This window comes from Pseudomonas rhizozeae (assembly GCF_031583775.1).
Taxonomy (GTDB): domain Bacteria; phylum Pseudomonadota; class Gammaproteobacteria; order Pseudomonadales; family Pseudomonadaceae; genus Aquipseudomonas.
Genome location: NZ_JAVLSB010000072.1, coordinates 1 through 57,455 on the forward strand (window position 1 = coordinate 1; position 57,455 = coordinate 57,455).

The following is a 57,455-nucleotide window of genomic DNA, read 5'->3' on the forward strand; positions in this document are numbered from 1 at the left end:
TTAGGGCCGACAGTGACGCGGTCGGCGCCTTGCACATCATTGGTCAGCACGTTGCCGGTCAGCACCAGGGTGTTTTCAGAGGCAGTGCTGGCATTGTTGTCATTCACCGCTGTGGGCAGGTCATCAATCACGTTGACGTCCAGCGTGCCATTGGCGGTGGTGCCGTTGTCGTCAACCACCGTCACTGCGAACTGCTCGGGCAGGTTGTTGGCATCGTTGCCGGTCGGATGCGCCTCGTTGGCATTGAGGGTGTAGCTGTAGGTGACCACGCCGGTGGCCGGGTCAAACCCGGTGATAGTCAGGGTGTTGTTCAACCCGGTGGCAATCGACTGCGGAAAACCGGCGACCACACCGCCGCTGACCACGGCGATGCCACCCACGGTCAGGGTCTGTACGCCATCCAGTGCGGTGATGGTGAAGCTGCCGCTTTGGGTCAGTTGCGTGCTGTCCGGGGCGCTGCCGGACGTCAGGTTTTTTTCGTAGACCGTGAGCTCGCCACCGCTGACCTCAAGACCATTGATGATCACCGGATCATCGTTGTTGTGAATCTGCAGCACCAGATTGGCCGTGCTGCTGTCGCCGTCGGCATCGGTCAGGGTGTAGGTGAAGGTTTCCGTACCATTGCCGCCGCCGTGCAACGCTTTGAAGTCGGCATCGCTGCTGTTGAGCGTGTAGGTGTAAGTGCCGTTGGCATTCAGTACCAGGGTCCCGTAAGTGCCGTTGAACGTGCCGGGGGTGATCGGCCCGCTGTTCGGGCCGACCGGCACACGGTCGGCGCCTTGCGAGTCGTTGCTCAGCACGTTGCCTTCCAGCACCAGCGTGGTTTCCGAGGCGACGCCGTTGCCATCGTCGACGGCTTTCGGCACGTCGTCAGTGATATTGATAGCCAGGGAACCGGTGGCGGTGTCGCCATTGCTGTCTGCCGCGACCACCGTGAACTGTTCACTGAGGTTGTTGACGCCCTCACCGGCCGCGTGGGTTTCGTTGCCGTTGAGGGTGTAGCTGTAACTCACCACGCCGGTGGCCGGGTTGTACCCGGTGATGGTCAGGGTGTTGCCCAACTGCGTAGTGATCGACTGTGGAAAACCGCTGGCCACACCGACATTGATCACACTGATGCCGCCGATGTTGAGGCTCAGCAAGCCATCTGGCGCGGTGATGCTGAAGGTGCCGTTCTGGGTCAGGGCGTTCGGGTTGCTGGCGGAACCGTTCGGCAGATTGGCCTCGTTGACGGTCATCTCGCCGCCGCTGACGTCGAGGCCATTGAGGGTGACGATGTTGTTGACCGGTGGCGCTGGAGGCGTCGGCACCACCACGATGGGCCCGGTGTCGTCATCGCCCTGCTGGACCACCGCATCGCGGCGCTCTTCTGGGAATTCCGGAATGCCGTTGAAGCCGGCAGTGGGAAAACCGATGGTCGGGTCAACCCGACCGCCCACTTCGTCCAGCATCACAAAACTGTGGCCGCCGCCCAGCGCTCCGCCCGGCGTGGTGTTGCCGTTGGGGCCCGCGGCAGTGGCTTCGCCGGTTTGCGTCGGGTCGGCGCCGGCGGCGATGGCTTTCTGCAGTTGTTCGACGTCGGTCAGTTGCGCCTGGGTTGGCGTAATCGCCTCTTGCGCGTCGACGTGGGGCGCCTGATGCGCGAGCAATCGCGAAGTCATCAGCAGGCTGCTGCCACGGCCGAGGGTCAGCTCCTCGCCGTTTTGCAGGTGCACCGCCACGGCGCCTTCGGCCCCGGTCACCAGTTGATCGCCGGCAAACAGCCGATCGCCTACGCTCAGCGCTCGCCGTGTGCCGTCTCCGGCAACCGCAAAAACCTGACCAATAACCTGAGTGACGGTCCCGATGAGCGTAGCCATGTGCATCTCCTCCGCTGCCAACGTCGCTGGCACTGGTGTAGGCGAAGAAAATGCGTGCGGTGTCATCGGGTCACCACGCGGGCCGACAGTCGCTCGCTACCGCGAACGTCCCATCAGGCAGCCACGCCTGGCGTCTGTCCCCCGGCAAGTTGTCGCGGCGTGGACCGCACCCGGTAGACGGGGATCCGCGACTGACCTGCCCGTGAACGCAGCAAAACGGTATTTTTTGTAAGCGACAAAAAAATGTCGCCTAAAAACCGTCCCGCTTCCCTCCCCTCCAGCACTTTCTCGCCCAATGTCGCTAAATGAATGGAACTTTGTGTAAACCCTGAAATGCGTTCGAAGAGCGCGTAATTCCTAGGTTCGTGCAATGAACAATGTGCGGTTTTTTTCTGAGCGCATAAGTTTTTTTTGGCATAGGCCTTATGAGAAATCCTTCTTAGCTTTGCGTCAGGATGTTCTTAGCTCTGTTGTTACAAGCCTGAAACGGTTTGCACTAAAAATTACGCCAAATATTTGGCGACTTAGCTCCATTTGGATCCCGAGGGAGATGCACCATGCGCCCACTTACCCCGTTATGCAGTGCGATTTTATTGGCCATGGCCTGCACGTCCCAGGCTCAGGCGTTGTCCTTGACCGAGGCCATCCAGAGCACGATCGCCACCCACCCGGAACTGGCCTCACGGGTCGACAGCCGATTGTCCGCCGACGAAGAGGTGAAGGTCGCCAAGGGCGGCTTTTACCCTTCTGTCGATCTGAATGCCGCGTACGGGCGCGGGTACAGCGATAACACCAACACCCGCGCGTTCGGCAACCACCACAAGGAAATCCTCACCTACACCCAGTCGGAACTGCGCCTGCGGCAGATGCTGTTCGACGGCTTCAACACCGCCAACGAAGTGGAACGCACCAAAGGCGTAGTCAACTCCCGGGCCTATTACGCCCAGGGCACCGCCCAAGATTTGGCCCTGCGCACCATCGAGGTCTACCTCGAGGTGCTCAAGCGCCGCGAACTGGTGACCCTGGCCAAGAACAACCTGCAGGCGCACTTGCGGGTCAACGACCAGATCGGCCTGCGCACCCAGCGCGGCATCGGCAGCAATGCCGACGCCGATCAGTCGGTTGCTCGCCGGGCGCTGGCGGAAAACAACCTGGACACCGCCGAAGTCGATCTGGCGGACGCCGAGTCGAACTTCTTCGCCGTGACCGGGCGCATGCCCGATGAACTGGAAACGCCGCCCTCCACTCGCGGTGAATTACCGCCGACCCTGCAAGATGCGCAGCAGAGCATGGTCGATAACAACCCGTACCTGAAATCGGCCCAGGCCGACGTGCAGTCCGCCGAAAGCCAGTACGAAGTCGCCAAGTCGCCGTTCTACCCACGCTTCGACGCCGAAGCGGCGGTGGGCGCCAACAACAACGTGCAGGGTGACAAGGGCCACGACAACGAATGGCGGGTGGGTGTGGTGATGAACTACAACCTGTTCCGTGGCGGCAGCGACAAGGCACGTTTGCAGTCCAATGCGCACCAGATCAACCAGGCCATGGACATCCGTAACAACGCCCTGCGCCAGCTCAACGAGAACATCCACCTGGCGTGGAACGCCATGCTCAATGCGCGCAAGCAAACCCCGACCGCCCGGGAGTACGCCGAGACCACCACGCGGGTGCGCGCGGCCTATCAGGACCAGTTCGGCCTCGGGCAGCGGACCTTGCTCGACGTGCTCGACAGCGAAAACGAGCTGTACAACGCCAACCGGCGCTACACCGAAGTGCGCTACACCGAGGAGTACTCGATGTACCGCGTGCTGGCGAACATGGGCGTGTTGCTGAGCAAGCAGCGGGTGGTGCTGCCCAACGATGCGATCGCCAAGACCGAAGTAAAAAGCGAAGCCCGTTTGCCTGAATTGCGATAGGTCGGGGAGTGACTGACGTGACCAGCATGGAACCCGGCAACATTGGCGTCGATCCGCGCCTGAGCTTCGACGACCCGCTCCTGGATGGTTTGCTGATCCTGTGCAAACTCCACGGCGCGACGGTCAGCCGCGCCAGCCTGAGCGCCGGCCTGCCGTTGGCGCAGCAACGTCTGAGCCTGGACCTGCTGCCCCGTGCGGCGGCCCGGGCCAGTTTGCAGGCGCGGCTGCTGCGGCGTGATTTGAAAGCCATATCGCCGCTGAACCTGCCGGTGCTGTTGCTGCTCAACAACGGTCGCTGCGCGGTGCTGCGGCGTTTCGGCGACGACGGCCAGGCGCTGATCCTGCCTAGCGAAGCGGACGGCGGCGAGCAGTGGGTCAGCATGGACGCACTGGCCGAGGATTACACCGGCCAGGCACTGTTCGCCCGCCCGCGCCACGAACTCGAAGACCTGCGCTCGCCGCTGGTGCCACGGGTCGAGGCGTGGTTTCGCGACACCTTGAAGCTGTCGCGCTGGCTGTACAGCGACGCCATTCTCGCCAGTTTCCTGATTAACCTGTTGGGGTTGATGGTGCCGCTGTTCGTCATGCAGACCTACGACCGCGTGGTGCCTAACCAGGCCATTTCGACCCTGTGGGTGCTGTCGATCGGCTTGATGATCGGCACCGGTTTCGAGTTGGTGCTGCGGGTGGTGCGCGCGCACCTGCTGGACACCGCCGGTAAGAAAACCGACGTGATCCTGTCCGCGACCCTGTTCGAGCGCATCACCGGCATGGCGATGAAAGCCAAACCGGCGACCATCGGTGGTTTCGCCCAAAGCATCCACGACTTCCAGGGTCTGCGGGAATTCCTTACCGCCGTGACCCTCACCAGCCTGATCGACCTGCCGTTCGCCGTTCTGATGCTGGTGGTGATTGGCCTGCTCGGCGGCTGGCTGGTGATCATTCCGCTGCTGGCGTTTCCGATCACGATCATCTTCGCGATGATCATTCAGGCGCGGCTGCGCGACACCGTGCAGCGCAGCCTCAGCCTCGGCGCCGAACGCCAGGCCTTGCTGATCGAAACCCTCGGCGGCCTGGAAACCCTCAAGGCGTGCAGCGCCGAAAGCGAGCGCCAGCACAAATGGGAAAGCACCCACGGCGCCCTAACCCGCCTCGACAGCCATGCGCGCAACCTCTCGGCCCTGGCCACCAACGGCACGCTGTTCATCCAGCAGTTGTCGGGTATGGCGACCATCATCGCCGGGGTCTACAGCATCATCGCCGGCAGCCTCAGCGTCGGCGCGCTGGTGGCGACTTACATGCTCGGCAGCCGGGTGCTCGCGCCGCTGGGGCAGATCGCCGGGCTGATTACCCGCTACCAGCAAGCGCAACTGACCATGAAAAGCACCGATGCGCTGATGGGCCTGCCGCAGGAGCGGGACGCCAAGCAACGGCCGCTGGAGCGCACGCAACTGCAGGGCGCACTCGACGTCAGCGGCGTGACGTTTCAGTACCAGGGCCAGAACGGCCCGGCGCTGGCCAACGTCAGCTTCAGCCTCAAACCCGGCGAGCGGATCGGCATCATCGGCCGCAGCGGCTCCGGCAAAAGCACCCTCGGTAAATTGGTCATGGGTTTCTACGCGCCGGACGAGGGCCAGTTGCTGCTCGATGGCCTCGACCTGCGGCAACTGGACGTCGCCGACCTGCGCCAGCAAATCGGTTACGTCGCCCACGACCTGCCGCTGTTGGCCGGCAGCCTGCGCGACAACCTGACCCTCGGCGCGCGTTACGTCAGCGATGCGCGAATGCTAGAAGTGGCGGAACTGACCGGCGTCACCGAGCTGGCGCGCCAGCATCCGCAAGGCTTCGACCGGCCGGTCGGCGAGCGCGGCCAGTTGCTCTCCGGCGGCCAGCGCCAAGCAGTGTTGATGGCGCGGGCATTGTTGCTCGACCCGCCGATCCTGCTGCTGGACGAACCCACCAGCCACATGGACAACACCAGCGAAGACGTACTGCGGCAAAAACTGCACGGCTGGGTGCAGGGCAAAACCCTGCTGCTGGTCACCCACCGCACTTCAATGCTCAGCCTGGTCGACCGCCTGCTGGTGCTGGACAACGGCAAGATCGTCGCCGACGGTCCGAAAGAAGCGGTCATCGATGCACTGCGCAAGGGCCGTGTCGGCTCTGCGGCTGTCTAGGAGTTGCCCATGTCGGTTTCATCAGCAGCAGAAAAGGACCGTGGCTACTTCGGCAGTTTCAGCAAAAGCGCCGAGAGCGAATTCCTTCCGGAGACCGCCGGCGCCTCGCTGCAGGACTCGCCGCGCTGGTCGCGCATCACCGTGTGGCTGGCCGCCGCGTTGCTGATCAGCGGTTTGGTATGGGCCAAATTCGCCGTGCTCGAAGAAGTGACCATGGGCGAAGGCAAGGCGATTCCGTCGAGCAAAGTCCAGGTGATCCAGAACCTGGAGGGCGGCATCGTCACCGAGATTTTTGTGCGCGAAGGGCAAATGGTGAACAAGGGCGATACCTTGCTGCGCCTGGACGACACGCGGTTCCTGTCGAACAAAGGCGAAAGCGAGGCCGATCGTTATGCGCTGACCGCGCAGGTCGAGCGATTGTCCGCCGAGGCCGAGGGCCGGCCATTCAAGCTTTCCGCCGAGGTGATCGCCAAGGCCCCGCAAGTGGCCGAGGACGAGCGCTCGCTGTATGAACAACGGCAGCGTCGCCTGGCCAGCGAGCAGCGGACGCTCAGCGAACAACTTCGGCAAAAAACCCAGGAACTGGCGGAATTCCGCTCGAAACAGGGGCAATACAGTTCAAGCCTGGCGTTGCTGCAACAAGAGATGAACATGTCGGCGCCACTGGTGGGCACGGGTGCGGTTTCGCCGGTGGAAATCCTCCGATTGAAGCGCAGTGCGGTGGAGATTCGTGGCTCGCTGAATGCCACGACCCTGGCGATTCCACGGGCCGAATCGGCGATCAACGAGATCAAAAGCAAGATTGATGAATCCGAGCAATCCTTCCGCTCCGACGCGGCCAAGGAGCTCAATGAGAAACGCACCGACCTGTCGAAAATCACTGCGTCGAGCATCGCCATCGATGACCGCGTGACCCGCACCACGGTGGTGTCGCCGGTGCACGGCATCATCAAGGTGTTGAAGGTCAACACCATTGGCGGCGTGGTTCAGCCGGGCAGCGACATGGTGGAAATCGTGCCGCTGGAAGACAACCTGCTGATCGAAGCCAAGGTCCGCCCGCAGGACGTGGCCTTCCTGCACCCCGGCCAGAAAGCCATGGTCAAGTTCAGCGCCTATGACTACACGATCTATGGCGGGCTCAGCGCCAAATTAGAACTGATCGGCGCCGACACCATCACCGACGACAAGGGCAACAGCTTCTACCTGATCCAGGTGCGCACCGACAAAAACCATCTGGGCAGCGACGCCAAACCGCTGCTGATCATCCCGGGAATGGTCGCGACCGTGGACATCATCACCGGGGAGAAGAGTGTTTTGGATTACTTGCTCAAACCGGTGTTGAAGGCGCGGACCGAGGCGATGCGGGAAAGGTAGAGCCAGGCACTATTGCCGTAACAAAGAAGCTTTTGTGGCGAGGGAGCTTGCTCCCGCTGGAGTGCGAAGCGCTCCCGAGATCTGCTATCGCGGTAATTCTGACACTCCAAGGCTTTTTAGGGCTGCTGCGCAGCCCAGCGGGAGCAAGCTCCCTCGCCACAGGGGTACTCATCGCCACAGGGGTACTCATCGCCACAGAGGTTCTCATTGCCATTGAGGTACTGATTGCCACAGTTTTTTCATTGCCAAAGCGTTACTCAGTGCCCGTGATTCCTCTGGTAAGTCTCCTCCCCCATCGCCGCAATCTGCCCTTCGATCAGCGCTTCAAAAGGTTTAAGCAACGGCTCGAACGAGGTCGGTGCTTCGAGGGTTTGCAGTGCCTGAACGATGGCTTCCACCGTCGACAACGCTCCCGGCCCCGGAGCCTTGCGCAGGCGATAGCGCGACACGCCACCCTCTTTTAAGGTCACCCGAGGCAACGCCGCCAACAGTGGATTGAGGTGCAGCAATTTGCGCGCCTTGCGCCAGGTGCCGTCCGGCACCACCAGCAGCAGAGGCTCATCGGCAGCCGAATACATCTGCAACGGCTGTGCGTCTTCACCGGGGAACAACAAGCACGCGCGGTAGCCCGGTTGATTGAGCAGCGCCGGCAGATCCTCGAATACTTCGCCAACGATCAACTGAGCGTTGTTGAGCCCCAGCGCTGCCAACCGCGCGGTGTTCAGCGCGTGGTTCACTTCGCTGGGATGCTGCAACAGCATTACTCGGGTGCGGCTATCGAGGCTTGGGATCAGCGGACACAGGCAATGGGTGTGTGGGCGCAAGCAGCGCGGGCAGTGTTCTCGGCTCATGGTCTCAGGCCTGGTTCAGTTGTGCTTTGAGCAAGTCGCGGAAGGTCTGGATCAGCGGTTCGCGGCTGCGGCCACGGCGCACGATCATCGAAAACGGTGCCTGGTAGCCAAAGGTCGCCGGCAGCAAAACGCGCAAATCGCCTTTGTCGGCCCAGGCCTGGGCGTAGTGTTCCGGCAGGTAACCGATGTAGGCGCCGGACAACACCAGGATGAGCTGCGCCTCCATGCTCTCCACGGTCGCCGCGCTGTGCTTGAAACCGTGGCGCGCCAGCTCGGCCTGGCTCCAGTAACCGCGCCCGACCATGCGCTGCTGGGTGATGACTTGCTCGGGTATCCGCCGCTCAGCGAACAACGGGTGCCGACTGCTGCAATACAGCCAGTGCTGTTCACGGTACAGCGGCATGTAGACCAGCCCGCTCATGCGCGTGGAGAACGCGCCGATGGCCAGGTCGAGGCGGTTGTCCTGCACGCCGAGTTGCAGTTCGTAAGGGCTCATCACCGACAAATGCAAATGCACCGCCGGATGTTCCTGGCTATAGGCGCCGATGGCTTCGGCGAACGGCAGGGCTTTGTCGCTGACTGTCGAATCGATCACCCCGAGGTTCAAGGTGCCGCGCAGTTCGCCCTTGAGCGCAGCGGCGTATTGCTCGAAACCTTCGAGTTCGGCCAGCAGGCGCAGGGTTTCCTGATGGAACAGCTCGCCCTTGCTGGTCAGGCTGAACCCACCGCGCCCGCGATGACACAGCACCAGGCCGAGCGCCGCTTCGAGCTGGCTCATGTAGGTGCTGATCGCCGAAGTCGACAGGTTCAGCTCCTGCTGCGCGTTGGCAAAGCCCTGGTGACGGACCACGCTGACGAAGATGCGCAACAGTTTCAGGTCGGGTAACGCGTTGGCCATGGAGGCTCCATTAACAACACTGAACCTGTGGGAGCGGGCTTGCCCGCGAAAGCGGTGTGTCAGGCAAACTGAGGTCGACTGACACGACGTCTTCGCGGGCAAGCCCGGTCCCACATGGATGATAGTGATGGGGAGTTTATCCGCGCCATCAGCATTAGTTTAGAAAAACCTGAACTAAGTATTTGCCCGCAGCGATTCTTCCGCCCCAGGGCTTTTCGCATCATCGCCGCCTAATACAAAAACGATGAGGCCTGAACCCGTGGACAAGATTCTCCATCAACCACTGGGCGGCAACGAAATGCCGCGCTTCGGCGGCATCGCCACCATGATGCGTCTTCCCCATGTCCCCACCGCCGCCGGCCTCGACGCGGCGTTCGTCGGCGTGCCGCTGGACATCGGCACCTCGCTACGCCCCGGCACCCGTTTCGGGCCTCGGGAAATCCGCGCCGAATCGGTGATGATCCGCCCCTACAACATGGCCACCGGCGCCGCGCCCTTCGACTCGCTGTCGGTCGCCGACATCGGTGACGTGGCGATCAACACCTTCAACCTGCTCGACGCCGTGCGAATCATCGAAGAGTCCTATCACCAGATCCTTGAACACAACGTGATCCCGCTAACCCTCGGCGGCGACCACACCATCACCCTGCCGATCCTGCGCGCGATCCATAAAAAGCACGGTAAGGTCGGCCTGGTGCACATCGATGCCCACGCCGATGTGAACGATCACATGTTCGGCGAGAAAATCGCCCACGGCACCACCTTCCGCCGCGCCGTCGAAGAAGGCCTGCTGGACCCGGACCGCGTGGTGCAGATTGGCCTGCGCGCCCAGGGCTACACCGCCGATGACTTCAACTGGAGCCGCAACCAGGGCTTCCGCGTGGTCCAGGCCGAAGAGTGCTGGCACAAATCCCTGGCCCCGCTCATGGCCGAAGTGCGCGAGAAAGTCGGCGGCGGCCCGGTGTATTTGAGTTTCGACATCGACGGCATCGACCCAGCCTGGGCACCGGGCACGGGCACCCCGGAAATCGGCGGCTTGACCACCATTCAGGCGATCGAAATTGTCCGTGGCTGCCAGGGCCTCGATCTGGTCGGCTGCGATCTGGTAGAAGTTTCGCCCGCTTACGACACCACCGGTAACACCTCGCTGCTGGCCGCCAACCTGCTGTACGAAATGCTCTGCGTACTGCCGGGCGTGGTGCATCGCTGAGGGCCGGTCATGAACGAACGCTGAGCCGCGAACAACTACGTCGGCGGCGCGCTGGCGGTGTGGCCGAGCGGGTTGCTCCTGCCGGTGTGCGGTGACGCTGGGGTTGGCGTCGGTGGTTTATCTGAACTTGTTGAAGTTGTTTCCGGAGCCGAAGGACGTATTCCGCCCCGTGAATGTCCGCAGCGGCGCCATCACGACGGGTGTACGCCAAGCCGCCTGACACTGAAATACCTAAAGAAGCAACACCATAGCATTCACTCTGTTCCACCATAAAAAAGACAATCGGAGAAACGCCTCATGGCCCTGGATTTATTCGTCGTTCTCATTTACGCCGCTGCAATGCTGGTGCTCGGTTACTTCGGCATGCGCAAAGCCAAAACCAACGAAGATTATCTGGTCGCCGGGCGTAACCTCGGCCCGACCCTGTACATGGGCACCATGGCCGCGACCGTGTTGGGCGGTGCTTCGACCGTCGGCACGGTGCGCCTGGGTTATGTGCACGGGATTTCCGGCTTCTGGCTGTGCGCCGCGCTCGGTTGCGGGATCGTCGCGCTGAACCTGTTCCTGGCTAAACCGCTGCTGAAGCTGAAGATTTATACCGTCACCCAGGTCCTGGAAAAACGCTACAACCCGATGGCTCGCTCGGCGAGCGCGGCGATCATGCTGGCCTACGCGCTGATGATTGGCGTGACCTCGATCCTGGCGATCGGTACCGTGCTGCAAGTGCTGTTCGGTCTGCCGTTCTGGATCTCGGTACTACTGGGCGGTGGCGTGGTGGTGATCTACTCGGCGATCGGCGGTATGTGGTCGCTGACCCTGACCGACATCGTGCAATTCGTGATCAAGACCGTCGGCCTGATGTTCATCCTGTTGCCGATTTGCCTGTACCGCGTCGGCGGCTGGGATGAGTTGGTGCTGAAACTGCCGGCAGCGGCGTTCAGCTTCACCACCATCGGCTGGGACACCATCATCACGTACTTCATGATCTACTTCTTCGGCATCCTGATCGGCCAGGACATCTGGCAACGGGTGTTTACCGTCAAAACCGCCAAAGTCGCGCAATACGCCGGCACCTTCGCCGGTCTGTACTGCATTCTCTACGGCTTGGCCTGCGCGCTGATCGGCATGGCCGCGCACGTGCTGATCCCGGACCTGGACAACGTCAACAACGCGTTCGCCGCCATCGTCAAACTGTCCTTGCCGGACGGCATTCGTGGCCTAGTGATCGCCGCCGCCCTGGCGGCGATGATGTCCACCGCCAGCGCCGGTTTGCTCGCGGCGTCCACTACCCTGACCGAAGACCTGCTGCCGAAATTGCGCGGCGGCAAACAGTCGAGCCTGGCGGTCAATCGCCTGTTCACCCTGCTGACCGGCATCGCGGTGCTCGGCATTGCCCTGGTGGTCAACGATGTGATCAGCGCCCTGACCCTGGCCTACAACCTGTTGGTGGGCGGCATGCTGATCCCGCTGATCGGCGCGATCTTCTGGAAACGCGCGACCACCGCCGGCGCCATCGCCAGCATGGGCCTGGGCTTTGCCACGGCGTTGTTGTTCATGGTCAAGGACGGTCTGGACGCCAACACGCCGATCTACTACAGCCTGGGCGTGGGCCTGGTGAGTTTCGTGGTGGTCAGCCTACTGTCCCGTCGCCCGGCGACCCTGGGTGCCAGCGCCATTTGAACTGAAACGTGATGTGAGGCTTTCTTCAACGGGTATGGCGTCGGCGGCCACACCCGTTTTTTTTCGCCTGTTGGAAATGCGGCGTCGCTTGACCAGTGGCTGCACCGGCTTCGCTGTGCTGTACTCGTCCTATCGCATTAACGCTTTCGCAGGGATCGCCTCACCCACGCCGTGAAGCCCACCATGAAAAGAGCCGCCGTCCGAGCTGCCGTACACCAATTGATCAGCCGCCTGCTGGACGGTCGGCATGACTTCGCCGAAGACACCAGCCTGGTGCAATTGGGGTTGGATAAAGCGGATATCGAGGATTTGATCTTCCATCTCGAGGATGAGCTGGAATTGACGGCGTTTACCGTCGAAGAGGATCAGATGTTGCGCAGGGCGAAAACGGTCAAGGATTTGAGCCGGTTTTTGATCAGAATTGAGCGGGATGAGTAACCGGCTGCACACCTATTGCCGATGACGAGGGCGCCTGTTAGTTACATAGGCGCTTCTTTGTGGCATGGGCGCTTTTCTATGGCGAGGGAGCTTGCTCCCGCTGGGCTGCAAAGCAGCCCCAAACCATTCATCAGGCAAACTCAGGGAGCCTGCCCTGCACAACTGCACAGTGCCCGACTTACCGACGGCGCGACTGACGCCGACGCTGCTCATCATCGGTACGAATCGGCACCGGCTGCATAGGCGGTTCGATCAAACCCAATGCGACACCCAGGTCATGCAGCCAGTTTTGAATTTTCTCTTTCATCGTCTTGCCCCCTTCAGGGTCGTGCTGAGCGACTGAATTCTGTAGCCACTTCGCACTGATAATAGTCCGAAGTCCTCAGCATTGCTCGTGCAAATCCGCAATGATCTGTTACTGAATCGATCAGGATGCCAGCCCATAAGTTCCGGCCATCGCGCAAAGCGGCATCACTGAGCCATCGCAGCGGTTCGCCTGCGGCATTCTGTCGCTGCGCTCGTTTATTGCTGCCCCAATGCTTTGCGCAAACTGCGGCGCACCCACTGTTCTGCACTGACAAACGTGATCCCGAGCAGCACCAGCACCGCGCCAATGATGAAGTTAACGCTGAGCGCTTCACCCAGCAGCAGCACGCCAAAGGTCACGCCAAACAGCGGCGTCATGAACGAGAACACCGCAATATTGCCGGCCAGGTAGCGGCGCAGCAGCCAGAACCACACCAGGTAACTGAAAAACGACACCACCAGGCCCTGGAACAGCACGCTGGCCACCGCCACGGTGGTCAGGCTGACGTGGGTCACCTGGCCGCTGGCAATGGCAATCACCAGCAGGCCGATGAACCCGACGATCAACTGATAGAAGAGCGTCAGGGTTACCGGTGCTTCCGATAAACGCGAGGCACGCACCACCACCGTGGTCCAGCCCCACGCCGCGCCGGCCAGCACGCCCAGCGCATCACCCAGCAGCATGCGGCGATCAAGGTTGTCCCAGGACACCCCGCCAGCAAACGCTACGGCAATGCCTATAAACGCCATGAAAATCCCTAACCACTGCACCGGCCGCAGGCGCTCGCTCGGCAGCAGCCAATGCACGCCCAGCGCGGTGAAGATCGGCGCGGTGTAGAGAAACACTGACATGTGCGCCGCGGACGTCAATTGCAGGCCTTCGGCGATCAGGAAAAATTCCAACGCAAACAGCCCGCCGGCCAGCAAACCGCCGCGCCAGGTGTGGCCCACCTGGTCCCAGCCGCCCTTCCAGCAAATCAACAGCCCCACTAGCAGCGCGGATATCCCCGAGCGCCCGGCGGCCTGCATCACCGGTGCGATGTCCGGCGCGGCCCATTTGATGATGACTTGCTGGACACCCCAGATCAGGCACAACCCGACCATCACTTGCAGGGCAAAGGCGTCGGCGTTACGCCGTGGCGCGATCACAGGTGAATCTCGACAACAACAGACATGGCAGTCTCGACAGTCAAAGCAAAGCCCCGGCCGGAATGTCCGGTGCGGGGCGAGGAATTATGCTGTCGATTATTAACCAGATGGCCAGAAATAAAAGCCTGTGACAGACCTTTAAATCATCAGAAACGTCATCCGGCGGTGATGATCAGTGCGCCTCACGCGCCACCCAAAACCCCACCGTACACGCCACCGCCGTGGCAAACGTGCCCCAGGCCCAATCCATCAATGAGACCTGCGCGGACCAGCCATTCAGTGTCGCCCAATTGGTCAGGTCATAAGTGCCGTAGGCCACAAGGCCCAACAGCGCGCCCAGCCGCGCGGCGCGTTGCCACGTCACTGCCGGCAACACCACGAACACCACGCAACCGACGATATACAACAGATAGAACACCGCGGCCGGGGCCAGCCGCGGTTGATCGAGCATCAGCGAGCCGAGCAGAGCCTTGTAGGTCGGGCCCATCAGCACGCCGAGCCACAGGCCGTCGAGCACCAGGAATGCCAGCAAAGTGGCAACGTAGGCAAACAGTGCTTTTTTCATTGCAATCCAGCTCCATGTCATCGATTTACATGGGGCCGGCGCGGGGTCAGCTTAGTTCAATGCGATCGGCGTGAATGACAATCTGACCGTTCTTGTACAGCGCGCCGATGGCTTTCTTGAAGTTGCCTTTGCTGACGCCGAACATGCTGCTGATCAGCGCCGGATCACTCTTGTCGCTAATGGCCAAGGTGCCGTCGTTGTCGCGCAACTTGGCGAGGATCTTGGAGTTAAGGCTGGTGGCGGCTTCTTCGCCCACCGGTTGCAGGCTCAGGCTGATCTTGCCGTCGGCACGGACTTCCTTGATAAAACCCTTCTCTTCTTTACCGGCGCGCATGAACTTGAAGATTTCGTTCTTGTGGATCAAGCCCCAATGCTTGTTATTGATGATCGCCTTGAAGCCCATGTCCGTGGCCTCAGCCACCAGCAGATCGACTTCCTGCCCGGCCTTGTAGTTGGCGGGTGACTTGTCGAGGTAGCGATCCAGGCGCGCCGTAGCGGTGATTCGCCGGGTGTGCTTGTCCAGGTAGGCGTGCACAACGACGTATTCACCGGCGGTCAGCTGTCGTTTCTCTTCGGAATACGGCAGCAACAAATCCTTTGGCAAGCCCCAGTCGAGGAACACACCGATGCTGTTGACTTCAACCACTTTCAAACTGGCAAATTCACCGACTTGCACTTTCGGCTTTTCGGTGGTGGCGATAAGTTTGTCATCGCTGTCCAGATAAATGAAAACATTGAGCCAATCTTCATCTTCGCTCGGGATATCTTTAGGAATATAACGATTGGGCAGCAATATTTCGCCGTCCGCCCCGCCATCCAGATATAAACCGAAGTTAGTGTGTTTAACCACTTGCAAACTGTTGTAGCGCCCGACTAAAGCCATGTCCAATACCCTCATTGCGTGGGCGGCATTCTACCCGGTTTTGAGGGTGGCGTTCGCGAGCGCAGCCGCCAGCGCGAGAAAATCTCGGCGAATCCGTTGATTTGCCTGGGGTTACGCCACACCCTCTGGCCGCTCGTCAGGCGGCAGATGACTGAAATCGCCGTGGATATCTGCTCGCGACGAGCAAATATCTTCCTGTGTTGTCATTTAAAACAGCGGCTTAGCGGACTTCTTGAGCGGATATACGCAAAATAACCTGGCACCGCTCCGGTTATTCCGGGGGATATTTACCAAGCTATTGTCAAGTAACTCATGTACTATGCCTGGCCAAGTTAATTTTCTACAGGTTAATGGCCGCCATGCGTGTAAAAGCATCCAACAGCAAAGCAAAGCCAGCTCCAGCCGTTGAAACCAGCGAATCGATCAACAACCAGATCGCTGCGTTCCTCAAGTCCGGCGGTGAAATCCAGCAAATTGCCAAAGGCGTCAGTGGCCAGACGTTCGGCCCGTCGAAGCAGATCACCCTCGGCAAAAAGTAATCCCCCGCAACACCTGGTCCGTAAGCGCTTTGAGCCTCGAAGCGCTTGGACTGGAACCCTCCCGCCACACCGCAAATTCAATCAATTAATCATCAATCGACGAACGGCCCTCATCGCCGGACATTCGCCGGTATGCTTGCACACGTCTAGCTCAAGCGTTTCAGCAGGTTGTGTTAATCGCCTGCCCTCGCATGTTCATGGAGTGACGCATGTTCAAGCCCCCGCATTTACTGCTGTTCAGCCTGATGGTGTGCTCCGGCGCCCACGCTCAGGTGTTCCAGCGCGAGCTGGGCGACTTCGACCTCAAACTCGGCACCACTCCCAGCCGCAGCATGGCTCAGGGTCTGGTCAAGCCGGGGACTTCCGATGCCAATTCGTTCCATGGTGGCCTCGACCTCAGCCATGACAGCGGCTGGTACGTCGGCCAGTGGTCACCCAGCATGGGACTCTCGCCGTCCAGCACCCTTGAAGTGGATTCCTACGTCGGTTTTAAACATCCCTTCGACCAGACCCTCGGCTACGAAGTGGGGATGATTCATTACAGTTACCCCAAGGTCGAAACCCTCGACAGCCACGAACTGTTTGGCGGCCTGACCCTGCTCGGCAGCCGCTTCGGCATCGCCCTCAGCAACGATCCGGACAAACAGAACAGCACCCTGTTCGCTGACCTTGGCGGCAATCAGCCGTTTGGCATCGGGATCAGCATGAAGTACACCACCCACCAACTGAACTCCCCGGTGTCCGTCGCGGACGGCGGTTACGTAGGCAGTTTTACCGATTGGTCGGTGAAGTTTTCCCGGCCATTCATGGGCGTCGATCTCAACCTGATCTACAGCGACTCCAGCCTCAGCGGCGGTGACTGTTCGGCGTATTCCGGGCACAACAGCGAGTGCGATGGGCTGGTCACGCTCAAGGCCGAGCGGGCGTTCTATTGATCGGCTGAACTGCTGGGCTCATCCTGCGTTCACATGCTGCATCAGATCGTGAAGCTACGCGTTAGCAAGGACTCGCCCATGTCGCGCTGGTTAAAACAGATTGCCGCTCTACTCCTCTTGACCCTTGCCCTGTCTGCCTGCAGCCGTGTAGGCCTGGCCTACCGCAACCTCGACGTGATCATTCCGTGGACGCTCGGCGACTACCTCGACATGAGCGGCGAGCAAAAAGGCTGGTTCAACGAACGTCTCAAGGAACACCTGAGCTGGCACTGCACCACGCAACTACCGGGCTACCTCGATTGGCTCGACCGCTTGCAGCAGATGGTGGAAACCAACCAAGTCACCGACCAGGCCCTGCAGGTCCGCACCCAGGAAGCCAAAGCCGCTATCGCCCAGACCGCCCGGGAAATCACTCCTTCGGCCATCGAGTTGTTGCAAGGCCTGGATGACAAGCAAGTGGCGGAAATGAACGAAGCGTTTGCCAAGGATCAGCGCAAACGCCAAGCCGAATACCTCAAGCCATCCCTTGATCAGCAGATCAAGGAACGCAGCCAGCGCATGGAAAAACGCCTCGAAGACTGGCTCGGTTCCGTCAACCCGGCGCAGAAACAACGGGTGGCAACCTGGTCAGCCGCCCTGGGCGATCAGAACAAACAATGGATCGCCAACCGCGCGCATTGGCAGGACCAGTTCAGCAAAGCCGTTGCCGAGCGTAAAAGTCCCGATTTCCCACAACGAATCGAGACACTTCTGGTGAATCGCGAGAGTTTATGGACCCCGGCCTACCGCCAGGCCTTCGCCGACACCGAAGCCCAGGCCCGCAGCCTGATCGTCGATCTGATGGCCGAAAGCACCCCGGCCCAGCGCCAGCGGTTGCTGAAGAAAATCGACGGGGTTCGGGAAGATTTCAATGCGCTGAAATGCCTGAAGGCGGCGCGCCAAGAGTGATCAACACCGATTTGCAAACACTAAAAAACTGTGGGAGCGGGCTCGCCCGCGATGACGGACTACCAGTCAACGCCATCGTCACTGACAAACCGTCATCGCGAGCAAGCTCGATCCCACATGATCCACCTGCGGCCTTAAGCAATCTGCGCCTTGGACGCCACTTCATCAAACGTCAGCTCGTCCAGCGCATCTTCCTGGTCATCCAGCACTTCCCGCGGGTGGTCATTCCCCGGAATGCTGCTATCGATCAGGCTCAGCAAACTCGAGCCCCGAGGCGTCAACACATAGTTCGCACCGGTGCCGCCCTCATCTTCAGGGCGTGGCTCAATGTAGCCGCGCTCCAGCAGTAACTTTTCGTACTCGCCAGCCACCGCTTTCAGGTGATCAAGGTTCTCGGTCGGCTCGCCTTCGGCAGCCTTCTCCGCCGCGTACTGCTCAGCGTAGGGCCGTGGAGTGAAACTATGGCCGGCACTGTTCTGCGCTTCGTGCAGCAGTTTCTCAATCAAATCCCAGTTATAAGTCGTCATCCTGATACATCCTCCAGAGGGTGAGATGCCTTACTTAGGTTGTGACCCACCCGGCGCGCAGCCGTTCAGCCGGGCTTTGGCCGCCCACCGACCGGCGGCCTGTCGATTGTCCCGTCGGCCGAACGACTAACCTGTGTAAGCCACCTCCCAGCACCCCGCAGGAGAATTCACCATGGACCTTCAGAATCATCCAGTCGTGTCCCGCGAAGCATGGCTCGCGGCTCGCAAACAATACCTGACCCACGAAAAAGCCTTCACCAAAGAGCGCGACCGCCTCAGCGCCGAGCGCCGAGCCCTGCCCTGGGTCAAAATCGATAAGGACTACCGCTTCCAAGGCCCCCATGGCGAAATGAAACTCGCCGACCTGTTCGGCCACCACAGCCAGTTGATCATCTACCACTTCATGTTCGCCAAGGGTTGGAGCGAAGGCTGCCCCGGCTGCTCGTTCCTTTCTGACCACATCGACGGCGCCAACCTGCACCTGGCGCACCACGACATCGCCGTGGTCGCCGTGTCCCACGCGCCTTTCGCCGAATTCCAGGACTTCAAACGACGCATGGGCTGGAAATTCGACTGGGTGTCCTCCGCCGGTTGCGACTTCAACTACGACTTCGGCGTCTCCGCCACACCCGGAGAAATCGCCGACGGCAAAGCCACCTACAACTACGAAAAATCCGACAGCGCCGAAGAAGAACTCCCCGGCCTCAGCGTCTTTTATCGCAACCCCGCCGGCGACATCTTCCACACCTACTCCACCTACGCCCGCGGCCTCGACCTGCTGGTCGGCGCCTACAACTACCTCGACCTCACGCCAAAGGGGCGTAACGAAGAAGAAATCATGGAATGGGTGCGGCATCACGATAAATATGCCGAAGAGACCAAGACCGGTTGCTGTCATGGGGACAGTTGAACGGGCACTACGCAGGGTGGGCGATCGATGCAGCCCTGCTTGGGTCTCTGCCGGGGGCGAGGATTCGGACATCCACAGGTCTTAACTCCTCGGAAGAACGATAGGAATAATCATCGGCGCCGACGGGGCGGGCGGATTGATCATTCCTTTGCTTTCCACCACCGGAACTCCTGTTTGCTTGATCGCCTGAAATAGTCGCTCAGTCGCGGCTGAGTCGATATATCCACCCTCATCAATTGAGACACTCAACGCCATAAGTCGACGGTCTTCAATCAACTGAAGTTGGCTGGTTCGGAAAAATGAATAAAACGAGATCTTTTTGAGCTCGGACAGATCGACGCGAACGATTTCGACGTACTTCAATGTCTTGGCATCCCATCCCTGCACGTAGAGTCCATTCGCTGTCAGGGCGTAAGTACAGAAATAATACGTCCCGGTATTCGATCCAGGCGTGGAAATAATAAGCGAGCAACGCCCGTGCTGGAGAATTGGAGAACTCAACATTGGATAGTCTTTGATGAGTTGCTCAGGGAACTCACCCCGCTCGTAGTAAATCGTCGCTTTGTCGTAAGGTGTTGTTTTGCAGCCTGACAAAGCCGCAAAACCCAGCAACAGCCAAAAACTAATAGACCGCATAAAAAAGTCCTTTATTTCAGATGTCCCGGTACGGGACCCCAATAACCATGAAACGCATATTTAGAAGAAACGAGTCTCCATGTCTCACTTGATACAACGCATTTTAACCCACTTCTATTAAATCCCGGCCCTGCGTAGCTCTCCTGGACAGGAACTTTCTTGACCAGCCCAACTTCAACCTGTTTGGCACCCCAAGCTACAAATCGCTCATCCCTTCCTGCAAATTGTTCTAATGCATCACTTTAATAGCTTGTGATCTTGTACGAGCACTTACTCCGGCGGCGTGCAATATCGACTGAACTGGGCCTTCTGTCTTCGCCGTGGTCCAATAGCCGCCTAGCTCCTGCGCAGTTCCACCATCAACACGATACATCGTGGTCGGCTGTTGAGTAACAACCTCTGAATACGTACCACTACGGAATTTATCCGCGATTCCTTTAGGTAATGGGCCTTGATTCATAGGCCCATACTCAGCAATTACCTTACTTGTGGCTTTTGCACCATCAACTATCTTGCGTCAATATCTTTATAAATCTATCAAATTCCTGAGAAACAGATTCTCCCTCTTCTGGAGAGAGCAACACATTCATAACTTGATCATCAAGGGCACAGTCATATATATCTATACCCACCCAACCTTTAGACCAGAATTCAACAGTCCCTAGCTTGTTAAAACCTTCCAACTCTATCCTTTCAGCAAATGATGAGTACTCTAGAGAAAACCCCTTCAAAAGTGGTTTTACACTTTCATCAAACCAAGATCCATCCATAAGACTTCTCACTTCTTATCTAGAATTTCAATGTTCTTGATCGCAGGAAGATGCTCGCCGCCCTGCTTATTAAGCAAGAACTGCTGAGACTTACTTGCATCAGGGCCAATCATTTTAAACCACCCATCTTTTCCGCCTTGCAGCAAGCTGTTAGCTGGAACATCAAACTCAACATAGACAGAGCCTTTGGGTGCAGCCCCTTTAAAGTCGGCGATGCCATTAGTCGAAATAAAGGTTTGTCCTCCAGCGCCTTACACCACTTTATTTGTATTTTGCATCTGCGCCAGCTCATCAGGAGCCATCCACCTTCCTACACGAGTCATGCTGACGTTGTCGATTGCCTTGGTTTCGCCAAGTTTTAGCGGAGAGCTAACTGTTGCTTTTGCACCATCAAACCCTGACTAAGACAAATTCCAAAAAAGTATCGCGATCTGAAATCAACTCAATGAAATCCCTAGCCGACTTTCTAGACATGGCAGGAAATGCTTCACCGGCAGCCACCGCCAAGGCAGAAAAATCCGCTATACAGTCTAAGTCAGGGATTCTTTTATCCCCTACAATTTTAAACCCTTCAATTCCGAGCACAGCCGCATCGCGTGTATCACAATAATTCAGCAACTCATGACTATCGCTCAAGTTAAATAACGGCACACCGCACCAAAGTCTGGTTGGTTCAGGTCCAAAACCCAAAAAAACAAACTCCTTCATTGCTCTACTCCCATGGTGCGACCCAGTTTTTATCATTTTTATCTGATACCTGCACGATTGCACCAGTCCGGTCATTCCGAACAACGTACGAACCATCTTTGGCTACATAACCAGTTGCGGGATCATTGAGCCGCGTACCCGAGACTGGATCGAATCTAGTGTCTTTAGTCACCACAGTTTCGCTGGGATTCGCGATGACGCTTTCAAGCGAGTCCGTTGTCCAGCCTCGCTTCACCATCTGCTGAGCAATTTTTGGCTCAATGATGGATTGCATTCCTTTTGCACCACCATTGCCGCTCCCATTGCTCTCCGTCCCACCCTTCGTCCCCGAACCTCCCCCCACAGGCTTAACCAACGGCCCCATGCTGGCATACATCGCGAAATTTTCGATCGCAGAGAGAGCCGCTTGGTGGCTAATGCCGAACGTTTGAACAAGGGTGTCAGCAATTGCACTGGCCGAGTGCCCAGTCGTGACAGTTGCCAGCATATTCTGAAAGCCGAAGTTTTCTGAGATCAACTGGTCAAAGATCACCTTGGCTTCAGGCGATGCCGACGCCGCCCTGTCTTTCAGTTCCTGCGTCCGCTTCTCAGCGTCGGCGACACGTTTGGAAAGGGGGGCGCAATTATTAGGGTCTGCGGCACACAGCGCGACCGCGTCAGTGTCCTGCCGACTGCTTAATGCGTGATAGCTCGCGTAAACTTTGTTGATGCAGGCCGAGTTGCTCCCGCAGGCGTCCAGCTCGTTCGCCGCTCTTTCCAGATCAGAGTGAGACAGGTAGTTGTATTGGGTGGCGGTCGCGGCGATGTTCGCGGCGATGATGGGGTCAGTGCCCGCGAGAACCGAGGTGAGTACCGCCAGTAACTTAAACCAGCGTCAATTACCAGACGTCAACAATCCTAAGCCCACCACCCCACTGGCTCATACGTAACGATTCCGCCCGCTCCGCAGGAAATTTCCGAAAAACCTGAAGGATGAACTTTTCCCCCCGCTCGCCTCTCAACCCTATAACCGCCTGACACGGAACCCGAGGCCTGACGATGAAAACCCTACTGAAACTGACCCTCGCCACCACACTGTTCTGCGCCCTGCCCGCCTGGGCCTGTACGCCGGAGGAAGCCACGGCCAAGCGTGAGGAATTGGCGCGGCAGGTGACTGAGCTCACCGAGCAGAACCCGGCCAGGGCCAGAGAGATCAACGCCGAGTTGCAGAAGATGGAACTGGGCACGGCCAGCAAGGATTTGCCGGACAAGTGCCAGTTGATTGATCAGCGCCTCAAGGAACTGGGCACTGCGGAGAAGAAGGCCGATAGCTGAACGCAAAAAACCCGGACACTATCCGGGTTTTTTATGTTTTACCGCAGCGTTTACTCAGCCGCAGGTGCTTCTGGTTTGCGGCGTTTCAGCGGTGCCATGCCGTCTTTGCTCACCAGCGACAGCGCGTCGGTTTTCGGGCGGTTGGCGATTTTGCGTTTGGTCGGGGCCTTGGCGCCGGTTTTCTTTTTGTCGCCTTTGGCGTCGACTTTTTTCTTCTTCACGCCGACGGCTTTGCCCGAGGCCTTGACCTTTTTCGGTCCGCCGTAGGTGCCTTTGACTTCCTTGATGGTGCGGCGCTCGAAGCTCTGCTTGAGGTAGCGCTCGATGCTCGACATCAGGTTCCAGTCGCCGTGGCAGATCAGCGAGATGGCCAGGCCATCGTTGCCGGCACGGCCAGTGCGGCCAATGCGGTGCACGTATTCGTCGCCGCTGCGGGGCATGTCGAAGTTGATGACCATGTCGAGGCCATCAACGTCCAGGCCGCGAGCGGCGACATCGGTGGCGACGAGGATTTTCACGCCGCCCTGCTTCAGGCGATCGATCGCCAGTTTGCGGTCTTTCTGGTCTTTCTCGCCGTGCAGCACAAAGGCTTTGTAGTCTTGCGCCACCAGACGGCCGTAGATGCGGTCGGCCATGGCGCGGGTGTTGGTGAAGACGATGGCCTTCTGGTAAGTCTCGTTGGCCAGCAGCCAGTTGACGATCTGTTCTTTGTGCTGGTTGTGGTCAGCTGTGATGATTTGCTGACGGGTGGTGGAGTTCAGTTGGCTGACCGCGTTGAGCTGCAAGTGCTCCGGGTTGTTCAGCACTTTGGCGATCATCTCGCGCAGGCCCGACCCGCCGGTGGTGGCGGAGAACAGCATGGTCTGCTGGCGGTTGGTGCACTCGTCGACCAGGCGCTGGACGTCTTCGGCAAAGCCCATGTCGAGCATGCGGTCGGCTTCGTCGAGCACCAGCACTTCGACTTCCTTGAGGTCGAGGTTGCCGGCGTTGAGTTGCTCGATCATCCGCCCGGGCGTGCCGATCAGGATGTCCGGCACTTTGCGCAGCATCGCCGCTTGCACCTTGAAGTCTTCGCCGCCGGTGATCAGCCCGGATTTGATAAAGGTGAACTGGGCGAAGCGCTCGACTTCCTTGATGGTCTGCTGGGCCAGCTCGCGGGTTGGCAGCAGGATCAGGGTCTTGATGCTGACGCGGACTTTCGCCGGGCCGATCAGTCGGTTGAGGATCGGCAGAACGAAAGCGGCGGTCTTGCCGCTGCCGGTTTGTGCCGTCACCCGCAGGTCACGCCCTTGCAGCGCCAGCGGAATGGCCGCTGCTTGCACAGGCGTTGGCTCGACAAATTTAAGCTCGGCCACAGCTTTTAGCAGGCGTTCGTGCAGGGCGAAATCGGAAAACACGGGTGCTACCTCGAAGAAATGCAAAAAAACAGCTGCATAGGTTACCGGTTTCGAGCGCGCAGGCCGAGTTTCTTTATGCAAACGTGCGCAAACAGTGGCTTTTTTGTCAGCGGATTTGTCTTCTGTCACGTCGTATTGCGACTTAAATGCTCTAATCCCCCGGTCCCGTCTGACTGAAGAATTGCTCGACCTTATGGATATCAAACAGCTCTGGCTCAACGCCCAAGACCTTTGGGGCGCCCTCGATCAGCATCCGCTGCTGCATTCCAGCCTGGCGCTGCTGCTATTACTGGTGATCGCGCTGGTCCTCGGACGAGTGGCGCGCTACCTGATTCTGCACGCCAGCAAAATCCTCGGCCGCCAGCCGGCGCTGCACTGGATCAACGATTTTCGCCACAACAAGGTGTTTCAGCGCCTGGCGCAGATGACGCCGTCGCTGGTGATCCAGTTCGGCCTGCACCTGGTGCCGGAGCTGAGCAAGACCAGCCTCATCTTCCTCGGCAACGTCGCCCTGGCGTTCACCATTCTGTTCCTGCTGCTGGCGGTCAGCGCGCTGCTCAGTGCATTGCTCGACATCTACGCGCGTACCGAACACGCCCGCACGCGCTCGATCAAAGGCTACGTGCAACTGAGCAAAATGGTGTTGTACGTGCTGGGCGCGATCATCATCGTCGCCACCCTGATCGACCGTTCGCCGTTGTTGCTGCTGTCGGGCCTGGGCGCCATGTCGGCGGTGATCCTGTTGGTGTACAAGGACACGCTGCTGTCGTTCGTCGCCAGCGTGCAACTGACCAGCAATGACATGCTGCGGGTAGGCGACTGGATCGAGATGCCGCAAGTCGGCGCTGATGGCGATGTGGTGGACATCACCTTGCACACGGTGAAAGTGCAGAATTTCGATAAAACCATCGTCTCGATCCCCACCTGGCGCCTGATGTCCGAGTCGTTCAAGAACTGGCGCGGCATGCAGCAATCCGGTGGGCGGCGGATCAAGCGCAGCCTGTTCGTCGACGCCAGCGGGGTGCGCTTCGTGCGTGATGATGAGGAGCTGAAACTGTCCCAGGTGCACCTGCTGACCGACTACATCAGCCGCAAGCAGGCCGAGCTCAAGGCCTGGAATGCTGCGCAGGGCAACGTGGCGGCGCTGTCAGCCAACCGCCGGCGCATGACCAACATCGGCACCTTCCGCGCCTATGCGCTGGCGTACTTGAAGAGCCACCCGGAGATCCAGCCGAACATGACCTGCATGGTGCGCCAGATGCAGACCACCGCGCAGGGCATTCCCCTGGAGATCTACTGCTTCACCCGCACCACCGCGTGGGCCGATTACGAGCGGATTCAGGGGGACATCTTCGATTACTTGCTGGCGGTGCTGCCAGAGTTTGGCCTGAGCCTGTACCAACAGCCGAGTGGCGCGGATCTGCGGACGGGTTTATTGCCGGCGGTGTTGGGCGCGAGCCATATGCCAGAGCCGGAAAAACACCTTATGTAACCCCACATCCCCTGTGGGAGCGGGCTTGCTCGCGAATGCGGTGTGTCAATCAACACTTATATCGACTGACACGGCCCCTTCGCGAGCAAGCCCGCTCCCACAGTTTTTAGTGGGCGACTGCGGTTTTGCGGATTCCCAACCGACTGATCCACACCGCCAGCAATATCACCCCGCCGCCGAAGAACAGCCGGCCCAGTTCTTCATGCTGGTTCCAGATCAGCAGGTTGACCAACAGGCCTACCGGCACGTGCAGGTTGTTCATCACCGCCAGCGTGCCGCCGTGGACCAGGCAAGCGCCTTTGTTCCACCAGTACAAGCCAAGCGCCGTGGAGACCAGGCCGAGAAACAGCAACACGGCCCATTGCAGCGGTGCTTCGGGCAGGAAGTTGGATTTGCCGAACAGCAGGAACGCCGGCAGCGCCACCGCCAGGGCACCGAGGTAGAAGTAGCCGAATCTTCGGTAGTGCGGCAGATCGCTTGGGTGCTTGGCGACCAGGTGTTTGTACAACACTTGCCCGGCGGCGTAGGTGAAGTTGGCCAGTTGCAGCAGCAGGAAGCCCATGAAGAAGTCCGGGTTGATCCGGTCGTAGCGAATCACCGCCGCGCCCGCCACCGCCACCAGCGCAGCAATCAGCGCCCAGGGGTTGAAGCGTCGGTTGAGGGCATCCTCGATCAGGGTCACGTGCAGCGGTGTGAGGATGGTGAACAGCAACACCTCGGGCACCGTCAGCACACGGAAGCTCAGGTACAGGCAGACGTAGGTGACGCCGAACTGCAACGCACCGATCAGCAGCATGCCGCGCATGAACGCCGGTTCCACCGAGCGCCAGCGGGTCAGCGGAATAAACACCAGCCCCGCCAGCAGCACCCGCACCAGCACCGCGAAGTAACTGTCGACATGCCCGGCCAGGTATTCACCGATCAAACTGAAGGAAAACGCTTGGATCAGCGTGACAAAAAGTAGATAGCCCATGCTCGCCTCGTCTGGAATGGCGGCGACGATAGCGGATCGCGGGCAGGCCGCCAATAAACAATCAAGCGTGTGGGACCAAGCCAGCTTGCAAAGAGACTGGATCAGCCGACTTGAGCGCTGAATGACACACCGCTTTCGCGAGCAGGCTTGCTACCACAGGTTTTACGCTGCGCCCCGTAAATCGCAGGCAAAAAAAAGCCCGATCTCGCTAAAGCGTGCAATCGGGCCAAGGGAGGTTCGATGCGCGAACCGTTGAAGGGGTAGTGCGCCACGTCACTTAAACAAGCAGCGATTAGCTGGCGATTAAATGATCAGGCAACTTGCGACAGTTGAGCGTTGGCCTGGTTGAGGCCTTTTTCCTGGAAGTCACCGCCCAGGTTCATGCCTTCGGCGTGGATAAAGGTCACGTCATGAATGCCAATGAAGCCCATCACCTGGCGCAGGTAGGGTTCCTGATGATCCGCCGGGCTACCCGCGTAGATGCCGCCGCGAGCGGTCAGCACGTAAGCGCGTTTGCCGCTGAGCAGGCCTTGCGGACCGGTGGCGGTGTACTTGAAGGTGACGCCGGCGCGCAAGACGTGGTCGAGCCAGGCCTTGAGCGTGCTCGGAATGGCGAAGTTGTACATCGGCGCGGCCATCACCAGCACGTCGGCGGCGAGCAATTCGTCAGTCAGCAGATTGGAACGTTCCAGCGCGGCGAGCTCGATGTCGCTGCGTTGCTCGGCAGGTTTCATCCAGCCGCCCAGCAGGTTGGCGTCCAGGTGAGGCACCGGATGGACTGCCAGGTCGCGCACGGTGATTTGATCGGCCGGGTGCGCGGCTTGCCATTGCTTGACGAAGGTCTGGGTCAGTTGACGGGATACGGAATCTTGCTGGCGGGCACTGCTTTCAATGATCAGAACGCGGGACATGGGGTGTAGCCTCCATCCGAGAATGCTGTAGGGCGATGGAGTGGAGATTAAGCAGGATTAAATCGATGAAAAAGCGCAAATAATTGCTATAAAACATCGATTAATTCGTTTATAAGCGAATCACGTCTAACGATGTGATCCGCTCACGTTCAGACTGGCGTGCAAGTCAACTTGATGCGCAGCTTGATGATGGTGCGGGTGAATTTGGCCGTGGCGTTCTTGTGTTTACCGGCGGCGACTTCGATGGTGCGAGTGCGCGGTGCTTCCGGGCCGTTGCTGAATACCACTTTGCAGGTCGCATCGACATCGCCGTAGTTATTGACTTGAATGGAGCCGATATCGTTATCGGTGTCGAATGACTCGTAGTCGATCTTCATGCCGTTGAGGTCTTTCTGTACATCAATGGGGTAGGCCATCGCCGTCAGCGGCAGCAGCGCCAGCAACACATAACAGAATTTTTTCATTCGGCAGTCTCCAATAAGGACCGCCAGCTTAGGACAAGAGGAGCTATTCATGAAAGCGCCCCGCGTGACCCTTGATCAATGGCGCACGCTGCAAGCCGTGGTCGATCACGGTGGATTCGCCCAGGCCGCCGAGGTCCTGCACCGTTCGCAGTCATCGGTGAGCTACACCGTGGCGCGCATGCAGGACCAGCTCGGCGTGCCGCTGCTGCGCATCGACGGCCGCAAAGCCGTGCTCACCGAAGCCGGCGGCGTGCTGTTGCGCCGCTCACGGCAACTGGTGAAACAGGCCAGTCAACTGGAAGACCTCGCCCACCACATGGAGCAAGGCTGGGAAGCGGAAGTAAGGCTGGTGGTGGACGCGGCTTACCCCAATGCCCGACTGGTACGCGCCCTGACCGCGTTCATGCCACAGAGCCGAGGCTGCCGCGTGCGCCTGCGCGAGGAAGTGTTGTCGGGCGTTGAAGAAGTGCTGCTCGAAGGTGTGGCCGACCTGGCGATCACCGGTTTCAGCATTCCCGGTTACCTGGGCGCGGAGTTGAGCGACGTCGAGTTCGTCGCCGTGGCGCACCCCGATCACGCCTTGCATCGATTGAACCGTGAGCTGAGCTTCCAAGACCTGGAAAGCCAAATGCAAGTGGTGATCCGCGACTCCGGCCGCCAGCAACCGCGCGACGTCGGCTGGCTCGGCGCCGAACAGCGCTGGACCGTCGGCAGCCTCGCCACTGCGGCGACCTTCGTCGCCAATGGCTTGGGCTTCGCCTGGCTGCCACGGCACATGATCGAACGCGAACTGCGGGAAGGCGTGCTCAAGCTGCTACCGTTGGACCAGGGCGGCAGCCGCAATCCGAGCTTCTACCTGTATTCGAACAAGGACAAACCCTTGGGCCCAGCCACGCAGATCCTCATCGATCTGTTGCGCAACTTCGACACCGCGCCGCTGGATGCGCCGTTCGCCGCCCCCGAGCAAGCCTGACAAGGAGATCACCGATGGCGTATTTCGAGCACGAAGGTTGCCACCTGCACTACGAGGAATACGGCCACGGGACGCCGCTGCTGCTGGTCCACGGGCTGGGCTCCAGCACGCTCGACTGGGAAATGCAGATCCCCGCGCTGGCTGCCCGCTACCGAGTGATTGTGCCCGACGTGCGCGGCCACGGACGCTCCGATAAACCCCGCGAGCGCTACAGCATCGGCGGGTTCAGCGCGGATCTGGTGGCGCTGATCGAACACCTCAAGCTCGGCCCGGTGCATTACGTCGGGCTGTCGATGGGCGGCATGATCGGTTTTCAACTGGCGGTGGACGAGCCGCAATTGCTCAAGAGCCTGTGCATCGTCAACAGCGCGCCGCAAGTCAAACTGCGCAGCCGCGACGATTACTGGCAGTGGTTCAAGCGCTGGAGCCTGATGCGTGTGCTCAGCCTGGAAACCATCGGCAAGGCCCTCGGTGGCAAGCTGTTTCCGAAACCGGAGCAGGCCGAACTGCGGCAAAAAATGGCCGAGCGCTGGGCAAAAAACGACAAACGTGCTTATCTCGCCAGCTTCGATGCGATTGTTGGCTGGGGCGTTCAGGAACGACTTTCCCGGGTCACCTGTCCAACCCTCATCGTCGCCGCCGACCACGATTACACCCCGGTCGCGCTGAAAGAAACCTACGTCAAACGGCTGCCCAACGGGCGCCTGGTGGTGATTGACGACTCGCGTCACGCCACCCCGCTGGACCAACCTGACCGCTTCAACCACACCCTGCTCGAGTTTCTTGCTGCAGTTGACATCACTCCCCAGGATCATTGACCCATGCTGAAAAAAATTGCCCTGTTCACCGGCTCCGTATTGTTCGCGGCCAACCTGATGGCCGCTTCGAACGACAAGCCCCACGTGCTGCTGGAGACCACTAACGGCCCGGTTGAAATCGAACTGGACGCGGTCAAGGCACCGATCAGTACCAAAAACTTCCTCGCTTACGTCGACAGCGGTTTCTACAACAACACCATTTTCCACCGGGTGATTCCGGGCTTCATGGTCCAGGGCGGCGGCTTCACGTCCGCCATGCAGCAGAAAGACACCAAAGACCCGATCAAGAACGAGCACAGCAACGGTCTGGTTAATGTGCGTGGCACTCTGTCCATGGCCCGCACCAATAATCCGGATTCGGCCACCAGCCAGTTCTTCATCAACGTCAAGGACAACGACTTCCTTGACCAGGGCGACGGTTATGCGGTGTTCGGCAAAGTGGTCAAGGGCATGGACGTGGTGGACATCATCGTCAACTCGCGAACCACCGTTCGTAACGGCATGAAAGACGTACCGGCCGATCCGGTGTTCATCAAGTCGGCCAAGCGCATCGACTAAGCTTCACCGCAACCGTTGAACGGTGGCGCCCGCTGTCACCGTTCACACCGCTTAAGGAGAGCCCGCACGCGGGCGTCAGACCGAATGCTTTATCGCCGTTTTGAACAACTGATCGACATCTTCCGCGACGCCCCGACGGCCTCCCCGCCGGACCGGGTTCTCCCCTTCTATACCTATTACCTCAAGCAGGTCTGGCCGAGTTTCGTCGCCCTGCTGATCGTCGGCCTGTTTGGCGCGCTGATCGAAGTGGCGCTGTTCAGCTACCTGAGCCGCATCATTGATCTGGCCCAGGGCGAGCCCAACGTCAATTTCTTCCAGGAACACGGCGTCGAGCTGGCCTGGATGGCGGTGGTGGCGCTGGTCTTGCGCCCGGTGTTCGTCGGCCTGCACGACCTGCTCGTGCACCAGACGCTCAGCCCCGGCATGACCAGCCTGATCCGCTGGCAGAACCACAGTTACGTGCTCAAGCAGAGCCTGAATTTTTTCCAGAACGATTTCGCCGGGCGTATCGCTCAACGCATCATGCAGACCGGCAACTCACTGCGCGATTCGGCGGTGCAGGCGGTGGATGCGTTATGGCACGTGCTGATCTATGCGATCAGCTCGCTGGTGCTGTTCGCCGAGGCCGACTGGCGCCTGATGATCCCGCTGCTGACCTGGATCGCCGCCTACATCGGCGCGTTGTGCTACTTCGTGCCACGGGTCAAGGAGCGCTCGGTGGTGTCATCCGACGCCCGCTCGAAACTGATGGGCCGGATCGTCGACGGCTACACCAACATCACCACGCTGAAACTGTTTGCCCACACCAATTTCGAACAGCAATACGCTAAGGAAGCCATCGAAGAACAGACCCAAAAGGCGCAAATGGCCGGTCGCGTGGTCACCAGCATGGACGTGGTGATCACCAGCATGAACGGCCTGCTGATCGTCGGCACGACGGGCCTGGCGCTGTGGCTGTGGACCCAGTCGCTGATCTCAGTGGGCGCGATTGCCCTGGCCACGGGCCTGGTGATCCGCATCGTCAACATGTCGGGCTGGATCATGTGGGTGGTCAACGGCATTTTCGAAAACATCGGCATGGTCCAGGACGGTCTGCAGACCATCGCGCAACCGGTCAGCGTTACCGACCGCGACCAGGCCAAACCGCTGGCCGTGGCCCGTGGCGAGGTGCGTTTCGAGCACGTGGATTTCCACTACGGCAAGAAGAGCGGGATCATCGGCGACCTCAACCTGGCCATCCAGCCCGGCGAGAAAATCGGCTTGATCGGCCCGTCCGGCGCCGGCAAATCAACCCTGGTCAACCTGCTGCTGCGACTCTACGACGTGCAGTCCGGGCAGATCCTGATCGATGGCCAGAACATCGCCGACGTCGGCCAGGAAAGCCTGCGCGCGCGGATCGGCATGATTACTCAGGACACCTCGCTGCTGCACCGCTCGATCCGCGATAACTTGCTGTACGGCAAACCGGACGCCACCGACGAAGAACTCTGGACGGCCGCGCACAAGGCCCGTGCCGATGAGTTCATTCCGCTGCTGTCGGACGCTGAGGGCCGCACCGGTTTCGACGCGCATGTCGGCGAGCGCGGGGTCAAGCTGTCCGGTGGCCAGCGCCAGCGCATCGCGATTGCGCGGGTGCTGCTCAAGGACGCGCCGATTCTGATCATGGACGAAGCGACCTCGGCGCTGGACTCGGAAGTGGAAGCGGCGATCCAGGAAAGCCTGGAAACCCTGATGCAGGGCAAAACCGTGATTGCCATCGCCCACCGCCTCTCCACCATCGCGCGCATGGATCGGCTGGTGGTGCTCGAAAACGGAAAGATCGCCGAGACCGGCAGCCACGCCGAATTGCTCGCCCACGGCGGCTTGTATGCGCGCCTGTGGCAGCACCAGACGGGCGGGTTTGTGGGAATCGATTGAAGTTGTGAGAACACCACTCTACCTGTGGGAGCGGGCTTGCCCGCGAAAGCGGTGTGTCAGTCGGCGGTGAGGTGGCTGATACAACGCCTTCGCGGGCAAGCCCGCTCCCACAAGGTTCTGTGTAATTTGATCGAGAGAATCAAACCTGCCGATACGGCAACGCCGTCCGCGCTTCTTCGGCGTAGGCCAGCACCCCGGCGCGTTCTTCTTCGAGGAAGCCCTTCACCGCTTCGCGCAAACCCGGATGGCGCAGGTAGTGCCATGAGTGGGTGATCACCGGTTCAAAGCCGCGAATCAGTTTGTGCTCGCCTTGGGCGCCGGCGTCGAAACGCTGCACGCCGTTGGCAATCGCGTACTCCATGCCCTGATAAAAACAGGTCTCGAAATGCAGGCGATCAAACTCCGCCAGGCATCCCCAGTAACGACCGTAAAAACTCTGATTGCCCACCAGGCTGAAGGCCATGGCCACCGGCCGTGAGCCTTGCTTGGCCAGGACTACGCGGATGGCTTCCGGCATGCGCTCGGCCAGCAGGCTGAAGAACGCGCGCTTGAGGTACGGCGCCTGACGGCGCACGGCGTAGGTGTTGGCGTAGCAGGCGTAGACAAAATCCCACTGCGCCTCGTCCAGTTGCCGCCCTTCCAGCCACTCGAACTCAAAGCCCTGCCCGGCGACTTGCTCGCGTTCCTTGCGCATTTGTTTGCGCTTGCGCGAACTCAGCACATCGAGGAAATCCTGGAAGTCGCGATAGCCGCGATTCTGCCAGTGATACTGGCAGCCAATGCGCTGTAGCCAGCCGGGGTGTGCGGCTAACGCGGCATCGGTAAACGGATCGGTGAAATTGATGTGGGCACTGGACAGTTCCTCAATCTCCAGGTAACCCGGCAAGCTGGCGAGCAGGTCGAACCCGTCTTCAGGCGTGGCCGCCAACAACCGTGGCCCGCTGACCGGACTGAACGGCACGGCGCTGAGCAACTTGGGGTAGTAGTCGATGCCAGCGCGATCACAGGCATCGGCCCAGGCGTGATCGAAGACGTACTCGCCGTAGGAATGCCATTTGCGATAACTCGGCAGCGCTGCGATCAGCCGATCACCCTGGATGTGCAGCAAGTGCTCAGGCTGCCAGCCCGACCGCGGGCCGAGGCTGCCGCTGTCTTCCAGCGCGCTGAGGAAGGCGTGACGCAGAAACGGCTGATCCGCCGGGACCAAGGCATCCCAGGTTAGCGCAGAAATTTCAGACAGACTTTCCAGACGTTGCAACGGCATCGACGTTCTCTCTACTTCGTGGTCCGCAAGCCCGGCGAGTATCGCCCATCAGCGCCAAATTGCACACGAACAATCCCGCGACAGTGCTCTGGCTCAATAGTTCGAAGCGACTTTGTATCGTCATCGACATGCCATCACATTGCCACTTCCCTGTCATAAACCATCGCGATACTGGCGCCTGTTTTTAGAGCGCCTGGTTCTAGCCGGGTCTCAATTTTTTCCGTCCTTCAAAGGGTCGGTGTGTCCTGGATGGCTCAGCCATCCCTTCTCACTTCGGAGATTGATATGCGTCTTGCTTCCACGAAAACTGCGGCAGTCCTGTGTGGCGGTCTGTTGCTGGCCATGAGTGTTCCGGCCAGTGCCGCAGTCGACGCCAAACTGCTCGACATGCTCAAGGCTAACGGTTCGATTTCCGCAGCCCAGTACACCGAACTGCAAGCCGAACTGGCACGTGACCAGAAGGAACAGCAGATTGCCCGTCAGGCGCAACAGGAAACCAACGAGCAAATCGCCGCGACCGCGAAGAAAACCAATGAGCTGAGCAGCTTCGACCAGAAGCTCGCATGGGCCGCCAAGACCCAATTCAAGGGCGACGTGCGCTTCCGTCAAGAGACAGTCAAGAACGACGGCGTGTCGAACACCGGCGACCAGGACCGTCAGCGCATCCGCGTGCGCCTGGGTGCCTACACCGAGATCAACCCGCAGGTGAGCACCGGTATCCGCATCGCCACCGGCAGCGACAACGACTCGCGCTCGACCAACCAGAGCCTGGACAACAACTTCACCAAGAAAGACATCTGGTTGGACCAGGGCTACGTGGATTACCACCCGACAGCCATCAAGGACCTGCACCTGATCGGCGGCAAGATGCCACAACCTTGGGTCAGCACTGGCGACATCATCTGGGATAGCGATATCAGCCCGGAAGGTCTGGCCGCCACCTACCAGCACGCGCTGGGCCCGGTCGAACTGTTCGGCAGCGCCGGCCACTACACCCTCAAGGACAACGTCGACGGCGAAGGCAAGCAGTTCCGTCACGACCTGCGCCTGTACGCCGGCCAGTTGGGTGCACGCTTCGCGATCACCGACAACCTGAAAATGACCCTGGGCGGCAGCGTCTACGGTTACGACAACGACGACGCCACCACCACCCTGGCCATCAACGGCAACAGCGCTGGTGAAGAATTCAAGCTGATCGAAGGCTTCGGTTCCCTCGACATCGGCGGCCTGCCAGTACCGCTGTCGCTGTACGGCCAAGTGGTCAACAACGACCAGGCCAGCAACGACCAGGACATGGGTTGGTTGGCCGGTGTGAAAACCAAGTTCTACGGTTTCGGCGTGGACTACAACTATCGCGACGTGCAGCGTAACGCCGTGGTCGGTGCCTTCACCGACTCCGACTTCGCTAACGGTTTCACCGGTTCGCGCGGCAGCAAGTTGAAAGTCAGCTACGAGCTGGACAAGAACTTCGCCTTGGGCGCGACCTACTTCATGGCGAAGTCCGACTACACCAACGCCGCTGTTCGCGATTCGAAAATCAACACCCTGCAACTGGATGCCGAAGCCAAGTTCTAAGCACTGCGCTTCATCACTCGGGCAAGGACGCCCGGCTGCTCTTACAAACTCGCGTTGCGGTATCGGTCCCCATCATCCGTCCGATACAACACCGCGAGTTTTTTTGTGCAAAAAAAAAAGATCGCCCGACAACGGGCGATCTTCAGTTCAATGCTGAGCTCAGCGCTTACGCAAAATCACGCTACCAATCGAATACCCGGCACCAAACGAGCTGAGCACGGCCAGCGAGCCGGCGGCCAAATCATCCTGATTCTTGTGGAAGGCAATCACCGAGCCGGCGGAACTGGTGTTGGCGTAGGTGTCGAGAATCACCGGTGCTTCTTCTTCAGTGGCTTCGCGGCCCAGCAGTTTGCGCACGATCAGATGGTTCATGCTGAGGTTGGCCTGGTGCAGCCAGAAGCGTTTGACGTCGCCGACGTTGAGCTGGTTTTCATCCAGGTGCGTGGCGATCAGTTCGGCAACCATCGGGCAGACATCCTTGAACACCTTGCGGCCTTCCTGCACGAACAACTTGTCTTTGGTGCCGATGCCCTCTTCCGCCGCGCGGTTGAGGAAACCGAAGTTGTTGCGGATGTTGTTGGAGAACTTGGTCAGCAGTTTGGTGCTGACCACATCGAACTGGTAGTCGGAAGTGGCCAGGTCGGCCCGCTCGACGATCACGGCAGTGGCGGCGTCGCCAAAGATGAAGTGGCTGTCGCGGTCGCGGAAGTTCAGGTGGCCGGTGCAGACTTCCGGGTTTACCATCAGGATCGCCCGGGCCTGGCCCAGTTGAATGCTGTTGGCGGCGGCCTGGATGCCGAAAGTGGCCGAGGAACAGGCAACGTTCATGTCAAAACCGAAACCGGCGATGCCCAGGGCTTCCTGGACTTCAATGGCGATGGCCGGGTAGGCGCGTTGCAGGTTGGAGCAAGCGACGATCACACCGTCAATGTCGGCGGCGGTCTTGCCGGCGCGCTGCAAGGCTTGTTCGGCGGCGCCGATGGCCATTTGGCAAAGCACCGACCATTCATCGTTGGAGCGCTCCGGCAGGCGCGGCGCCATGCGTTGCGGGTCGAGGATGCCGTCCTTGTCCATGACGAAGCGGCTCTTGATGCCCGAGGCTTTTTCGATAAACGCCGCGCTCGACTCGGTCAGCGCCTGGACTTCGCCACGCTTGATGGCATCGGCGTTGTCGGCATTGAACTGGGCGACGTAGGCGTTGAAAGACTGCACCAGCTCTTCGTTGGAGATGCTGTTGGCCGGGGTGTACAGGCCGGTGCCGCTGATGACGACGTTATGCATGGTCGTTTCTCTAATCTGTTCAGGCAGAAAGCATTGGCACCGACGTACCAATGCACAAAGGGTCCTGTTCCGTCAGGGGGAAGCAAAACCGGGCATCGCTTTATTCCGCTTTGCGGGCGAGCCGAAGGCTCAAGACCGCGAAACCGGCGTTTATGGTCGCGAAGTTTGCCATAAACGCGGGGGTTTGGCGTCTTTTGCGCGAACAAGCGGATCTCGGATGTGGGAGCGAGCCCGCTCGCGAAGGGGCCACCTAATCAACATCCGTGTTAACTGTTACTCCGCTTTCGCGAGCAGGCTCGCTCCCACAGGGGCTTATGGCTCTACCTGCGTCCACTGTTTGTTCAGGCGTTTATCCGAGATGGGCACTTTGGTCCCCAATTGCTGGGCGAACAGCGACACGCGGTATTCCTCCAGCCACCAGCGGTACAACTCCAGTTGCGGATCGCGTTTGCCTTCCTGGGCGTGTTTCGCGGCACGGGTCTGGTATTGGGTCCACAAGCCAGACAACTCGCCGCTCCAGACCCGGTCACGCTGCACTTGCGCGCCGATTTTCTCGAAGCGCTGCTCTACCGCTTTCAGGTAGCGCGGCAGTTCCTTGAGCCACTGCATCGGCGTTTCCCGCACGAATCCGGGGTAGACCAAATGGCTGAGCTGCTGCTTGATGTCGTTGAGGGCCACGGCTTGCGCCAAGTCGATCTTGCCCTTGAAGCGTTTTTGCAGGCCATGCCAGAGCTTAAGAATCTCCAGGGTCAACTTCGCCAGTCGCTCGGCGTGCTCGGTCCAGCCACCGCGCTTGCGCTCGGCCAGGGACGCCAACCCGGCGCCATCCCGGGGCAGCGGGTCTTCGCCGTCGAGGATGCAGCTGTCGAGGCTGGCCAGCAGAATATCTTCCACCAGGCTGTCGATGCGCCCGAGTTCGCGGTACATCAGGCCCAACTCGGTCAGGCCCGGCAGTTTGCCACGCAGGAACTTCGCCGGCTCGGCCAATTGCTGCATCAGCAGACGCTGCAAGGCGCGGCGATGCTGAAACTCTGCTTCGGCCGGGGTCGAGAATCGCCCTTCCTTGACCGTGCCCGCTTCCTCCACCAGCGCCGGATAGACCGTCATCGACAACCCGGCGATCTTCTGCTGGGTTTTCTCGGCCACCGCGGCGAAGACTTTCGCCTCCACCGGTTGCTGGCTTTTCGCGGTTTGCGGCACCGCCAATGCGGCCTGGCTGGCTTCGGCGAAACGTGCGGTCAGCTCCGCCAGGTCTCGGCCTTCGCCAAGGAATTTGCCCTGGCCATCGACGATTTCCAGGTTCATCCGCAGATGACTTTCCACTTGCTGCGCGGCCTCGCTCCAGGCCTCGTCGCTGACCCGTGCGCCGGTCATACGCAGCAATTCGCGACCCAGGGCGTGAGGCAATGAGCCTTCGGCGAAGGTCATGCGTTGCAACGCAGCTTTGACAAAGTCCGGCACCGGCACGAAGTTCTTGCGCAAGGCTTTTGGCAAGTTGCGCACCAGGGCAATGCACTTGGCCTCGATCACCCCGGGTACCAGCCACTCCAGGCGCTCGGGTGGCAGCATCGGCAACAGCGGCGCCGGCACCCGCAGGGTTACGCCGTCGCGCGGGTGATTGGGCTCGAAGTGGTAACTCAGGGCCAGTTCCAGATCGCCGATGTGCAGCGTGTCGGGGTAATGCGCGGCGGTGACTTCGCTGGCCTCGCGGGCCAGCACGTCTTCTTCGCGCATGATCAGCAATTGCGGATCTTTCTGGCTGTTGACCCGGTACCAACTGTCGAAGGTCGCGGTCTGGTGAATCTCCGCCGGCAAGCGCGCGTCGTAGAAGGCGAACAGGGTTTCTTCGTCGGCCAGAATGTCGCGCCGTCGAGCCTTGGCTTCCAGTTCGTCAAGCTGTTCCAGCAATTGCTGGTTGGCGCTCAGGCAGCGGGCCTTGGATTGAATTTCGCCGCGCACCAGGCCTTCGCGGATGAACAACTCGCGCGACACCACCGGGTCGATCGGCCCGTAATGCACCGGCCGGCGCCCGACCACGATCAGCCCGAACAGGGTGATCTGCTCGAACGCCACCACTTGGCCGCGCTTCTTTTCCCAATGCGGTTCGAAGTGGTTTTTCTTGATCAGGTGCCCGGCCAGCGGCTCGATCCAGTCGGCGTCGATCTTGGCGACCATGCGCGCGTAGAGCTTGGTGGTTTCCACCAGTTCGGCGGTCATCAGCCATTGCGGGCGCTTCTTGCCGATGCCCGACGACGGGTGAATCCAGAACCGCCGCTGCCGCGCGCCGAGGTAGTCGCCGTCCTCGGTTTTCTGGCCGATCTGGCTGAGCAACCCGACCAGCACTGCTTTGTGCAGTTTCGGGTAGTCCGCCGGCTCTTTGTTCAGGCTCAACTGCATGTCGCGGCAGATCAGGCTGAGTTGGCGATGCGAGTCGCGCCACTCGCGCAGCCGCAAATAGTTGAGGAAATTCTTGCGGCACCAATTGCGCAGCGGGCTGGCGGTCAACGCTTGGCGCTGTTCTTCAAAACCGCGCCACAGATTGACCAGCCCGGCGAAGTCCGAGTCCACGTCCTTCCACTGCGCATGGGCCTGGTCCGCCGCTTGCTGGCGTTCCGGCGGCCGCTCGCGCGGGTCCTGGATCGACATGGCGCTGGCGACGATCAGCACTTCCTGCAAACTGCCGAGTTTCGCCGCTTCCAGCAGCATGCGGCCCATGCGCGGGTCGACCGGCAGGCGCGCCAATTGTCGGCCGAGCGGGGTCAACTGGCTGTTGCGGTCGACGGCCGAGAGCTCTTGCAGCAAGTTGAAACCGTCGCTGATGGCCTTGCCGTCCGGCGGCTCGATAAACGGGAAATCGGTGATTTCACCGAGGCGCAGGTGGAGCATCTGCAAGATCACCGCGGCGAGGTTGGTCCGCAGGATTTCCGGGTCGGTGAACTCCGGCCGGCCGATGAAATCCTCTTCGCTGTAGAGACGGATGCAAATCCCCGGTTCGACCCGCCCGCAGCGACCCTTGCGCTGGTTGGCACTGGCCTGGGAAATCGCTTCGATCGGCAACCGCTGGACTTTGGCGCGGTAGCTATACCGGCTGATGCGCGCGGTGCCGCTGTCGATCACGTAGCGGATGCCGGGGACGGTCAGCGAGGTTTCCGCGACGTTGGTCGCCAGCACCACGCGACGCCCAGGGTGCGACTGGAAAATCCGCTGCTGCTCGGCCGGCGACAGGCGCGCGTACAACGGCAAAATTTCAGTGTGCTTGAGCTGGGCCTTGCGCAGCATGTCGGCGGCGTCGCGAATCTCCCGCTCGCCGGGCAGGAACACCAGCACATCGCCCGGGCTGCGCCGCTCGCTACGCTCATAGGCGGCGATTTCGTCGAGGGTGGCGAGGATCGCCTGGTCGACAGTCAGGTCGTCCTCGACGCGGTTGCCCTCTTCGTCCTGCTCCAGGGTCAGCGGTCGATACCAAGTGTCGACCGGGAAGGTACGGCCCGACACTTCGACAATCGGCGCATCGTCGAAATGCTTGGAAAAGCGCTCCAGGTCGATGGTCGCCGAAGTGATGATGACTTTCAGGTCCGGGCGACGTGGCAGCAGGGTTTTCAGGTAGCCGAGCAGGAAGTCGATGTTAAGGCTGCGTTCGTGGGCTTCGTCGACGATGATCGTGTCGTAGCGTTCGAGGTAGCGGTCATTCTGGGTTTCCGCCAGCAGGATGCCGTCGGTCATCAGTTTGATCAGGGTATTGGAATCGCTCTGGTCTTCGAACCGTACCTGGTAGCCGACCAGCGCGCCGAGCGGCGTGGCCAGTTCTTCGGCCACACGGCTGGCGACGCTGCGCGCAGCGATCCGGCGCGGCTGGGTGTGGCCGATCAAACCGTGCTGGCCGCGACCGATTTCCAGGCAGATTTTCGGCAACTGGGTGGTTTTGCCGGAGCCGGTTTCGCCAGCGATGATCAGCACCTGGTGCTTGAGCAACTCTTGTTTGATTTCGTCGCGTTTGGCGGCAATCGGCAAACTGTCGTCGTAACGAATCACCGGCAGGCTCGCGCGCCGCGCCAGCACTTGGTCGCAGGACGCCTGCATGCGCGTCACCCACTGCGCCAGCTTGGCCTCGTCGGGTTTCTTGCGCAGCTCGAGCAACTGCCGCCGCAGCCGGTGACGGTCGGCAAGCATGGCGTGGTCGAGGTTGTTCAGCAGTTTGTCGATGGAAGGCGTTTGGTCGGTCATAGAAGCAGCGGCAAGCTGTAAGCCAAAAGCGGCAAGGGTAACAGAGAAGGGGCGGCAAGCTGTAAACCACGCTTCCAACTGGCCGCTTGTGGCTTGGCGCTTACAGCTGCTCCTGGCCCTTGCGCCGATAAGGGAACACATCAATCACCTTGCCGGCGCGAATGGCCTCCTGCAGGCTTTTCCAGTAGTCGGCGTTGTACAGCTCGCCGTGCAAGCGGTCGAACAGTTTGCGTTGCCCGGCATCGGCGAACAGGAATGGCGGAAACTCTTCGGGAAACACGTCCAGCGGGCCGATCGAGTACCACGGCTCGGAGGCCATTTCGTCTTCCGGCGTACGCGGTTCGGGAATGTGGCGGAAATTAGCTTCAGTGAGGAAGCAAATCTCGTCGTAATCGTAGAACACCACCCGGCCGTGGCGAGTAACGCCGAAGTTCTTCAGCAGCATGTCGCCGGGGAAGATGTTCGCCGCCGCCAGTTGTTTGATCGCCAGCCCATAATCCTGCAGCGCTTCTTGGACCTGCGCTTCGTTGGCGTTTTCCAGGTAAAGGTTCAGCGGGGTCATCCGGCGCTCGGTCCAGCAGTGGCGGATCAGTACCGTTTCGCCTTCGACCGACACCGTGGATGGCGCCACATCGAGCAACTCTTCAAGGCACGCCGGCTCGAACTTGCTCAGCGGGAAACGGAAGTCGGCGAATTCCTGGGTATCGGCCATGCGCCCGACCCGGTCGACGCTTTTCACCAGTCGATACTTCTCGATCACCGTGGCGCGATCAACGTTTTTCGATGGCGAAAAGCGGTCCTTGATGATTTTGAACACCGTATTGAAGCCCGGCAGGGTGAACACGCTCATCACCATGCCACGGACACCGGGGGCCATGATGAACTGGTCATCAGTGTTGGCCAGGTGGTTGATCAACGCCCGATAGAACTCGGACTTGCCGTGTTTATAGAAGCCGATCGAGGTGTACAGCTCAGCGATGTGCTTGCCCGGCAGAATGCGCCGCAGAAAGCCGATGAACTCCGCCGGGACCGGCACATCGACCATGAAATACGAGCGGGTGAAGGAAAAAATGATCGACACGTCGGCTTCGTCGGTGATCAACGCATCGATCTGAATGCCCCGGCCCTCGCGGTGCAGCAGTGGGATTACCAGTGGCCACTGCTCGTCCCGGGTATAAATACGCCCGACCAGGTAAGCGCCCTTGTTGCGGTAGAGCACCGAGGAGAACAGCTCCACCGCCAGCTCCGAGTCCTTGCACACCCAGTCCGGCAGGTTCTCGCGCAACTGCGCTTCGAGGCGTTGCAGATCGCCGGCCAAGTCGGCGTAATCCTGGCTGAAGCGATAATCGGCAAAAATGCTCGCCAGCATCCCGGACAACTGACCGTTGGGCTTGTAGGTCCGGGTTTGCGCGGCGCGGGCCCGGCGCAGGCTGGGCCGGGTGGTATGGATAAACATGCAGCCATCGCTGATCAGGTCATGGCTGAACAGCCCGCAGAAAATCGAGTTGTACCAGGTCTCGGAAAGCTCATCGTCAAACCGCAGGTCGATCAGGCTGATGTAGGCGCTTTTGACCAATGGCCAGCAACTGACCTCCATCAAGACCTCTACCTCGAACGCTTCACGCAAGCGGCTGACGGTTTCGCTGACCTTTTCCTCATACAGATTGATCCGCGCGGCCGAGGCGCTCTGGGTCTCTTGCCAGCGCGCGTTCTCGAAACGCGCCCGGGCGCCGTCGGTGATTTGCCGGAAGTGCTCGCGATAATCATCGAAGCCATTGAGGATCATTCGGGCGATGTCGGTGGCCGGCCATTGCTGCGCCATGGTGAGACCTCTGCGGGAATTCGGAAACCTGAGCTTAGCCAGTGAATCGGCTGCAGGCGAAGCGGATTTTTCCGACCCGGCAGTCACCCACGCGGACATCAACGCTGCCGATGTGCTCGCGCGCAATTCGCTACTCGTTTTCCGGTTGCCATCCATCAAGCCCTCGGCAACACTCTCGCCCTTGCCTATGGAAAGGATGTGGCCGTGAGACCTGTTGATGTTGTTCATATGCTGTCATTGGCGGCGATCTGGGGCGCGAGCTTCCTGTTCATGCGGATCATCGCGCCGGTCATCGGCACTATTCCCACGGCGTTTTTCCGGGTCTCGATTGCGTTCGTCGGGTTGCTGGTGATCCTGGGGCTGATGCGCATCAGTTGGGATTTCAAAGGCAAGCTCAAGCCGATCATGGTCCTGGGCCTGATCAACTCGGGTATTCCAGCGACCTTGTACTCGGTGGCGGCACTGGTGTTGCCCGCCGGTTATTCGGCGATCTTCAACGCCACCACGCCGCTGATGGGCGTGCTGATTGGCGGTTTGTTCTTCAGCGAAAAACTCACCCCGGCAAAAGTCGCCGGCGTCTGCCTGGGGCTGTTTGGCGTCGGCATCCTGACCCGCGCCGGCCCGGTGGCGTTCGACCTGCAACTGCTGATGGGCGCCCTCGCATGCCTGATGGCCACCACCTGCTACGGCTTCGCCGGTTTCCTCACCCGGCGCTGGCTCGATCAACAGGGCGGGCTCGACAGCCGCTTGTCGGCCTTGGGCAGCATGCTCGGCGCCACCCTGTTCCTGCTGCCACTGTTCGGCTACAGCGCTGTGACCCACCCGCCCGCGAGTTGGGGCGGCTGGCACGTCTGGCTGTCGTTGCTGGGACTGGGCCTGGTCTGCACCGCATTCGCCTACATTCTGTACTTCCGCTTGCTGACCTCCATCGGCCCGGTCAAGTCCATGACCGTGACCTTCATGATCCCGCCGTTCGGCGTGCTCTGGGGCGCATTACTGCTGGACGAACCGCTATCGATGGCGCACCTCTACGGCGGCGTGCTGATCGCCGCAGCGCTGTGGCTGGTACTGAAACCGACGCTGGTAAAGCCGCTTGAGGTGGGTGCACGGCAGTGATGTGAGCGTGCGATGCCTCGCCCTTGGTGATGGGGATCGACATAGATTGCAATGACTTGGACAAAAGCCCAGTAACGAAAGGCATGGCCTAGCCTCCTAACCTCAGGCGACAACAAGGCCCAATCATGGGGACAAGGAATGCACGGCAAGCACAAAAAAACCGCTCACAAGGAGCGGTTTTTTTTGCGTTGATCGTCAGCCAATCAACCAATACCCCAATGCCGTCAGCACCACCACCGCCAGCACCGGGCGCAAGACGCGATAGGCTTTGGGGTGGCGGCGTTTCCATTGTTTGACGCCGCCGCTAAAGGTGTCGCTGAAGTTTTTGCTCCAGGCGTAGGCCTGGTTGATGCCGCCGACACGTTCATCATCGGTGTTTTGCGGTGCGGTGGCACGGCCGAGCAGCCCGCTGACCCAGCGGTTGAGGCGGGTCATGACGCGGCTGCTCAGGGGGCGTTCGACGTCGCAAAACAGGATCACCCGGGTTTGCTCGGTCTCGTTCTTGACCCAATGCACATAGGTTTCGTCGAACATCACGTCTTCGCCATCGCGCCAGGCGTAGACCTGGCCGTCGACGAAAATACGGCAGTCGTCGGAGTTGGGCGTCGACAGGCCCAAGTGATAACGCAGTGAACCGGCGAACGGATCGCGGTGCGGGTTCAAATGGCTGCCGCCGGGCAGCAAGGCGAACATCGCGCCTTTGACATTGGGAATGCGGTTGACCAGCTCGACAGTTTTCGGGCACAGCAACTCGGCCGATGGCAAGGCCTTGTCGTACCACTTGAGGTAGAAACGCTTCCAGCCTTTCTTGAAGAACGAGCCGAAGCCAGCGTCGTTGTTCTTTTCGGCGGCGCGGATATAGCCCTCGTCGAACAGGTGCATGGCTTCGTCGCGGATGACTTGCCAGTTGTCGCGCAGCACATCCAGTTCCGGAAACTTGCTGCGGTCCAGATAAGGCTTGGACGGTACGCTGGAGAACAGGTACATCAACGCGTTGTAAGGGGCGAACAGCGCTGAATGGTTGACGAACTGCCGTAGAACCGGCAATCGGGCCTTGCCACGAAGATGCACATACAGCGTGCTGCCCAGAAACAGCAACAGCACCAACGCCTTGGCGGCAAAGGGAAAGGTCATCAATGACTCCTTGAAAATAGACGACAGTTCGCCACGTCATTTGCCCGACGCGGCAGCCGGGCATGATAAACATTCATGAGCCGGGGAAAAACCCGTACGCCTCAAACTTCAGTGTCGAGGCGTTCATAACAAAGCACTTCTTAACACAGGCTAGCTGAACCAGGGCTGACCTGAATCAGCCTGGCGACACATGAACGTTATTGCTGGGTTTCCTGATCGGTAAACAAATCGCTGAACAGCATGCTCGACAGGTAGCGTTCACCGGAGTCCGGCAGGATCACCACGATAGTCTTGCCCTGCATTTCCGGGGTTTCGGCCAGGCGCACCGCCACTGCCATCGCCGCCCCACAGGAAATGCCGCACAAAATCCCCTCTTCCTGCATCAAGCGCAACGCCATGGCCTTGGACTCGTCGTCGGTCACCAATTCCACGCGGTCGACCATGGAAAGGTCCAGGTTCTTCGGCACGAAACCGGCGCCGATGCCCTGAATTTTGTGCGGGCTCGGCTTGATTTCCTCGCCGGCCAGCGCCTGGGTGATCACCGGCGAGGCAACCGGCTCGACCGCCACCGACAGAATCGGTTTGCCCTGAGTATTCTTGATATACCGCGAAACGCCGGTGATGGTTCCACCTGTTCCCACGCCGGCGATCAGCACGTCGACGGCGCCATCGGTGTCGTTCCAGATCTCCGGACCGGTAGTTTTCTCGTGAATTGCCGGGTTGGCCGGGTTTTCGAATTGCGCCGGCATAAAGTATTTCGACGGGTCGCTGGTGACGATTTCACCGGCCTTCTCGATCGCCCCTTTCATGCCCTTCGCAGGCTCGGTCAGGACCAGTTCAGCCCCCAATGCCTTGAGCACCTTGCGCCGTTCGATACTCATCGACGCCGGCATGGTCAGCATCAACTTATAGCCACGGGCGGCGGCAACGAAGGCCAGGCCAATGCCGGTGTTGCCGGACGTGGGTTCGACGATGGTCATGCCAGGCTTGAGTTTGCCGCTGCTTTCGGCGTCCCAGATCATGTTGGCGCCGATCCGGCATTTGACCGAATAGCCGGGGTTGCGCCCCTCGATCTTCGCCAGGATGGTCACCCCGCGCGGTGCAATCCGGTTGATCTGCACCAGCGGCGTGTTGCCGATGGAATGGGCATTGTCAGCAAAAATACGGCTCATGGCTGGGTCCTTATACAGCGTGGAAATAGCGTCCAAGGGTATGCCTCGTGCCAGCGGTCGTCCAGTCGAGGCGAACGTCTGCCGAGCGGCGCAGTCCATCGCTTAATACTGCCTGAGGCTGTGCCCATGAAACGTCGTTACAGTTGGCCCTTGTGGACCCTCGCTGGCCTGGTTGTACTGGTGGTGGCCCTGCATATTGCCCTGCCTTATATGGTTCGCGACTATCTCAACGAGAAGTTGGCGAACATGGGCGACTACCGGGGGCAAATCGTCGATGTCGACCTGGCCTGGTGGCGCGGCGCCTACAAGATCAATGGGCTGGAGATCGTCAAAGTCGACGGTAAAGTGCCGGTGCCGTTCGTCAAGGCGCCGATGATTGACCTGTCGGTGAGCTGGCATTCGCTGTGGTACGACCATGCGGTGGTGGCTGAGGTACTGTTCGTCAATCCTGAAGTCAACTTCGTCGACGGCGGCGCCAACAAACAAAACTCCCAGACCGGTGAAGGCACGGACTGGCGTGAACAATTGGGCAAGCTGTTGCCAGTCACCCTCAACGAAGTACGTATCGCCGACGGCAAGATCACCTTCCGCAATTTCAACTCCAAACCGCCGGTGAACATGAGCGCCACCGACATCAACGCCAGCGTCTATAACCTGACCAACGTGGTCGACACCGAAGGCCGGCGCGACGCGCGCTTCGACGGCAAGGCTCTGTTACTGGGGCATGCGCCGCTGGAGGCCACAGCGACTTTCGACCCGCTGAGCAATTTCGAAGACTTCGAATTCCGCCTGCGTGCCCGCGATATCGAACTCAAGCGCATGAACGATTTTGCTTCGGCTTACGGCAAATTCGATTTCAACGCCGGCCATGGCGACGTGGTGATCGAAGCCCAGGCGAAAAAAGCCCAATTGACCGGTTACATCAAGCCGCTGCTCAAGGACGTCGACGTGTTCAACTGGCAGCAAGACGTGGAGAACAAAAACAAAGGCCTGTTTCGCTCCGTCTGGGAAGCGCTGGTCGGTGCGAGCGAAACCGTGTTGAAAAACCAGAGCAAAAACCAGTTCGCCACCCGCGTCGAACTCAGCGGCAACGTGCATCAGCAGAACATCAGCGCCTTCCAGGCGTTCCTGCAGATCCTGCGAAACGGCTTCGTCCAGGCCTTCAACGCGCGGTATGAACAGCCCAAGCCGGAAGCGGGTTAGGGTTTACGAGTGGCGGTGTAGCGGCCGGTGTCTTCGGCCGCGTTCAGCGCTGGCGCAGGTTGCAGAGAATCCCAGCCCAGACAAGCCAATGCCAACGATCGAGGCACCGGTTCCCGTCCGCTGCTGTAGCGGCTGATGCTCCGGGCACTGACACCCAGCGCCTCGGCCGCTTGATTGAGCGGCAAGCCTGTACGAGCGCGCCAATCGATGAAAATCCGTGTGTTCTCATCCTTCGCGTTCTGCGCCAAAGCATCAAGGTACAAGGTATCGGCGCCGATCTGGATGTCCTCGGTATCTAGTACACATGCCGCAGAGGCTATCGCCAAAAAGGCGATACCTGAATACTGGCCACGCGCCGAAACTGAGTCAGCATGTGACGCCCCATTCAGAGACTGAATAAGTCGTCTGCGTTCACAGTTGACCGGGCGGCGCGTTATAGTCGGGATAGCCCCAATTTCCCCGCCCCGCCCTGCGTGTCAGGCCGGCGTTACCGTTCGAGGATTAGCAGATGAAGTTCGAAGGCACCCAGGCCTACGTCGCCACCGAAGACCTGAAGCTGGCGGTCAACGCCGCCATCACCCTGGAGCGACCATTGCTGGTCAAGGGTGAGCCGGGCACCGGCAAGACCATGCTCGCCGAGCAACTGGCCGAATCCTTTGGCGCGAAGCTGATTACCTGGCACATCAAATCCACCACCAAGGCGCACCAGGGCCTGTACGAGTACGACGCGGTCAGCCGTCTGCGCGACTCGCAACTGGGCACGGAAAAAGTCCACGACGTTCGCAATTACCTGAAGAAAGGCAAGCTCTGGGAGGCGTTCGAGTCCGAGGAACGGGTGATTCTGCTGATCGACGAAATCGACAAGGCCGACATCGAGTTCCCCAACGACTTGCTGCAAGAACTCGACAAGATGGAGTTCTATGTCTACGAAATCGACGAGACCATCAAGGCCAAGGTTCGCCCGATCATCATCATTACCTCCAACAACGAGAAAGAGCTGCCGGATGCCTTCCTGCGTCGTTGCTTCTTCCATTACATCGCCTTCCCGGACCGCACCACGCTGCAGAAAATCGTCGATGTGCACTACCCGGACATCAAGAAAGACCTGGTCAGCGAAGCCCTCGACGTGTTCTTTGACGTGCGCAAAGTGCCGGGCCTGAAAAAGAAGCCGTCGACCTCGGAACTGGTGGACTGGCTGAAACTGCTGATGGCCGACAACATCGGCGAGGCGGTGCTGCGCGAGCGCGATCCGACCAAAGCCATCCCGCCGCTGGCCGGCGCGCTGGTCAAGAACGAACAGGACGTGCAACTGCTGGAGCGCCTGGCGTTCATGAGCCGTCGCGGCACGCGCTAAGAGGCTGATGCCATGCTGCTGAATCTGTTCAACGAAATGCGCGCGGCCAAGGTCCCGGTTTCGGTGCGCGAACTGCTGGACCTGATCAACGCCCTTAAACAACGGGTGACCTTCGCTGACATGGACGAGTTTTACTACTTGTCCCGGGCGATCCTGGTCAAGGACGAGCGACATTTCGATAAATTCGACCGCGCCTTCAGCGCCTACTTCAATGGCCTGGAAAAACTCGACGATCACTTGCAGGCGTTGATTCCCGAAGACTGGCTGCGCAAGGAATTCGAGCGCTCGCTGACCGATGAAGAGCGCGCGGCCATTCAATCTCTCGGCGGCCTCGATAAGTTGATCGAGGAGTTCAAGAAACGCCTGGAAGAACAGAAAGAGCGCCACGCCGGCGGCAACAAGTGGATCGGCACCGGTGGCACCAGCCCGTTCGGTTCCGGGGGCTTCAACCCGGAAGGCATTCGCGTGGGCGACGCCGGCAAGCGTCAGGGCAAAGCGGCGAAAGTCTGGGACCAGCGCGAGTACAAGAACCTCGACGACTCGGTGGAACTGGGCACGCGCAACATCAAGGTCGCGCTGCGCCGCTTGCGCAAATTCGCCCGCCAGGGCGCGGCGGAAGAACTCGACATCGACGGCACCATCGACCACACCGCCAAGGATGCCGGGCTGCTGAACATCCAGATGCGCCCCGAGCGCCGCAACACCGTCAAGCTGTTGCTGCTGTTCGACATCGGCGGCTCGATGGACGCCCATGTAAAAATCTGCGAAGAACTGTTCTCCGCCTGCAAGACCGAGTTCAAGCACCTGGAGTACTTCTACTTCCACAACTTCATTTATGAATCAGTGTGGAAGAACAATATGCGCCGTACCTCCGAGCGCTTCTCCACCCAGGACCTGTTGCACAAGTACGGCGCCGACTACAAAGTGATCTTCATCGGCGACGCCGCCATGGCGCCCTACGAAATCACCCAGGCCGGCGGCAGCGTCGAACACTGGAACGAAGAGGCCGGCTACGTCTGGATGCAACGTTTCATGGAGAAGTACAAAAAAATCATCTGGATCAACCCCTACCCGAAAGACACGTGGGGCTACACCTCCTCGACCAATATCGTGCGCGACCTGATCGACGACCAGATGTACCCCCTGACGTTACGGGGGTTGGAGGAAGGGATGCGGTTTTTGTCCAAGTAAGCCACCACCCCTGTGGCGAGGGAGCTTGCTCCCGCTGGACTGCGCAGCAGGCCCTGCTTTCTAAAAGAGAGGCCGCTTCGCAGCCTAGCGGGAGCAAGCTCCCTCGCCACAGTCAAAAGCGCCGCAAATACTCGACCTGCTCCCGATGCGCCACCTCCTGCACCACCGGTCGCAACCGCACCGCCGCCCCTGGCAAACACTGTGCCAGTCGCGCCAGCGATAACGGCGTCAATGCCCCCAACCTTGGATAACCGCCGATCGTCTGCCGGTCATTGAGCAGCACGATCGGCTGGCCGTCCGGCGGCACTTGCACGGCGCCGAGGGGAATGCCCTCGGAGATCATCGGCTGGCCCTGGTATTCCAGCGCCGCGCCGAGCAGGCGGATGCCCATGCGGTCGCCGCGGCTGTCGAGGGTCCAGGGCGTGTTGAAGGCGTCGAACAGACTCAGGCCGGTGAACTGTCCGTGCTGGGCGCCGAGTACCAGATCCAGCGGTGCGTCAGTGTTGAAGTTCGGCACGTGCTCGTCGGGCAGTGTTCGTACCAGCAAGGGCGGTTCGCCGTGGTAGCTCAGGGTCGCGCCTTTGGCCAGCGGCCGACCGAGGCCATCCGGGCCACCGAGCGCTTCGCGGACCACGGTGGCGCTGCTACCCAAGACCTTGGGCGCATCGAACCCACCGGGCGCGGCCAGATAGGCGCGGGCTCCGGAGAGCGGCTGAGTGAACTGCAAGCGCTGGCCTTTGCGCAGTTTGAAACTGCGCCATGGCAGCAAAGCCTGGCCGTCGAGCTGTGCGCCAAGATCAGCGCCGGCCAGCGCCAGCAGGCAATCTTCTTCGGCCACCACACAGAAGCCGCCGAGGGTAATTTCGATGACCGGCGCGTTCAGTTGATTGCCCAGCAACCAATTAGCCCAAGACAACGAACGCCAATCCAGCCCGCCGCCCTGGGTCACGCCCAGGTGCCGCACGCCAAAACGGCCGGCGTCCTGCAACAGGCACAGCGGGGTGCTGGCTTCGATCGATAAATGGCTCATGCCAACGCCTCCAGCGGTGTGTCGTCGCCGCCCAGGCGGATGAATTCAGCATGCTCGACGGCGGCGAAACGCACGGTGTCGCCCGGCTGCATCAGGCTGTAGCCATCGCGCTCGCGGTCAAACAACCTGGCCGGAGTGCGGCCGATCAGGTTCCAGCCACCGGGGGACACCACCGGGTAGGCCGCGGTTTGCCGCTCGGCAATGCCGACGCTCCCGGCCGCGACCTTTTTGCGCGGCGTGTTCAATCGCGGCGCTGCCAGCGCTTCGTCCACCAGGCCCATAAAGGCAAACCCGGGGGCGAAACCCAAGGCGAACACTTGGTACTCATGCTCGCTGTGCCGGCGAATCACCTCGCTGACCTGGAGGCCTGCGCGCTGTGCCAACAGGGTCAATTCCGGGCCGACGCTCAGGTCATACCAGACCGGCAGCACATGGCACTGGCCGCTGGCGCGGGCGTTGGGCGACAGATCGATCAACGCTTCGGTAATCAATTCGCGAGCCTGCGCCGGGTCCAGCGCGAGCACATCGTAATGCACCATCAATGTGGTGTAGGACGGCACCAGGTCGATCAACTGCGCGCCGAACGCTGCTCGCAGGTTGTCGCTGGCCGCGAGCATCCACGGCATGTTGGCCTCGGCGATTTCATCGAACAGCCGCACCATCAGACAATCCACCGCCACCACTTCCACCCGTGGCTTCATGGCGCGAACTGCTGATTCAGCGCCTCACGGATGCGCCGCACGGCCGCCACCGAACTGGCGTTGTCGCCGTGCACGCACAAGGTGTGGGCCTGCAACTGCAGGGCACTGCCGTCGCTGGCGACCAGGGCGTCACCACGGGCGATGGTCATGGCTTGCTGAAGTATGTCTTCAGGATCGTGATGCACGGCGCCCGGCAACTGGCGCGAGACCAGTTTGCCGGCGCTGTCGTAGGCACGGTCGGCGAACGCCTCGAACCACAGGGTCACGCCGTATTCATCGCCCAGGGCTTGCGCCGCACTGTTGTCACGGGTCGCCAGCAACATCAACGGCAATTGCGGATTGTAGTCGGCGACGGCCTGGATCACCGTGCGCAATTGCGCCGGGTTGGCCATCATGTCGTTGTACATCGCGCCGTGGGGTTTGACGTAACTGACCTGGCCATCCTGAGCTCGACAAATGCCGTCCAGCGCGCCGATCTGGTAATGCAGCAGGTCGCGCAGCTCTTCGGCGGTGTAGGCCATGGAGCGGCGACCGAACCCCGCCAGATCCTGATAAGCCGGGTGTGCGCCGATCAGCACGCCGTTTCTCAGGGCCAGGCCAACGGTTTTGCGCATGATGCTCGGGTCGCCGGCATGGAAGCCGCAGGCGACGTTGGCGCAATCGATGTAAGGCATGACGTCGGCGTCCAGACCCATGGTCCAGTTGCCAAAGCTTTCGCCGATGTCGCAGTTCAATAACAGGCGGCTCACGGTGCGTGCTCCTGTGGGAATTTTATCGTTCTACTGTGGGACGGTTGCCCCACAGGCTATCAGTTCTTAAGCGTTGAGCTATTGCGCATCCAATTGCTTGCCGCGGGTCTCCGGCAAACTCAGCGCGGCGACGATCACCACACCATAGGACACCGCCGCAAACGCGCCGATGCCGACACTCAGTGGCACATGCTGGCTGAGCAGCCCGATCAACAGCGGAAACAGCGCCGCCAGGGCCCGGCCAATGTTGTAGCAGAAACCCTGGCCAGAGCCACGAATCCGCGTCGGAAACAACTCGGTCAGAAACGCCCCCATGCCGCTGAAAATCCCTGAGGCGAAGAAACCCAGCGGGAAGCCCAACCACAGCATCACGCCATTGCTCACCGGCAATTGGGTGTACAGCAGGACGATGGTGAACGAGCCGACGGCAAACAGGATGAAGTTCTTTTTTCGCCCGAGGATGTCAGTCAAGTACGCACTGATGACGTAACCGACGTAGGAACCGATGATCACCATGGCCAGATAACCGCCGGTGCCCAGCACGCTTAGACCTCGTTCGTTCTTGAGGAAGGTCGGCAGCCACGAGGTGATCGCGTAGTAACCGCCGAGGGCGCCAGTGGTCAGGATCGAGGCGCGAATCGTGGTGAACAGGATGCCGGGGGCGAAAATCTCGTAGAACCGGGCCGGGTTGCTCGGCTCCTGGAGGGCCTTGGCCTGGCGGTAGATTTCCGGGTCCTTGACCAGGCGCCGGACGAAGATCACGAAGATCGCCGGGACGATGCCGAGGATAAACAGCGCACGCCAGGCGTCTTCCGGCGGCAACACGGAGAACAGCAGCGCATACAGAATCGCCGTCAGCCCCCAGCCCAAGGCCCAGCCGGATTGCACCATGCCCACCGCTTTGCCACGGTCTTTGGCGCGAATCACTTCCCCCATCAGCACCGCGCCAGCGGTCCATTCGCCGCCGAAGCCGAAGCCCATCAAGGTGCGGCTGATGAGCAGTTGTTCGTAGTTCTGGGCGAAACCGCAGAGGAAGGTAAAGAAGGCAAACCACAGCACCGTCAATTGCAAGGTGCGCACGCGGCCGATGCGGTCGGAAAGAATCCCGGCGACCCAACCGCCAATGGCCGAGGCAATCAGGGTGCTGGTGTGGATCAGCCCCGCTTCGCCGGTGGTGATGCCCCACATTGCGATCAGGGTCGGCACGACGAAGCTGAGCATCTGCGTGTCCATGCCGTCCAGGCCGTAGCCGATCTTGCAACTCCAGAACGTGCGGCGTTCCTGCTGATTGATGTTGCGGTACCAGTCGAACGGGCCTGGCCGGGTCGTGGCCTTGGGGATGTCGAGGGTGTCGGGGGCACTCATGGCGAATCTCCGCGCAGCTTTTATTGGTATTGTTCTGAGCCGCCACGACGCCTATCGTGGTGGCCGGATGCGTCGATTTTTGGCGCTCGCGGCGCGCGGCGTCCAACTAATAAAAACCCGCCTTAGGCATAAGAAAACCTTATCCCCATGAACCTGAAGTTTCTCGAGACCTTCGTCTGGGTCGCCCGGCTCAAGAGTTTTCGCCTGACCGCAGACAAGCTGTTCACCACCCAGGCGTCGATTTCCAGCCGCATCGCCGTGCTTGAAAGCGAGCTGGGGGTGAAGCTGTTCCTGCGTGATTCACGCGGTGTGAGCCTGACGCCGGAAGGCTTGAAAGTGCTTGAGTACGCCGAGCAAATGATCGATACCATGCAGGCGCTCAAGCAGTCGATCGAAACCCGTTCGAGCAAGGTCGGGCGCATCCGCATCGGGGTCATGGACACGGTGATCCACACCTGGCTCAGCCCCTTGGTAGCGCGGATGACCGAGGACTACCCGCGGGTGGAGATCGAACTGGTGGCCGATACCTCGCTCAACCTCTGCGATCAACTGCAAAAAGGCTTTCTCGATCTGATCCTGCAAACCGACCTGCTGCGCCAGGAAAGCGTGCGCAGCCTGGAGCTTGCCAGCCATCCCATGGGCTGGATCGTCGCCAGCCACTCGATCTACAACCGCGAATACGCCAGCGTCGCCGACCTGGCACAAGAGCGGATCATCACTTACTCGAAGAATTCCCACCCACACCAGGACGTGCTCGCGCTGATGCAGGCCAATGGCGTGCTGACGCCACGGCTGAACTGCGTGAATTCGGTGTCGGCGATCACCCGATTGTTGCGCGACGGCTTCGGCATCGGCGCCCTGCCCCCGGTGCTGGTGGCCGAGGAACTGGCGCGCGGCGAATTGACCTTACTGGCCCTCGAACAACGCCCGCCGAACTTACAGGTGGTGGTGTCATGGCGGGTGGGCGTGGAATGGGTCGAGGAAGTGGTGGCGTTGTGTCGGCAGGTGTTGGCGGGGTATGCGCGGGAGGTGGGTGAGGGTTACATCGTGTTGGCGGACTGACACGCCTCTTGTGGCGAGGGAGCTTGCTCCCGCTCGGCTGCGCAGCAGTCGTAAACCCTGAGCACGCGGTCTGACTGGCATACCGAGGTGACTGGTTTTTGGGGCTGCTGCGCAGCCCAGCGGGAGCAAGCTCCCTCGCCACAAAGTGCGATTCACGAGCGGGAGCAAGCTCCCTCGCCACAACAGCAGTCCGTTGCGTATTGCTGCAGTCAGAGCCCCCGCACATCCCGATCCTCAATCGGCCGGCTCTGGCGCAGGCGTTTGCCGCCGAGTACCACCCAGTCGATCAGGCGGAACAGGCATTCGATGCCGAACGACAGCAGCAATGCGCCACTCATGCCCCAGATCATGGCTTCCGGAGTCAGCAAAATTTGGTAGCTGTAGCCATTCCAGGTTTCCTTGCGAATGTCCGGGTCGGCGGCCAGCACCACTTGCAGGAAGCGGATGTACCACGGGCCTTGCATCGCCTGGTATTGCTTGTCGAGCGCGACCTGGCGGTTGAGCAAGGCACCGAGACTGTCGGCATCGCTGCGGAACACCGGGTCGTCGCTGGCGCGGTAATGCGCGACCAGCGCCTGCAAGTCGCCTTTGAAAAACTGCTCGGCGGTGCCTTGGAAACCGCGCAGGCTGGTCTGCGCTTCAATCAAATGCGCTTCGACGCGCTTACTGTAATCACTGATAAATCCAGGCACCTGGACACCGACCAACAGACCAATCGCGAACAACACCAGCCGTACATAACTGAGCAACATACAAGACGTCCTTATTCGGTCTGGCCGTGGCTGACGCATTCGCCGCGTCGCCACAGGCTCCATTGGCCCGGTTCGTAGCGGGTCCAGGTTTCGTTTTCGGTCAGAGGTTCGGTGGCGATCACAGTCACCACGTCGTCGGGCGTGGTTTCGGCCTGGAAGTCGACGATCACATCGACATCCTTCAACCGCGCCGGGCCGAATGGGGCACGTCGAGTGATTTGCGCCAGTTTGGTCGAGCAATAGCAGAACAGCCAGTCGCCATCGCTGAGTAAGCAGTTGAACACGCCTTTGCTGCGGTATTCGGCGCAGGCCGCCACCAAGTCCGGCAACAACGCTTCAACCTCGACCGGTTCGGGGAACGCCTGGCGCACACGGTTGAGCAAATCGCAGAACGCCGCTTCGCTGTCGGTATCGCCTACCGGCCGGTAGAACGTGCTGGCTGGGTGAAAGTCCGCCAATTGGCCGTTATGGGCGAAGCACCAGTTGCGGCCCCAGAGTTCACGCACGAAAGGATGGGTGTTGGACAGGCAGACCTTGCCGACGTTGGCTTGGCGAATGTGGCCGATCACCACTTCGCTCTTGATCGGATAGCGCTGCACCAGGTTGGCGACTTCCGACTCGGAACTCGCCGCCGGGTCCTGGAACAGGCGCAGGCCACGGCCTTCGTAGAAGGCGATGCCCCATCCGTCGCGGTGCGGACCGGTACGGCCACCGCGCTGCATCAGCCCGGTGAAGCTGAACACAATGTCAGTCGGTACATTGGCGCTCATGCCCAATAACTCACACATGCGGACTCTCGCTCAATGGCAGGGGCAGCTTACAACCGCGGTTCGATGCGCGACCGCTGCGGGTTGCTCGGCACCGGGGGCCGGCCATAACGATCATCGCCAGCAACACCGAACGGTTGATCGTCATCCGGTTCCGAGGCACGTACCGCGGCTTTCGCTGCTTCGGCCTGCTCACGGCGAGCCTTGGAGGCGCGCTCGATCGGGAAGCGGATCAGCACCAGAATCAGATACAGACCGAAAGCAATCATGCCGTACATCAACAGATCGGAAATCGCCCGCCAGGCGTTGTTACCCACCTTCAACGCCAAGTCGAGCACGGTAATGGCGATGGCCGGGGCGATCTTTTCCTTCACCGGGTCGACGATGGTCGGGGTAAACAGCAGCACCGCCATCAGCAACCGCAGCGGTTCGCGCAGCCAGCGCCACATCCAGCGGGTCATGCGCATCCACACCAACAGGCAGCCTAAAGCGGCAAAGCCGTAAAGGCCCCAGGCGATCAGATAGTCGTTCTCGGTCATGGTGTCCATGGCAAGGCAGGCAAAGAGGCGCTTATAGTAACGACTTTTCGCACATCAGGCTGCCTCGGCGTCTGAACTGCCCTATTCGAACAATGATCGAGAGCCCCCAATGCCGACCACCGCGCTCACCAGCGATGCACCGATTGCCCACAAGGCCGAGGGCCATGACCCTTATGCCTGGCTGCAAGAACGCGACACCGCGCCGGTCCTCGATTACCTGAACGCGGAAAACAGCTACCAGCAAGCGCAGCTGGCCGATCAGGAAGGCCTGCGCGAAAGCCTGTTCGAAGAGATCAAGGGGCGAATCCTGGAAACCGATCTGTCGCTGCCCTCGCCCTGGGGCCCGTATCTGTATTACACCCGCACCACCGCTGGCGACGAATACCCGCGGCATTACCGCTGCCCGCGCCCGGCGGACGATAGCCTGACGATCGACGACAGGCAGGAACAGTTGTTGCTGGACCCGAACGCCCTGGCCAACGGCGGGTTCTTTTCCCTCGGCGCGTTCAGCATCAGCCCGGACCACCAACGCCTGGCCTACAGCGTCGACTCCAGTGGCGATGAGATTTACACCCTGTTCGTGAAGGAACTGTCCAACGGCAAGGTCAGCGAACTGGCCTTTGAAGACTGCGATGGCAGCATGACCTGGGCCAACGACAGCCTGACGCTGTTTTTCGGCGAACTGGACGACACCCACCGCCCGCACAAACTCTATCGCTATCGCCTCGATGGCACGGCGGCCGAAGAAGTGTTCCATGAGCCGGACGGGCGCTTCTTCATGCACTGCTATCGGTCCAGTTCCGAGCTGCAGTTGTTGCTGACATTGGGCAGCAAGACCACCAGCGAAGTCTGGGCCCTGGACGCCGCGCAGCCGCACTTGCCATTCACCTGCCTGGCGCCGCGGGTCGAAGACCATGAGTACGACGTCGACCACGGCAAACTCGACGGCGAGTGGGCCTGGCTGATCCGCACCAACCGCGACGGCATCAACTTTGCCCTGTACTTCGCCGCCGACACCGGCGCGGTGCCGACGCCATCCGAATGGCTGAGCCTGATCC

General features: G+C 60.2%; 52 protein-coding genes and 2 pseudogenes (1 of these 54 running past the window's edge). 23 read left to right on the forward strand and 31 right to left on the reverse strand.

The features are described from left to right. Positions 1-1,859 (reverse strand): retention module-containing protein (locus tag RG836_RS24835; protein WP_310850342.1); only part of this gene is annotated, 1,859 nt, incomplete at its 3' end. Positions 1,860-2,416: 557 nt separating this feature from the next. Here RG836_RS24835 and RG836_RS24840 point away from each other — a divergent pair. From RG836_RS24840 to RG836_RS24850, 3 genes are read left to right on the forward strand one after another with little or no spacing between them, the layout of a single operon-like run. Further along, the gene (locus tag RG836_RS24840) at positions 2,417-3,775 is read left to right on the forward strand and encodes a TolC family outer membrane protein (protein WP_310850343.1); all 1,359 of its coding nucleotides are present in this window, start codon (positions 2,417-2,419) and stop codon (positions 3,773-3,775) included. 17 nt (positions 3,776-3,792) lie between these two features. Continuing rightward, positions 3,793-5,952 carry a type I secretion system permease/ATPase gene (locus RG836_RS24845; protein WP_310850344.1) on the forward strand — a complete coding sequence of 720 codons (2,160 nt, stop codon included), beginning with the start codon at positions 3,793-3,795 and terminating at the stop codon, positions 5,950-5,952. A 9-nt stretch (positions 5,953-5,961) separates the two neighbouring features. Further along, the gene (locus RG836_RS24850) at positions 5,962-7,326 is read left to right on the forward strand and encodes an HlyD family type I secretion periplasmic adaptor subunit (RefSeq protein WP_310850345.1); all 1,365 of its coding nucleotides are present in this window, start codon (positions 5,962-5,964) and stop codon (positions 7,324-7,326) included. Positions 7,327-7,583: 257 nt separating this feature from the next. On the opposite strand, the gene RG836_RS24855 is transcribed toward RG836_RS24850, so the two are convergent. Together RG836_RS24855 and RG836_RS24860 are read right to left on the reverse strand one after the other, a co-directional pair. Continuing rightward, the gene (locus RG836_RS24855; RefSeq protein ID WP_310850346.1) at positions 7,584-8,177 is read right to left on the reverse strand and encodes a tRNA-uridine aminocarboxypropyltransferase; all 594 of its coding nucleotides are present in this window, start codon (positions 8,175-8,177) and stop codon (positions 7,584-7,586) included. Between the two features lie 4 nt (positions 8,178-8,181). Then, positions 8,182-9,075: a LysR family transcriptional regulator gene (locus RG836_RS24860; protein WP_310850347.1), complete on the reverse strand. Its 894-nt coding sequence runs from the start codon at positions 9,073-9,075 to the stop codon at positions 8,182-8,184. Positions 9,076-9,334: 259 nt separating this feature from the next. Here RG836_RS24860 and speB point away from each other — a divergent pair, with 259 nt between their 5' ends. The 3 genes from speB (at position 9,335) to RG836_RS24875 (ending at position 12,403) form a co-directional block, all read left to right on the forward strand. Continuing rightward, complete coding sequence (gene speB, locus RG836_RS24865) at positions 9,335-10,285, forward strand: agmatinase (RefSeq protein ID WP_310850348.1); 951 nt, start codon at positions 9,335-9,337, stop codon at positions 10,283-10,285. A gap of 297 nt (positions 10,286-10,582) precedes the next feature. Next, entirely contained in the window at positions 10,583-11,965 is a 1,383-nt protein-coding gene (locus RG836_RS24870; RefSeq protein ID WP_310850349.1) for a sodium:solute symporter family protein, read from the forward strand. Positions 11,966-12,148: 183 nt separating this feature from the next. Next, positions 12,149-12,403, forward strand: a complete 255-nt coding sequence (locus RG836_RS24875; protein WP_310850350.1) for an acyl carrier protein — start codon at positions 12,149-12,151, stop codon at positions 12,401-12,403. Positions 12,404-12,581: 178 nt separating this feature from the next. On the opposite strand, the gene RG836_RS24880 is transcribed toward RG836_RS24875, so the two are convergent. The 4 genes from RG836_RS24880 to RG836_RS24895 form a co-directional block, all read right to left on the reverse strand. After that, the gene (locus RG836_RS24880) at positions 12,582-12,710 is read right to left on the reverse strand and encodes a PA1414 family protein (protein WP_267904898.1); all 129 of its coding nucleotides are present in this window, start codon (positions 12,708-12,710) and stop codon (positions 12,582-12,584) included. Between the two features lie 215 nt (positions 12,711-12,925). After that, positions 12,926-13,858, reverse strand: a complete 933-nt coding sequence (locus RG836_RS24885; RefSeq protein WP_310850351.1) for a DMT family transporter — start codon at positions 13,856-13,858, stop codon at positions 12,926-12,928. Positions 13,859-14,030: 172 nt separating this feature from the next. Continuing rightward, positions 14,031-14,423 carry a DUF2177 family protein gene (locus RG836_RS24890; protein WP_310850352.1) on the reverse strand — a complete coding sequence of 131 codons (393 nt, stop codon included), beginning with the start codon at positions 14,421-14,423 and terminating at the stop codon, positions 14,031-14,033. Between the two features lie 46 nt (positions 14,424-14,469). Further along, complete coding sequence (locus RG836_RS24895) at positions 14,470-15,306, reverse strand: CvfB family protein (RefSeq protein WP_310850353.1); 837 nt, start codon at positions 15,304-15,306, stop codon at positions 14,470-14,472. Between the two features lie 350 nt (positions 15,307-15,656). Here RG836_RS24895 and RG836_RS24900 point away from each other — a divergent pair, with 350 nt between their 5' ends. The 3 genes from RG836_RS24900 (at position 15,657) to RG836_RS24910 (ending at position 17,728) form a co-directional block, all read left to right on the forward strand. After that, positions 15,657-15,845 carry a hypothetical protein gene (locus tag RG836_RS24900; protein WP_017337097.1) on the forward strand — a complete coding sequence of 63 codons (189 nt, stop codon included), beginning with the start codon at positions 15,657-15,659 and terminating at the stop codon, positions 15,843-15,845. 209 nt (positions 15,846-16,054) lie between these two features. Next, positions 16,055-16,780, forward strand: a complete 726-nt coding sequence (locus tag RG836_RS24905) for a TorF family putative porin (protein ID WP_310850354.1) — start codon at positions 16,055-16,057, stop codon at positions 16,778-16,780. Positions 16,781-16,858: 78 nt separating this feature from the next. Beyond that, a complete protein-coding gene (locus RG836_RS24910) occupies positions 16,859-17,728 on the forward strand; it encodes a DUF6279 family lipoprotein (RefSeq protein WP_310850355.1) in 870 nt (289 codons plus the stop codon). Positions 17,729-17,862: 134 nt separating this feature from the next. Here RG836_RS24910 and RG836_RS24915 read toward each other — a convergent pair whose 3' ends face one another. After that, entirely contained in the window at positions 17,863-18,255 is a 393-nt protein-coding gene (locus tag RG836_RS24915; protein WP_310850356.1) for a transcriptional regulator, read from the reverse strand. A gap of 172 nt (positions 18,256-18,427) precedes the next feature. Between RG836_RS24915 and RG836_RS24920 the strand changes: the two genes are divergently transcribed. Next, positions 18,428-19,165: a DUF899 domain-containing protein gene (locus RG836_RS24920; RefSeq protein ID WP_310850357.1), complete on the forward strand. Its 738-nt coding sequence runs from the start codon at positions 18,428-18,430 to the stop codon at positions 19,163-19,165. Between the two features lie 81 nt (positions 19,166-19,246). Here the strand turns inward: RG836_RS24920 and RG836_RS24925 are convergent, their stop codons facing one another. The 5 genes and pseudogenes from RG836_RS24925 to RG836_RS24940 form a co-directional block, all read right to left on the reverse strand. After that, positions 19,247-19,801 (reverse strand): hypothetical protein, encoded by a 555-nt coding sequence (locus tag RG836_RS24925; RefSeq protein WP_310850358.1) that lies wholly within the window; start codon positions 19,799-19,801, stop codon positions 19,247-19,249. A 503-nt stretch (positions 19,802-20,304) separates the two neighbouring features. Continuing rightward, positions 20,305-20,571, reverse strand: a complete 267-nt coding sequence (locus RG836_RS24930) for a hypothetical protein (RefSeq protein WP_310850359.1) — start codon at positions 20,569-20,571, stop codon at positions 20,305-20,307. A gap of 8 nt (positions 20,572-20,579) precedes the next feature. Beyond that, a pseudogene (locus tag RG836_RS27405) lies at positions 20,580-20,810 on the reverse strand (TreTu family toxin); the annotation flags it as partial. 151 nt (positions 20,811-20,961) lie between these two features. Beyond that, positions 20,962-21,279, reverse strand: coding sequence for a hypothetical protein (locus RG836_RS24935; protein ID WP_310850361.1), 318 nt, complete (start codon positions 21,277-21,279; stop codon positions 20,962-20,964). A 4-nt stretch (positions 21,280-21,283) separates the two neighbouring features. After that, the gene (locus RG836_RS24940) at positions 21,284-21,811 is read right to left on the reverse strand and encodes a colicin E5-related ribonuclease (RefSeq protein ID WP_310850362.1); all 528 of its coding nucleotides are present in this window, start codon (positions 21,809-21,811) and stop codon (positions 21,284-21,286) included. Positions 21,812-22,317: 506 nt separating this feature from the next. Here RG836_RS24940 and RG836_RS24945 point away from each other — a divergent pair. Next, positions 22,318-22,593 (forward strand): hypothetical protein, encoded by a 276-nt coding sequence (locus tag RG836_RS24945; RefSeq protein WP_310850363.1) that lies wholly within the window; start codon positions 22,318-22,320, stop codon positions 22,591-22,593. 50 nt (positions 22,594-22,643) lie between these two features. Here the strand turns inward: RG836_RS24945 and RG836_RS24950 are convergent, their stop codons facing one another. Further along, positions 22,644-23,990, reverse strand: a complete 1,347-nt coding sequence (locus RG836_RS24950; protein WP_310850364.1) for a DEAD/DEAH box helicase — start codon at positions 23,988-23,990, stop codon at positions 22,644-22,646. 193 nt (positions 23,991-24,183) lie between these two features. Between RG836_RS24950 and RG836_RS24955 the strand changes: the two genes are divergently transcribed. After that, positions 24,184-25,482: a mechanosensitive ion channel family protein gene (locus tag RG836_RS24955; protein ID WP_310850365.1), complete on the forward strand. Its 1,299-nt coding sequence runs from the start codon at positions 24,184-24,186 to the stop codon at positions 25,480-25,482. A 106-nt stretch (positions 25,483-25,588) separates the two neighbouring features. On the opposite strand, the gene RG836_RS24960 is transcribed toward RG836_RS24955, so the two are convergent. The 3 genes from RG836_RS24960 to RG836_RS24970 all read right to left on the reverse strand — a co-directional run bounded on the left by RG836_RS24960 (position 25,589) and on the right by RG836_RS24970 (position 27,830). Further along, entirely contained in the window at positions 25,589-26,455 is an 867-nt protein-coding gene (locus tag RG836_RS24960) for a carboxylate/amino acid/amine transporter (protein WP_310850366.1), read from the reverse strand. A gap of 311 nt (positions 26,456-26,766) precedes the next feature. Continuing rightward, complete coding sequence (locus RG836_RS24965) at positions 26,767-27,366, reverse strand: FMN-dependent NADH-azoreductase (RefSeq protein WP_310850367.1); 600 nt, start codon at positions 27,364-27,366, stop codon at positions 26,767-26,769. A 149-nt stretch (positions 27,367-27,515) separates the two neighbouring features. Then, positions 27,516-27,830, reverse strand: coding sequence for a 3-phosphoglycerate kinase (locus RG836_RS24970; protein ID WP_310850368.1), 315 nt, complete (start codon positions 27,828-27,830; stop codon positions 27,516-27,518). 49 nt (positions 27,831-27,879) lie between these two features. Here RG836_RS24970 and RG836_RS24975 point away from each other — a divergent pair, with 49 nt between their 5' ends. From RG836_RS24975 to RG836_RS24990, 4 genes are all read left to right on the forward strand, one after another. Continuing rightward, complete coding sequence (locus tag RG836_RS24975) at positions 27,880-28,803, forward strand: LysR family transcriptional regulator (protein WP_310850369.1); 924 nt, start codon at positions 27,880-27,882, stop codon at positions 28,801-28,803. A 14-nt stretch (positions 28,804-28,817) separates the two neighbouring features. Next, entirely contained in the window at positions 28,818-29,621 is an 804-nt protein-coding gene (locus RG836_RS24980; protein ID WP_310850370.1) for an alpha/beta fold hydrolase, read from the forward strand. 3 nt (positions 29,622-29,624) lie between these two features. After that, positions 29,625-30,179, forward strand: coding sequence for a peptidylprolyl isomerase (locus RG836_RS24985; protein WP_310850371.1), 555 nt, complete (start codon positions 29,625-29,627; stop codon positions 30,177-30,179). 84 nt (positions 30,180-30,263) lie between these two features. Next, complete coding sequence (locus RG836_RS24990; protein WP_310850372.1) at positions 30,264-32,096, forward strand: ABC transporter ATP-binding protein; 1,833 nt, start codon at positions 30,264-30,266, stop codon at positions 32,094-32,096. Positions 32,097-32,235: 139 nt separating this feature from the next. On the opposite strand, the gene RG836_RS24995 is transcribed toward RG836_RS24990, so the two are convergent. After that, on the reverse strand, positions 32,236-33,360 hold the full coding sequence (locus tag RG836_RS24995; protein WP_310850373.1) for a GNAT family N-acetyltransferase: 1,125 nt from the start codon (positions 33,358-33,360) through the stop codon (positions 32,236-32,238). Between the two features lie 285 nt (positions 33,361-33,645). Between RG836_RS24995 and RG836_RS25000 the strand changes: the two genes are divergently transcribed. Next, positions 33,646-34,935 carry a putative porin gene (locus tag RG836_RS25000; protein ID WP_310850374.1) on the forward strand — a complete coding sequence of 430 codons (1,290 nt, stop codon included), beginning with the start codon at positions 33,646-33,648 and terminating at the stop codon, positions 34,933-34,935. 159 nt (positions 34,936-35,094) lie between these two features. On the opposite strand, the gene RG836_RS25005 is transcribed toward RG836_RS25000, so the two are convergent. The 3 genes from RG836_RS25005 to aceK all read right to left on the reverse strand — a co-directional run bounded on the left by RG836_RS25005 (position 35,095) and on the right by aceK (position 42,262). Beyond that, complete coding sequence (locus RG836_RS25005; protein WP_310850375.1) at positions 35,095-36,216, reverse strand: beta-ketoacyl-ACP synthase III; 1,122 nt, start codon at positions 36,214-36,216, stop codon at positions 35,095-35,097. A 312-nt stretch (positions 36,217-36,528) separates the two neighbouring features. Beyond that, positions 36,529-40,440 carry an ATP-dependent RNA helicase HrpA gene (gene hrpA / locus RG836_RS25010; RefSeq protein ID WP_310850376.1) on the reverse strand — a complete coding sequence of 1,304 codons (3,912 nt, stop codon included), beginning with the start codon at positions 40,438-40,440 and terminating at the stop codon, positions 36,529-36,531. A gap of 100 nt (positions 40,441-40,540) precedes the next feature. Further along, positions 40,541-42,262, reverse strand: coding sequence for a bifunctional isocitrate dehydrogenase kinase/phosphatase (gene aceK / locus RG836_RS25015; protein ID WP_310850377.1), 1,722 nt, complete (start codon positions 42,260-42,262; stop codon positions 40,541-40,543). A gap of 204 nt (positions 42,263-42,466) precedes the next feature. On the opposite strand from aceK, the gene RG836_RS25020 reads away from it, so the two are divergent. After that, complete coding sequence (locus tag RG836_RS25020) at positions 42,467-43,378, forward strand: DMT family transporter (protein WP_310850378.1); 912 nt, start codon at positions 42,467-42,469, stop codon at positions 43,376-43,378. 195 nt (positions 43,379-43,573) lie between these two features. Here RG836_RS25020 and RG836_RS25025 read toward each other — a convergent pair whose 3' ends face one another. After that, entirely contained in the window at positions 43,574-44,512 is a 939-nt protein-coding gene (locus tag RG836_RS25025) for an aspartyl/asparaginyl beta-hydroxylase domain-containing protein (RefSeq protein WP_310850379.1), read from the reverse strand. 197 nt (positions 44,513-44,709) lie between these two features. Next, on the reverse strand, positions 44,710-45,684 hold the full coding sequence (gene cysK / locus RG836_RS25030) for a cysteine synthase A (RefSeq protein WP_310850380.1): 975 nt from the start codon (positions 45,682-45,684) through the stop codon (positions 44,710-44,712). 126 nt (positions 45,685-45,810) lie between these two features. Between cysK and RG836_RS25035 the strand changes: the two genes are divergently transcribed. Further along, positions 45,811-46,887: a DUF748 domain-containing protein gene (locus RG836_RS25035; protein ID WP_310850381.1), complete on the forward strand. Its 1,077-nt coding sequence runs from the start codon at positions 45,811-45,813 to the stop codon at positions 46,885-46,887. On the opposite strand, the pseudogene RG836_RS25040 reads toward RG836_RS25035, so the two are convergent. Then, a pseudogene (locus RG836_RS25040) lies at positions 46,884-47,174 on the reverse strand (helix-turn-helix domain-containing protein); the annotation flags it as partial. The gene RG836_RS25035 and the pseudogene RG836_RS25040 overlap by 4 nt on opposite strands. 221 nt (positions 47,175-47,395) lie before the next feature. Between RG836_RS25040 and RG836_RS25045 the strand changes: the two are divergent. Next, a complete protein-coding gene (locus RG836_RS25045) occupies positions 47,396-48,241 on the forward strand; it encodes an AAA family ATPase (RefSeq protein ID WP_310850382.1) in 846 nt (281 codons plus the stop codon). A 12-nt stretch (positions 48,242-48,253) separates the two neighbouring features. Continuing rightward, complete coding sequence (locus tag RG836_RS25050) at positions 48,254-49,432, forward strand: vWA domain-containing protein (protein ID WP_310850383.1); 1,179 nt, start codon at positions 48,254-48,256, stop codon at positions 49,430-49,432. Positions 49,433-49,544: 112 nt separating this feature from the next. Here RG836_RS25050 and RG836_RS25055 read toward each other — a convergent pair whose 3' ends face one another. From RG836_RS25055 to RG836_RS25070, 4 genes are all read right to left on the reverse strand, one after another. Next, on the reverse strand, positions 49,545-50,462 hold the full coding sequence (locus RG836_RS25055) for a 5-oxoprolinase subunit C family protein (protein ID WP_310850384.1): 918 nt from the start codon (positions 50,460-50,462) through the stop codon (positions 49,545-49,547). Beyond that, the gene (gene pxpB, locus RG836_RS25060) at positions 50,459-51,163 is read right to left on the reverse strand and encodes a 5-oxoprolinase subunit PxpB (RefSeq protein ID WP_310850385.1); all 705 of its coding nucleotides are present in this window, start codon (positions 51,161-51,163) and stop codon (positions 50,459-50,461) included. The genes RG836_RS25055 and pxpB overlap by 4 nt, the downstream gene beginning before the upstream one ends. Continuing rightward, complete coding sequence (locus RG836_RS25065) at positions 51,160-51,912, reverse strand: 5-oxoprolinase subunit PxpA (RefSeq protein ID WP_310850386.1); 753 nt, start codon at positions 51,910-51,912, stop codon at positions 51,160-51,162. The genes pxpB and RG836_RS25065 overlap by 4 nt, the downstream gene beginning before the upstream one ends. A 78-nt stretch (positions 51,913-51,990) precedes the next feature. Next, positions 51,991-53,277 carry an MFS transporter gene (locus RG836_RS25070; protein ID WP_310850387.1) on the reverse strand — a complete coding sequence of 429 codons (1,287 nt, stop codon included), beginning with the start codon at positions 53,275-53,277 and terminating at the stop codon, positions 51,991-51,993. 147 nt (positions 53,278-53,424) lie between these two features. Here RG836_RS25070 and RG836_RS25075 point away from each other — a divergent pair, with 147 nt between their 5' ends. Then, positions 53,425-54,339 carry a LysR family transcriptional regulator gene (locus RG836_RS25075; protein ID WP_310850388.1) on the forward strand — a complete coding sequence of 305 codons (915 nt, stop codon included), beginning with the start codon at positions 53,425-53,427 and terminating at the stop codon, positions 54,337-54,339. Positions 54,340-54,548: 209 nt separating this feature from the next. Here RG836_RS25075 and RG836_RS25080 read toward each other — a convergent pair whose 3' ends face one another. The 3 genes from RG836_RS25080 to RG836_RS25090 are packed head-to-tail and all read right to left on the reverse strand — an operon-like array spanning position 54,549 to position 56,406. Then, positions 54,549-55,091: a DUF2937 family protein gene (locus tag RG836_RS25080; protein WP_310850389.1), complete on the reverse strand. Its 543-nt coding sequence runs from the start codon at positions 55,089-55,091 to the stop codon at positions 54,549-54,551. Between the two features lie 11 nt (positions 55,092-55,102). After that, on the reverse strand, positions 55,103-55,879 hold the full coding sequence (locus tag RG836_RS25085) for a class II glutamine amidotransferase (protein ID WP_310850390.1): 777 nt from the start codon (positions 55,877-55,879) through the stop codon (positions 55,103-55,105). A 29-nt stretch (positions 55,880-55,908) separates the two neighbouring features. Next, positions 55,909-56,406 (reverse strand): MFS transporter, encoded by a 498-nt coding sequence (locus RG836_RS25090; RefSeq protein WP_310850391.1) that lies wholly within the window; start codon positions 56,404-56,406, stop codon positions 55,909-55,911. A 100-nt stretch (positions 56,407-56,506) separates the two neighbouring features. Between RG836_RS25090 and RG836_RS25095 the strand changes: the two genes are divergently transcribed. Continuing rightward, on the forward strand, positions 56,507-57,455 hold the 5' end (the start) of the coding sequence (locus tag RG836_RS25095; protein WP_310850392.1) for a S9 family peptidase. Its footprint extends 1,106 nt past the window's final position; 949 of the gene's 2,055 nt are visible here — the first part of the coding sequence; its start codon is at positions 56,507-56,509; its stop codon lies beyond the right edge, outside the window.

Coding starts and splice junctions, on each gene's coding strand:
- RG836_RS24975 (WP_310850369.1), top strand. CDS start 27,880: ATGAAAGCGCCCCGCGTGACCCTTGATCAATGGCGCACGCTGCAAGCC.
- hrpA (WP_310850376.1), bottom strand. CDS start 40,440: ATGACCGACCAAACGCCTTCCATCGACAAACTGCTGAACAACCTCGAC.
- RG836_RS24930 (WP_310850359.1), bottom strand. CDS start 20,571: ATGGATGGATCTTGGTTTGATGAAAGTGTAAAACCACTTTTGAAGGGG.
- RG836_RS25050 (WP_310850383.1), top strand. CDS start 48,254: ATGCTGCTGAATCTGTTCAACGAAATGCGCGCGGCCAAGGTCCCGGTT.
- RG836_RS24945 (WP_310850363.1), top strand. CDS start 22,318: ATGAAAACCCTACTGAAACTGACCCTCGCCACCACACTGTTCTGCGCC.
- RG836_RS25035 (WP_310850381.1), top strand. CDS start 45,811: ATGAAACGTCGTTACAGTTGGCCCTTGTGGACCCTCGCTGGCCTGGTT.
- RG836_RS24880 (WP_267904898.1), bottom strand. CDS start 12,710: ATGAAAGAGAAAATTCAAAACTGGCTGCATGACCTGGGTGTCGCATTG.
- RG836_RS24920 (WP_310850357.1), top strand. CDS start 18,428: ATGGACCTTCAGAATCATCCAGTCGTGTCCCGCGAAGCATGGCTCGCG.
- cysK (WP_310850380.1), bottom strand. CDS start 45,684: ATGAGCCGTATTTTTGCTGACAATGCCCATTCCATCGGCAACACGCCG.
- RG836_RS24910 (WP_310850355.1), top strand. CDS start 16,859: ATGTCGCGCTGGTTAAAACAGATTGCCGCTCTACTCCTCTTGACCCTT.
- RG836_RS25055 (WP_310850384.1), bottom strand. CDS start 50,462: ATGAGCCATTTATCGATCGAAGCCAGCACCCCGCTGTGCCTGTTGCAG.
- RG836_RS24900 (WP_017337097.1), top strand. CDS start 15,657: ATGGCCGCCATGCGTGTAAAAGCATCCAACAGCAAAGCAAAGCCAGCT.
- RG836_RS24875 (WP_310850350.1), top strand. CDS start 12,149: ATGAAAAGAGCCGCCGTCCGAGCTGCCGTACACCAATTGATCAGCCGC.
- RG836_RS25085 (WP_310850390.1), bottom strand. CDS start 55,879: ATGTGTGAGTTATTGGGCATGAGCGCCAATGTACCGACTGACATTGTG.
- RG836_RS24925 (WP_310850358.1), bottom strand. CDS start 19,801: ATGCGGTCTATTAGTTTTTGGCTGTTGCTGGGTTTTGCGGCTTTGTCA.
- RG836_RS24965 (WP_310850367.1), bottom strand. CDS start 27,366: ATGTCCCGCGTTCTGATCATTGAAAGCAGTGCCCGCCAGCAAGATTCC.
- RG836_RS24980 (WP_310850370.1), top strand. CDS start 28,818: ATGGCGTATTTCGAGCACGAAGGTTGCCACCTGCACTACGAGGAATAC.
- RG836_RS24960 (WP_310850366.1), bottom strand. CDS start 26,455: ATGGGCTATCTACTTTTTGTCACGCTGATCCAAGCGTTTTCCTTCAGT.
- RG836_RS24970 (WP_310850368.1), bottom strand. CDS start 27,830: ATGAAAAAATTCTGTTATGTGTTGCTGGCGCTGCTGCCGCTGACGGCG.
- RG836_RS24855 (WP_310850346.1), bottom strand. CDS start 8,177: ATGAGCCGAGAACACTGCCCGCGCTGCTTGCGCCCACACACCCATTGC.
- RG836_RS24990 (WP_310850372.1), top strand. CDS start 30,264: ATGCTTTATCGCCGTTTTGAACAACTGATCGACATCTTCCGCGACGCC.
- RG836_RS24840 (WP_310850343.1), top strand. CDS start 2,417: ATGCGCCCACTTACCCCGTTATGCAGTGCGATTTTATTGGCCATGGCC.
- RG836_RS24955 (WP_310850365.1), top strand. CDS start 24,184: ATGGATATCAAACAGCTCTGGCTCAACGCCCAAGACCTTTGGGGCGCC.
- RG836_RS25045 (WP_310850382.1), top strand. CDS start 47,396: ATGAAGTTCGAAGGCACCCAGGCCTACGTCGCCACCGAAGACCTGAAG.
- RG836_RS25000 (WP_310850374.1), top strand. CDS start 33,646: ATGCGTCTTGCTTCCACGAAAACTGCGGCAGTCCTGTGTGGCGGTCTG.
- RG836_RS24890 (WP_310850352.1), bottom strand. CDS start 14,423: ATGAAAAAAGCACTGTTTGCCTACGTTGCCACTTTGCTGGCATTCCTG.
- RG836_RS24905 (WP_310850354.1), top strand. CDS start 16,055: ATGTTCAAGCCCCCGCATTTACTGCTGTTCAGCCTGATGGTGTGCTCC.
- RG836_RS25075 (WP_310850388.1), top strand. CDS start 53,425: ATGAACCTGAAGTTTCTCGAGACCTTCGTCTGGGTCGCCCGGCTCAAG.
- RG836_RS25005 (WP_310850375.1), bottom strand. CDS start 36,216: ATGCATAACGTCGTCATCAGCGGCACCGGCCTGTACACCCCGGCCAAC.
- pxpB (WP_310850385.1), bottom strand. CDS start 51,163: ATGAAGCCACGGGTGGAAGTGGTGGCGGTGGATTGTCTGATGGTGCGG.
- RG836_RS24935 (WP_310850361.1), bottom strand. CDS start 21,279: ATGAAGGAGTTTGTTTTTTTGGGTTTTGGACCTGAACCAACCAGACTT.
- RG836_RS24850 (WP_310850345.1), top strand. CDS start 5,962: ATGTCGGTTTCATCAGCAGCAGAAAAGGACCGTGGCTACTTCGGCAGT.
- RG836_RS24995 (WP_310850373.1), bottom strand. CDS start 33,360: ATGCCGTTGCAACGTCTGGAAAGTCTGTCTGAAATTTCTGCGCTAACC.
- RG836_RS25080 (WP_310850389.1), bottom strand. CDS start 55,091: ATGTTGCTCAGTTATGTACGGCTGGTGTTGTTCGCGATTGGTCTGTTG.
- RG836_RS24860 (WP_310850347.1), bottom strand. CDS start 9,075: ATGGCCAACGCGTTACCCGACCTGAAACTGTTGCGCATCTTCGTCAGC.
- RG836_RS25025 (WP_310850379.1), bottom strand. CDS start 44,512: ATGACCTTTCCCTTTGCCGCCAAGGCGTTGGTGCTGTTGCTGTTTCTG.
- RG836_RS24985 (WP_310850371.1), top strand. CDS start 29,625: ATGCTGAAAAAAATTGCCCTGTTCACCGGCTCCGTATTGTTCGCGGCC.
- RG836_RS24895 (WP_310850353.1), bottom strand. CDS start 15,306: ATGGCTTTAGTCGGGCGCTACAACAGTTTGCAAGTGGTTAAACACACT.
- RG836_RS25070 (WP_310850387.1), bottom strand. CDS start 53,277: ATGAGTGCCCCCGACACCCTCGACATCCCCAAGGCCACGACCCGGCCA.
- RG836_RS24915 (WP_310850356.1), bottom strand. CDS start 18,255: ATGACGACTTATAACTGGGATTTGATTGAGAAACTGCTGCACGAAGCG.
- aceK (WP_310850377.1), bottom strand. CDS start 42,262: ATGGCGCAGCAATGGCCGGCCACCGACATCGCCCGAATGATCCTCAAT.
- RG836_RS24870 (WP_310850349.1), top strand. CDS start 10,583: ATGGCCCTGGATTTATTCGTCGTTCTCATTTACGCCGCTGCAATGCTG.
- RG836_RS25090 (WP_310850391.1), bottom strand. CDS start 56,406: ATGGACACCATGACCGAGAACGACTATCTGATCGCCTGGGGCCTTTAC.